General features: G+C 66.8%; 51 protein-coding genes (1 of these 51 only partly in view). 25 read left to right on the forward strand and 26 right to left on the reverse strand.

The genetic code is table 11. The features are described 5' to 3' along the window. From ACFQXB_RS11370 to ACFQXB_RS11390, 5 genes are all read left to right on the forward strand, one after another. Window positions 1-387: the 3' portion of a glycosyltransferase gene (locus ACFQXB_RS11370; RefSeq protein ID WP_377403480.1), read on the forward strand. The gene continues 849 nt to the left of window position 1, outside the view; the window shows 387 of its 1,236 coding nt (coding positions 850-1,236); its start codon lies off the left edge, out of view; it ends in the stop codon at window positions 385-387. Between the two features lie 31 nt (window positions 388-418). Further along, on the forward strand, window positions 419-1,201 hold the full coding sequence (locus tag ACFQXB_RS11375; protein ID WP_377403483.1) for a sulfotransferase family 2 domain-containing protein: 783 nt from the start codon (window positions 419-421) through the stop codon (window positions 1,199-1,201). 215 nt (window positions 1,202-1,416) lie between these two features. Continuing rightward, on the forward strand, window positions 1,417-1,971 hold the full coding sequence (locus tag ACFQXB_RS11380) for a hypothetical protein (protein WP_377403486.1): 555 nt from the start codon (window positions 1,417-1,419) through the stop codon (window positions 1,969-1,971). 214 nt (window positions 1,972-2,185) lie between these two features. Further along, entirely contained in the window at window positions 2,186-3,559 is a 1,374-nt protein-coding gene (locus ACFQXB_RS11385) for a DUF6212 domain-containing protein (protein ID WP_377403488.1), read from the forward strand. Beyond that, complete coding sequence (locus ACFQXB_RS11390) at window positions 3,556-6,132, forward strand: glycosyltransferase (RefSeq protein ID WP_377403490.1); 2,577 nt, start codon at window positions 3,556-3,558, stop codon at window positions 6,130-6,132. Before ACFQXB_RS11385 ends, ACFQXB_RS11390 begins: the two co-directional genes overlap by 4 nt. Before the next feature lie 6 nt (window positions 6,133-6,138). On the opposite strand, the gene ACFQXB_RS11395 is transcribed toward ACFQXB_RS11390, so the two are convergent. Beyond that, window positions 6,139-6,687: a TetR/AcrR family transcriptional regulator gene (locus tag ACFQXB_RS11395; RefSeq protein ID WP_377403492.1), complete on the reverse strand. Its 549-nt coding sequence runs from the start codon at window positions 6,685-6,687 to the stop codon at window positions 6,139-6,141. A gap of 111 nt (window positions 6,688-6,798) precedes the next feature. On the opposite strand from ACFQXB_RS11395, the gene ACFQXB_RS11400 reads away from it, so the two are divergent. Then, on the forward strand, window positions 6,799-7,917 hold the full coding sequence (locus ACFQXB_RS11400; protein ID WP_377403495.1) for an efflux RND transporter periplasmic adaptor subunit: 1,119 nt from the start codon (window positions 6,799-6,801) through the stop codon (window positions 7,915-7,917). Then, window positions 7,914-11,003, forward strand: a complete 3,090-nt coding sequence (locus ACFQXB_RS11405) for an efflux RND transporter permease subunit (RefSeq protein ID WP_377403498.1) — start codon at window positions 7,914-7,916, stop codon at window positions 11,001-11,003. Before ACFQXB_RS11400 ends, ACFQXB_RS11405 begins: the two co-directional genes overlap by 4 nt. 18 nt (window positions 11,004-11,021) lie before the next feature. Here ACFQXB_RS11405 and ACFQXB_RS11410 read toward each other — a convergent pair whose 3' ends face one another. Beyond that, window positions 11,022-11,375 (reverse strand): Rieske (2Fe-2S) protein, encoded by a 354-nt coding sequence (locus tag ACFQXB_RS11410; protein ID WP_377403501.1) that lies wholly within the window; start codon window positions 11,373-11,375, stop codon window positions 11,022-11,024. A gap of 9 nt (window positions 11,376-11,384) precedes the next feature. After that, window positions 11,385-12,494 carry a 4-hydroxyphenylpyruvate dioxygenase gene (gene hppD / locus ACFQXB_RS11415; protein ID WP_377403504.1) on the reverse strand — a complete coding sequence of 370 codons (1,110 nt, stop codon included), beginning with the start codon at window positions 12,492-12,494 and terminating at the stop codon, window positions 11,385-11,387. A gap of 115 nt (window positions 12,495-12,609) precedes the next feature. Here hppD and ACFQXB_RS11420 point away from each other — a divergent pair, with 115 nt between their 5' ends. Further along, window positions 12,610-13,101, forward strand: coding sequence for an Lrp/AsnC family transcriptional regulator (locus ACFQXB_RS11420; protein ID WP_377403507.1), 492 nt, complete (start codon window positions 12,610-12,612; stop codon window positions 13,099-13,101). Here the strand turns inward: ACFQXB_RS11420 and queF are convergent. From queF to ACFQXB_RS11450, 6 genes are all read right to left on the reverse strand, one after another. After that, window positions 13,083-13,544 (reverse strand): preQ(1) synthase, encoded by a 462-nt coding sequence (queF, locus tag ACFQXB_RS11425; protein WP_377403510.1) that lies wholly within the window; start codon window positions 13,542-13,544, stop codon window positions 13,083-13,085. The genes ACFQXB_RS11420 and queF overlap by 19 nt on opposite strands. Window positions 13,545-13,554: 10 nt before the next feature. After that, window positions 13,555-14,268, reverse strand: coding sequence for a 7-carboxy-7-deazaguanine synthase QueE (queE, locus tag ACFQXB_RS11430; protein WP_377403513.1), 714 nt, complete (start codon window positions 14,266-14,268; stop codon window positions 13,555-13,557). Then, entirely contained in the window at window positions 14,265-14,621 is a 357-nt protein-coding gene (locus tag ACFQXB_RS11435; RefSeq protein WP_377403516.1) for a 6-pyruvoyl trahydropterin synthase family protein, read from the reverse strand. The genes queE and ACFQXB_RS11435 overlap by 4 nt, the downstream gene beginning before the upstream one ends. Further along, window positions 14,621-15,316, reverse strand: a complete 696-nt coding sequence (gene queC, locus ACFQXB_RS11440) for a 7-cyano-7-deazaguanine synthase QueC (protein ID WP_377403519.1) — start codon at window positions 15,314-15,316, stop codon at window positions 14,621-14,623. Before queC ends, ACFQXB_RS11435 begins: the two co-directional genes overlap by 1 nt. Window positions 15,317-15,413: 97 nt before the next feature. Next, window positions 15,414-15,818: a type II toxin-antitoxin system VapC family toxin gene (locus ACFQXB_RS11445; protein WP_377403522.1), complete on the reverse strand. Its 405-nt coding sequence runs from the start codon at window positions 15,816-15,818 to the stop codon at window positions 15,414-15,416. After that, complete coding sequence (locus ACFQXB_RS11450; RefSeq protein ID WP_377403525.1) at window positions 15,818-16,069, reverse strand: type II toxin-antitoxin system Phd/YefM family antitoxin; 252 nt, start codon at window positions 16,067-16,069, stop codon at window positions 15,818-15,820. Before ACFQXB_RS11450 ends, ACFQXB_RS11445 begins: the two co-directional genes overlap by 1 nt. Before the next feature lie 150 nt (window positions 16,070-16,219). On the opposite strand from ACFQXB_RS11450, the gene ACFQXB_RS11455 reads away from it, so the two are divergent. The 6 genes from ACFQXB_RS11455 to ACFQXB_RS11480 are packed head-to-tail and all read left to right on the forward strand — an operon-like array spanning window position 16,220 to window position 20,007. After that, window positions 16,220-16,921 (forward strand): MotA/TolQ/ExbB proton channel family protein, encoded by a 702-nt coding sequence (locus ACFQXB_RS11455; protein WP_377403528.1) that lies wholly within the window; start codon window positions 16,220-16,222, stop codon window positions 16,919-16,921. Further along, a complete protein-coding gene (locus ACFQXB_RS11460) occupies window positions 16,921-17,298 on the forward strand; it encodes an ExbD/TolR family protein (protein ID WP_377403531.1) in 378 nt (125 codons plus the stop codon). The genes ACFQXB_RS11455 and ACFQXB_RS11460 overlap by 1 nt, the downstream gene beginning before the upstream one ends. Before the next feature lie 4 nt (window positions 17,299-17,302). Continuing rightward, window positions 17,303-17,734 carry an ExbD/TolR family protein gene (locus ACFQXB_RS11465; protein ID WP_377403534.1) on the forward strand — a complete coding sequence of 144 codons (432 nt, stop codon included), beginning with the start codon at window positions 17,303-17,305 and terminating at the stop codon, window positions 17,732-17,734. Beyond that, a complete protein-coding gene (locus ACFQXB_RS11470; protein WP_377403537.1) occupies window positions 17,731-18,669 on the forward strand; it encodes an energy transducer TonB family protein in 939 nt (312 codons plus the stop codon). The genes ACFQXB_RS11465 and ACFQXB_RS11470 overlap by 4 nt, the downstream gene beginning before the upstream one ends. A gap of 56 nt (window positions 18,670-18,725) precedes the next feature. Continuing rightward, window positions 18,726-19,184: a DUF2243 domain-containing protein gene (locus ACFQXB_RS11475; RefSeq protein ID WP_377403540.1), complete on the forward strand. Its 459-nt coding sequence runs from the start codon at window positions 18,726-18,728 to the stop codon at window positions 19,182-19,184. Continuing rightward, window positions 19,177-20,007 carry a cytochrome c oxidase assembly protein gene (locus tag ACFQXB_RS11480; RefSeq protein ID WP_377403543.1) on the forward strand — a complete coding sequence of 277 codons (831 nt, stop codon included), beginning with the start codon at window positions 19,177-19,179 and terminating at the stop codon, window positions 20,005-20,007. Before ACFQXB_RS11475 ends, ACFQXB_RS11480 begins: the two co-directional genes overlap by 8 nt. On the opposite strand, the gene otsA is transcribed toward ACFQXB_RS11480, so the two are convergent. Continuing rightward, window positions 19,970-21,403 (reverse strand): alpha,alpha-trehalose-phosphate synthase (UDP-forming), encoded by a 1,434-nt coding sequence (gene otsA / locus ACFQXB_RS11485; protein WP_377403546.1) that lies wholly within the window; start codon window positions 21,401-21,403, stop codon window positions 19,970-19,972. The genes ACFQXB_RS11480 and otsA overlap by 38 nt on opposite strands. 251 nt (window positions 21,404-21,654) lie before the next feature. After that, window positions 21,655-22,152 carry a YciE/YciF ferroxidase family protein gene (locus ACFQXB_RS11490; RefSeq protein ID WP_377403549.1) on the reverse strand — a complete coding sequence of 166 codons (498 nt, stop codon included), beginning with the start codon at window positions 22,150-22,152 and terminating at the stop codon, window positions 21,655-21,657. Window positions 22,153-22,288: 136 nt separating this feature from the next. On the opposite strand from ACFQXB_RS11490, the gene ACFQXB_RS11495 reads away from it, so the two are divergent. Beyond that, a complete protein-coding gene (locus ACFQXB_RS11495; protein ID WP_377403552.1) occupies window positions 22,289-22,741 on the forward strand; it encodes a hypothetical protein in 453 nt (150 codons plus the stop codon). A gap of 122 nt (window positions 22,742-22,863) precedes the next feature. Here ACFQXB_RS11495 and ACFQXB_RS11500 read toward each other — a convergent pair whose 3' ends face one another. From ACFQXB_RS11500 to ACFQXB_RS11535, 8 genes are all read right to left on the reverse strand, one after another. Beyond that, window positions 22,864-23,721, reverse strand: a complete 858-nt coding sequence (locus tag ACFQXB_RS11500) for an SDR family oxidoreductase (RefSeq protein ID WP_377403555.1) — start codon at window positions 23,719-23,721, stop codon at window positions 22,864-22,866. Window positions 23,722-23,819: 98 nt separating this feature from the next. Then, window positions 23,820-24,104, reverse strand: coding sequence for a hypothetical protein (locus ACFQXB_RS11505; RefSeq protein WP_377403558.1), 285 nt, complete (start codon window positions 24,102-24,104; stop codon window positions 23,820-23,822). After that, complete coding sequence (locus ACFQXB_RS11510) at window positions 24,101-25,417, reverse strand: NAD(P)/FAD-dependent oxidoreductase (protein WP_377403561.1); 1,317 nt, start codon at window positions 25,415-25,417, stop codon at window positions 24,101-24,103. The genes ACFQXB_RS11505 and ACFQXB_RS11510 overlap by 4 nt, the downstream gene beginning before the upstream one ends. Further along, window positions 25,407-25,835 carry an HIRAN domain-containing protein gene (locus tag ACFQXB_RS11515; RefSeq protein ID WP_377403564.1) on the reverse strand — a complete coding sequence of 143 codons (429 nt, stop codon included), beginning with the start codon at window positions 25,833-25,835 and terminating at the stop codon, window positions 25,407-25,409. The genes ACFQXB_RS11510 and ACFQXB_RS11515 overlap by 11 nt, the downstream gene beginning before the upstream one ends. Before the next feature lie 12 nt (window positions 25,836-25,847). Further along, window positions 25,848-26,675, reverse strand: a complete 828-nt coding sequence (locus ACFQXB_RS11520) for a manganese catalase family protein (RefSeq protein WP_377403567.1) — start codon at window positions 26,673-26,675, stop codon at window positions 25,848-25,850. Window positions 26,676-27,105: 430 nt separating this feature from the next. Then, window positions 27,106-28,395 carry a PQQ-dependent sugar dehydrogenase gene (locus ACFQXB_RS11525; RefSeq protein WP_377403570.1) on the reverse strand — a complete coding sequence of 430 codons (1,290 nt, stop codon included), beginning with the start codon at window positions 28,393-28,395 and terminating at the stop codon, window positions 27,106-27,108. Between the two features lie 121 nt (window positions 28,396-28,516). Next, window positions 28,517-28,954: a low affinity iron permease family protein gene (locus tag ACFQXB_RS11530; protein WP_377403573.1), complete on the reverse strand. Its 438-nt coding sequence runs from the start codon at window positions 28,952-28,954 to the stop codon at window positions 28,517-28,519. A 189-nt stretch (window positions 28,955-29,143) separates the two neighbouring features. Further along, window positions 29,144-29,371 (reverse strand): hypothetical protein, encoded by a 228-nt coding sequence (locus tag ACFQXB_RS11535; protein WP_377403576.1) that lies wholly within the window; start codon window positions 29,369-29,371, stop codon window positions 29,144-29,146. 133 nt (window positions 29,372-29,504) lie between these two features. Here ACFQXB_RS11535 and ACFQXB_RS11540 point away from each other — a divergent pair, with 133 nt between their 5' ends. Beyond that, the gene (locus ACFQXB_RS11540; RefSeq protein WP_377403579.1) at window positions 29,505-30,008 is read left to right on the forward strand and encodes a sigma-70 family RNA polymerase sigma factor; all 504 of its coding nucleotides are present in this window, start codon (window positions 29,505-29,507) and stop codon (window positions 30,006-30,008) included. Between the two features lie 119 nt (window positions 30,009-30,127). Here ACFQXB_RS11540 and ACFQXB_RS11545 read toward each other — a convergent pair whose 3' ends face one another. The 7 genes from ACFQXB_RS11545 to ACFQXB_RS11575 all read right to left on the reverse strand — a co-directional run bounded on the left by ACFQXB_RS11545 (window position 30,128) and on the right by ACFQXB_RS11575 (window position 37,033). Next, window positions 30,128-30,238 (reverse strand): DUF2474 family protein, encoded by a 111-nt coding sequence (locus ACFQXB_RS11545; protein WP_377403582.1) that lies wholly within the window; start codon window positions 30,236-30,238, stop codon window positions 30,128-30,130. Next, a complete protein-coding gene (cydB, locus tag ACFQXB_RS11550) occupies window positions 30,238-31,242 on the reverse strand; it encodes a cytochrome d ubiquinol oxidase subunit II (RefSeq protein WP_377403585.1) in 1,005 nt (334 codons plus the stop codon). Before cydB ends, ACFQXB_RS11545 begins: the two co-directional genes overlap by 1 nt. Then, window positions 31,232-32,650 (reverse strand): cytochrome ubiquinol oxidase subunit I, encoded by a 1,419-nt coding sequence (locus ACFQXB_RS11555; RefSeq protein ID WP_377403588.1) that lies wholly within the window; start codon window positions 32,648-32,650, stop codon window positions 31,232-31,234. Before ACFQXB_RS11555 ends, cydB begins: the two co-directional genes overlap by 11 nt. A 649-nt stretch (window positions 32,651-33,299) precedes the next feature. Beyond that, complete coding sequence (locus ACFQXB_RS11560; RefSeq protein WP_377403591.1) at window positions 33,300-33,485, reverse strand: hypothetical protein; 186 nt, start codon at window positions 33,483-33,485, stop codon at window positions 33,300-33,302. Window positions 33,486-33,510: 25 nt separating this feature from the next. Next, complete coding sequence (locus tag ACFQXB_RS11565) at window positions 33,511-34,587, reverse strand: Gfo/Idh/MocA family protein (RefSeq protein ID WP_377403594.1); 1,077 nt, start codon at window positions 34,585-34,587, stop codon at window positions 33,511-33,513. Continuing rightward, window positions 34,584-35,570 (reverse strand): MDR/zinc-dependent alcohol dehydrogenase-like family protein, encoded by a 987-nt coding sequence (locus tag ACFQXB_RS11570; protein WP_377403596.1) that lies wholly within the window; start codon window positions 35,568-35,570, stop codon window positions 34,584-34,586. Before ACFQXB_RS11570 ends, ACFQXB_RS11565 begins: the two co-directional genes overlap by 4 nt. Before the next feature lie 35 nt (window positions 35,571-35,605). Further along, on the reverse strand, window positions 35,606-37,033 hold the full coding sequence (locus ACFQXB_RS11575; RefSeq protein ID WP_377403599.1) for a UDP-glucose dehydrogenase family protein: 1,428 nt from the start codon (window positions 37,031-37,033) through the stop codon (window positions 35,606-35,608). A 221-nt stretch (window positions 37,034-37,254) separates the two neighbouring features. On the opposite strand from ACFQXB_RS11575, the gene ACFQXB_RS11580 reads away from it, so the two are divergent. The 9 genes from ACFQXB_RS11580 to ACFQXB_RS11620 all read left to right on the forward strand — a co-directional run bounded on the left by ACFQXB_RS11580 (window position 37,255) and on the right by ACFQXB_RS11620 (window position 48,803). Then, window positions 37,255-38,361 carry an NAD-dependent epimerase/dehydratase family protein gene (locus ACFQXB_RS11580; RefSeq protein WP_377403602.1) on the forward strand — a complete coding sequence of 369 codons (1,107 nt, stop codon included), beginning with the start codon at window positions 37,255-37,257 and terminating at the stop codon, window positions 38,359-38,361. Beyond that, a complete protein-coding gene (locus tag ACFQXB_RS11585; protein ID WP_377403605.1) occupies window positions 38,358-40,388 on the forward strand; it encodes an NAD-dependent epimerase/dehydratase family protein in 2,031 nt (676 codons plus the stop codon). Before ACFQXB_RS11580 ends, ACFQXB_RS11585 begins: the two co-directional genes overlap by 4 nt. Further along, a complete protein-coding gene (locus tag ACFQXB_RS11590; RefSeq protein ID WP_377403608.1) occupies window positions 40,385-41,512 on the forward strand; it encodes a glycosyltransferase family 4 protein in 1,128 nt (375 codons plus the stop codon). Before ACFQXB_RS11585 ends, ACFQXB_RS11590 begins: the two co-directional genes overlap by 4 nt. A gap of 3 nt (window positions 41,513-41,515) precedes the next feature. Beyond that, complete coding sequence (locus ACFQXB_RS11595; protein ID WP_377403611.1) at window positions 41,516-42,628, forward strand: CgeB family protein; 1,113 nt, start codon at window positions 41,516-41,518, stop codon at window positions 42,626-42,628. Then, window positions 42,625-43,716, forward strand: a complete 1,092-nt coding sequence (locus tag ACFQXB_RS11600) for a CgeB family protein (RefSeq protein WP_377403614.1) — start codon at window positions 42,625-42,627, stop codon at window positions 43,714-43,716. The genes ACFQXB_RS11595 and ACFQXB_RS11600 overlap by 4 nt, the downstream gene beginning before the upstream one ends. Continuing rightward, window positions 43,713-44,822: a CgeB family protein gene (locus ACFQXB_RS11605; protein ID WP_377403617.1), complete on the forward strand. Its 1,110-nt coding sequence runs from the start codon at window positions 43,713-43,715 to the stop codon at window positions 44,820-44,822. Before ACFQXB_RS11600 ends, ACFQXB_RS11605 begins: the two co-directional genes overlap by 4 nt. After that, complete coding sequence (locus ACFQXB_RS11610) at window positions 44,819-45,835, forward strand: UDP-glucuronic acid decarboxylase family protein (RefSeq protein WP_377403620.1); 1,017 nt, start codon at window positions 44,819-44,821, stop codon at window positions 45,833-45,835. Before ACFQXB_RS11605 ends, ACFQXB_RS11610 begins: the two co-directional genes overlap by 4 nt. Before the next feature lie 110 nt (window positions 45,836-45,945). Further along, the gene (locus tag ACFQXB_RS11615) at window positions 45,946-47,880 is read left to right on the forward strand and encodes a glycosyltransferase family 2 protein (protein ID WP_377403623.1); all 1,935 of its coding nucleotides are present in this window, start codon (window positions 45,946-45,948) and stop codon (window positions 47,878-47,880) included. Continuing rightward, a complete protein-coding gene (locus ACFQXB_RS11620) occupies window positions 47,877-48,803 on the forward strand; it encodes a hypothetical protein (protein WP_377403626.1) in 927 nt (308 codons plus the stop codon). Before ACFQXB_RS11615 ends, ACFQXB_RS11620 begins: the two co-directional genes overlap by 4 nt. Window positions 48,804-49,428: the final 625 nt, after the last annotated feature.

Below are 49,428 nucleotides of genomic sequence, written 5' to 3' on the forward strand. Positions count from 1 at the left end.
CGCTTCGCCACGCTCTGGCCCGAGCTGAAGATCCCCGAGTCGGTTCGGTTCCGCGGCCGCTATCGTCCGCAGGACTGCATCGGCATCATGCAGGGCTATGGCTGGATCATCATCCCCTCGATCTGGTGGGAAAACTCGCCCGTGATCATTCAGGAGGCCCGCGCGGCCGGCACGCCCATGATCGCCTCGGACATCGGCGGCATGGCGGAAAAGACCGACGGATGGGGCCTGCAGTTTGCCGTGGGCGACCCGGCCGCGCTGGCCACGACGATCCTGTCGGTTCACGGACGGCCCGAGATTCTGGCAGACTTCAAGCGCCGCATCACGCCGCCGCTTGACCTGGCCGGCTTCGTGCAGGAGTGGAAGACCCTGTGCGACCTGTCGTGACGGTCGCACCCCTAGCAAGACGGATGGACGCATGACACTCGACACCTGGAAAACAACCACTCTCGAGGCGTATCTGGAGGCGCATCAGCCGCCGGCGCTGACTGTTTTCCAGCATATTCCCAAAACGGCCGGTTCCTCGCTTGTCGCCGAGATGAACCGCCATATCGGCCATTACACCCCGATCGAGATCGACTACAACGATCCCGACCCCGACGTGCATCAACGCGTCAACAAGGCGGTCGCGCGGTTTCTGGACGCCTGGACGCCCGAGGAAACGCGCTGCACGTCGGGACATATCTTCCGCGAACAGGTCGAGCAGATCCTCGCGCGAGTGCCGGATGTGGGGCTGTTCACCTTCCTGCGGTCGCCCGTCGCGCGGTTCGTTTCGGACTATCGCTATCAATGCACGGTGGATCACCCCGGGCATGAGGATTTTCTGCGCCGTTTTCCCACGATCGAGCATTATCTTGATGCGACCTATGAAATGAACAAGATGTGCCGCTACCTTATCGGCAAGGATGTTGCGGTTGAGGACGGGATCGCCTTCGTGGAAAGGAATTTCCACTTTGTCGGTATCCAGGAAATGTATCCGATGTCCTTCAACATTCTCATGCGGCTTCAGGGTGTCGATGCCTTGCCCACCGAACGCGTGCGGCAAACCAAGGCCATCGCACAGAACGAAGTCGCGCTGAGCGACACGCTGGTCGAGGAAATCCTTGCCCGAAATGCAAAGGATGCGGCGCTTTATGACCATTTCCACAAACTCTTGCTGTCACGTCGGGATCAGTGGCGGGAAATGATCGGCGCGAACTGATTCCCTTCGCAAGGCGCCCGCATATTCGGCATAATCAGGCGACGAAAGGGCAGGACGGAAATCCGCCCGTCACGCCGTTCGGATTTGGCGAACTGTTGCAATAATTTCGCTTGCCGGAGCGCCGATTCGGCAGGTTTATCTAAAACGTGATATAACCGCGTCGAATCAACCCGAACGACCCGTGACGCGGCGGGGAACCGTGAAAGAGTAAACGCATGACGATCTACGAGACTGCGATCCGGAATTTCGAGGCGGCGGCCGATATCCTGACGACGCTTCAGGCGTCGCGGGTAAACATGCTCTCACAGGCGCTGGACAGCATGATCGGTCGCCCGAAAGCCGTCCTGTCCGAGGGATACAACGACATCGGCCTGAGCTTCGGCCTCTGCCTTCCCGCCGGCAAGCGCGGAGATCTTCTCAAGGGTTCCGAAGAGGATACGTCGGTCGAGATCCGCACCTCGGGCATCAGCTGGATGACGCTTGAGGGCGTGGTGCCTGCGAATACCGTGGCTGGCCAGGTTTATCTGGAGATCGAGGCGCAGGGCGAAAGCACCGTCGTTGCCGATGTCTTCATCCGTGAAATCCGTGCGGGTGCCGCCGTTGACGGCCCTCTGCACGAATGGCGCATTTCGCCCGACGGGGTTTCGGTTTTCAAGCTGGCGCTGCCCGAGTCGGATGAACCCGGTGCGGTTTCGCGCCGTGTGATCGTGCATCTGCGCCAGCCGCCGCGCCGTCTTGTCCTGCGCCGTTTCGCGATGACCTTGTTCTGAGTTTACTGCCGCCGGCAGGAATCATATTTCCCCTCAGGGCCGTATCTTCGGATGCGGCCTCTTTCATATCGCGCTGACGGAAATAACGATGCTGGCGATCAGCCCATTGCGTCGCGCGGGGATGATCCCTAAACCTTGGGATGTTCAGGCAAATGCTGCACCAGCGGATGCGGTGCTGCCATGTCACAAGGCGCGCGGGGTTAATGTTGTTCAGATGATAAGAGTATTCCTGGTCGCCGAAGATCTGCGCGATGCGGTGCGTGCAGTTGTTCCCGAGGATGTCATCCTGGCCGTGTTGCAGGCCTCGGAACCGGCGGGCCGGATCACCATGCCCGAGCCCGAACCGGGCTGGAACGTCACAGCGGCCATCGCCCGCGAGCAGGAGGCCGATCAGGTGCGCGCGGCGCTGGAGGGCAGCGCCTATCACGGCACGCCGGTTGTCGCGGTCGCCCATAACCGCCCCGATGATCTTGCGCGCGATCTCATGGCGCTGCTGCTGCGGGACATGCGCGCCGCCGAGGCGGATGCCGGAGAGGCCCGGGCCGCTGCCGCCGTGCTGCGCCGCGAGAACATGACCCTGAACAGCCGTTTCCGCGCGGTCGAGAGCTTCCTCTATGCGCTTGGCAACCCGGAGTTTTCGCAGGCCCTGTCCTGGCAGGGTGGCGCCGCATCGGTGCAGATGGCGCCCGGCAGCAGCCTGAGCCAGGCGCTGCCGCTGAATGCCGTGGGCATTGCTGCGGTGGATCTGTGGTTTGCCGAGGTCCTGGGCCCGGCGCTGTCGGATCTCGAGGTCGCGCTTGTGGATGCGGCGGGGGTGCGCAGCCTCTTGCATCCGCTGGTTCCCGATGTCGAAACCGGCTGGCTGCGGTTTGCCCTGTCGGAACCGCTGGCCGGGCAGGGGCGCGACTGCCGGCTGGAGCTGCGCTGGTCGGGCGAACGCGCCCTGCGGCTGGGCCTGGGCCTTCCGGTTCCCGACCGGCGCTTTGCCGCGACGACCGAGGGTCGCGCCCTGTCCGAAACGCTGGCGCTGCGGGTCTGGAAAAGCCTGCCGGGCGTGCGCCTGCCCGCACCGGCGCCGATCCTGCCGACCGGGCGGCTTGTGGAGGTGGGGTCTGCGGAACTGGTGCTGCCCGCGCGGCTGCCGGCGCCGGCCCTTCTCGCCCAGCCGAACAACGTGCAGGACCATGTCTCGTCCGAGTTCTGGCACAACGAGAATGCGATCATCGTGCATCCGTCGCGTCAGGGGGCGGTCTGCGCGATCGTGCGCGATATCGAGGTGGGGCGCGTCAGCCATGTCTCGGCGCTGGTCAATGTCGGCCATGCGCGGGCGCCGGCGCTGAACTTCTGCATCGGCATCGCGCCGCAGGGGGCGGTGGACGAGGACGGGCTGTGGCAGCGGCGCATGGGCGCCTGGCTGACCGGCCTGCCCGCGCATGGCTGGGGCGAGGTTCATGCCTTCGCGCCCGAGCCGATCGAGGGCCGGATGGATCTGCTTCTGGCCACGGCGCTGGCAACGGATGGCCCCAATGACATGAGCTGGGGCCTGTTTCGCGGCTTTCGCATCGGCCAGGCGGAGCCCGGCGCATGAGCGGTCGCGTCACCGTCGTTGTGCCCGTGCATGGCCATCCGGCGCTTCTGGATGACGCGCTCGGCTCGGTCTATCGCGAGATGGAGAGCGGCGTCATCACCCGGGTCATCGTGGTCGAGGACGGTTGCCGCTTTGTCGAGACGCGGCGCAGCCTTGCCGCCTGGCAGGCCATCCTGGGTGACCGGCTGCTGGTGCTGCATATCGCCAATTCCGGGCTGAGCGCGGCGCGCAACCGCGGGATTGCCGCAGCGCTGCGCATTGATCCGGAACTCGAGGCAGTCTTTCTGCTGGACGCCGACAACCTGCTGGCCGAGGGCGGGGCGGCGGTGTTCCGGCAGATGCTGGAGAGCCAGCCCGACAGCGACTGGTTCTACCCCGAGTTCGATTTCTTCGGGCAGGATGGCCATTATATCACCGAGCGCAGCCCCGACCTTCTGTTTCACGCCCATATCAACATCTGCGAGGCGGGCAGCCTGATCCGCCGCCGGGTATTCGAGGCGGGGGTCCGCTTTGATGAAACCATGCGTCGCGGCTATGAGGATTGGGATTTCTGGCTGCAGGCCGCGCAACAGGGTTTTCGCGGTGCGCCGGCGGGCCAGCCGATGCTGCTCTATCGCAAGCGCCCGGTCAGCATGCTCAGCAATTCCCACGACCAGGACACGAGCCTGCGCAAGTATCTTGAGGACAAGCACCGCTGGCTGTTTTCGACCCCGGCGCTGCTGGCGCGCGAGGCGGAGCTTTATCCGCGCTATGCGATCCTGGAAGGGCAGGGGGGGGCGCTGCGGCTGTGCACCGATCCCGACCGGCCGCGCGCCATCACCGCCGATGGCTACGAGGAAATGGTCTATGCCCATGCCGCCGATCCCTTCAGCCATCATGCGCCCGCCTATCTGATCTGCCTGCGCGACGGGGTTTCGGACCGGCTGGAGACGCAGGGGCTGTTGCGCAACGTCCTGTGGCAGTTCGAACGGCGGCTGACGCGGGCCGAGGGCGGGCCGGGCTTCGATCTGCTGTTTCTTGATCCTGGCGAGGATGGGCTGCGGATCACCCGGGACGCCGGAGCACCGGACCGGCCGGCCGACGGGGTGGCGATTTCGCTCGCGGCGCTTGAAAGCATCATGCAATCGGCCGATCACGACTGGATCCGCCAGATCGACTTCGTGCCGAACCCCTATGGCCCCAGCAGCTGGTCGCTGGCGCTGGAGGGGATGGCGCCGCTGGATCCGACGTCGGCGGGGGCGACAGAAATCCTGCGCAATCTGCTGATGCAGCTTGCCCGCAGCCGGTTCCGTCCGGCATGCGAACAAAGCTGGACCTGGCGCGAGATTGGCGGCGCCGCGCCGCGCGACATGGCGGTCGAGATCCCGCGCAAATCCACCGGCGGCGGCGTGGTCTTTCCGCTGCTCAAGGCCGAAGGGCGGCGCGACATCGCCTTTGTCGTGCCGATCTTCGATTTCGGCGGGGTCGAGAAGGTCGCCGCAAGCCTGGCGCGGGAATTCGCCGCCGACGGGGACCGCTGCCACCTGATCGTCGCCTCCGACCGGCCGATCCGCCGCGACGGCTGGACGCTGGACGGGTTCGAGACGGTCAACTGGTTCCCCGATCCCAGCGCGATCGACTGGACCGGGCCGGAATATCTTGGCACGGCGGAACCAAGCTGGGGCAACTGGCATGAACGGGCCGATCTGATCGGACTGCTTGCGGCGATGGATGTGGTGATCAACGCTCATTCGGGGGCGTTCCACAAGGTTGCCGACCGGCTGCGGCGCAGCGGTGTGGTGACCATAGACCATGAACACCTGGTGGAACGCAGCACCTATGGCCGCGGGTACGGGCCGCCGCTGCTCGCCCTGGCATATGAATATGCCTATGACCTGTTCCTGACCTGTTCGCAGTCGCTGCGGATCTGGCTGCATGCCAACGGCATTCCGGCCGAGAAGCTTCTGCCGGTGGTCAATGCCCCCGGCTACCCCCTGAGCGCCGAACGTCAGGCCGAGGTTCTGGCCGCCCGTGCCGCGCGCGATCCCGAAGCGCCGTTGCGGCTGCTGTTCCTCGGGCGGCTGGACCCGCAGAAAGGCGTCGAACGGCTGCGGGCGGTGTTCGAGGCGCTGCATCTGCAGGACCCGGGCATCCGCTTTACCGTCGCGGGCCAGTCGATCATCGGCCAGCCTCAGGCGGCGCTGTCCTTTCCGCCCGGCACGCGGATGCCCGGCCCGGTGCGCGGTGCCGAGGCGCTGACGGCGCTGCTGGCCGAGACCGACATCCTGGTGCTGCCGTCCTATTACGAAGGGCTGCCGCTGTCGGTGCTTGAGGCGCAGCGCTGCGGCGTGGTGGTTGTGGCCACCGATGCCGGCGCGATGGAAGAGGCGATCGAGGACGGGGTGACCGGCTTCATCGTGCCTCAGGAAGGCTGCGTCGAGGCGATGGTGGCCCGGATCCAGGCGCTGAACACCGACCGCGCGACCCTGCGCACCGTGTCGGAGGCCGCCGCCCGGGAAACCCGCACCTGGGCGCAGGCGATGGAGCCGCTGCGCTACTGGTTCGAACTGCGCGCGCGCGAGCCCGAGGGCTGAGGCACCTCAGCCCGGATCGGGCAGCCCCATGCGGCGGCGCAGCGCGCAGATGACTTCGGCCGCCTCGCCGGGTTCGAGCACCTGGATATCAAGCAGATCCATGTGCCGCAGGCCCATCAGCGCCAGAAAGCCCAGGGTGGCAAGTTCGGGGTCGGAAGCATTGGCGCGGATCCGGTCCAGAAAGCGGCGCTCATAGCGGCGCACCGGGTCAAGCAGGCCGGGATCCTCGGCCAGCGCCGCAAGAAGCCCCGAAGGCGGTGGCGAGCCGCAGAGCCGGTCGCGCAGACAAAGATCCATATAGGCCGACAGCACGCTGTTGGGCCGGCCGCTGCCTTCTTCCGCCGTCAGCGCCGCGTCGAACCGGCCCAGAAAATCCTCGACCAGCGCCTCCAGAAGCTTGTTCTTGGACGAGAAATGATACAGCAGGCCGCCCTTGGACACCCCGGCCCGGGCCGCGACGGCCTCGAGCGAGATATTGCCCGGCCCCGACGCCCGCGCCAGTTCGGCAGCGGCGGCAAGGATCTTTTCACGTGTGTCGTTCTTCTTCTGGCTCATCCGCACGTCGCTTGACATTACCGTCCGGACGGTACAGTACTGCGTTCCGGGAATACAAGCTCTATTTCGCAGAGGGCCATCGCTCAGGCGGAGCCCCAGGAAAGGACCCTCATGGTCAAGCGCCTCATCATCGTCATTGTCCTTCTGGCCCTGGTGGCGGGCGGGCTGATCGGGTTCAACCTGTTCCGCGACCGGATGATCACCGAGTTCTTTGCCAACATGCCGGTGAACCCCTCGACGGTTTCGACGGTCGAAGCGCAGCCGCGTGGCTGGCAACCGACGCTGTCGGCCATCGGTACCGTCAATGCCGCCCAGGGCGTCGATCTCACGGTCGAGGCCGCGGGCGTGGTGCAGGAGATCCTGTTCCAATCCAACACCGAGGTCGAGGCCGGACAGGTTCTGCTGCGGCTGGACGATGTGGTGCAGGCGGCCGATGTGACGGCCGCCGCCACGCAGCAGGATCTTGATCGGCTGAACCTTGAACGCGCCCGCGAACTGCAGGGCCGCGGCGTTGCCACAAGTTCGGCGCTGGATGCGGCCGAGGCTGCCGCCCGCGCCTCGGAGGCGCAGCTCGCCCGGGCCACGGCGCTGCTGGAACAGCGGCAGCTGGACGCACCCTTTGCCGGCACGATCGGCCTGCCGCGGGTCGATCTGGGCCAGTATATCAGCCCCGGCACCGTGGTGGCGACGCTCCAGGATCTCGAGACGATGCGTGTGGATTTCTCGATGCCGGAACAGCAACTGCCCTATCTGGCCATCGGTCAGGCGCTGCATGTGCGCATCGAGGGGCTGGATCACAACTTTGACGGCCGGATCACCGGGATCAACCCGCGGGTCGATCCGGTGAGCCGGATGGTTGCGGTGCGCGGTGCCATCGACAATTCCGCGCAGGACGGTCCGCGGCTGACGCCGGGTCAGTTCGTGCGCGTGCGCATCGACCTGCCCGCCGAAGACGGCGTGATCGCATTGCCGCAGACCGCGCTGGTGACCAGCCTTTACGGGGATTACGTCTATGTGGTGCGTCCGCGCGCCGCCGATCCCGAACAGCTCGAGGCACGGCAGGTCTTTGTCCAGGTCGGCCGCCGGTCGGGCGACCTGGTCGAACTCACCGGCGGGATCGAGCCCGGCGAGGTGGTGGTCACCGCCGGCCAGAACCGGCTGTCGAACGGCACGCCGGTGGTCATCGACAACAGCGTGAACCCGATGGTGCGCAGCGAGGCCACAGAATGAGCATGAGCCTTTCGGACATCTTCATCAAGCGCCCGGTACTGTCCACGGTGCTGGGCCTTCTGATCATGCTGCTGGGCCTTCAGGGCATGGCCGGGCTTCAGGTGCGCCAGTATCCGGAAGTCGAGGAGACGGTGATTACCGTCACAACCGTCTATCCGGGCGCCTCGGCCGATCTGATCCAGGGGTTCATCACCTCGCCCATCGCCGCGGCCGTCGCCACGGCGGAAAACGTCGATTACGTCACCACCGCCTCGCGGCCCTCGGCCTCGGTCGTGACGGTGAACATGCGGCTGGGGGCTGATCCGGATGCGGGGCTGACCGAAGTCATGTCGAAGGTGCAGCAGGTGCGCAGCCAGCTGCCCTCGGGGGCCGAGGATCCCAGCATCGTCAAGGGCACGGGCATGACCTTCGCCACGATGTATCTGGCGATGCAGAACCCCAACATGACCGCCGAACAGGTCACCGAATATATCGAGCGGGTGATCCGGCCCCGCATGTCCACGATCCCCGGTGTCGCCGAAGTGCAGGTGATGGGCGCGGCCAACTATGCGATGCGGATCTGGATCGACCCGGTGCGTCTGGCCGGGCGCGGCCTGACTGCCTCCGAGGTCATGCAGGCCGTCAACAGTGCCAACTTCCTGTCGGCCCCCGGGCGGACCCAGAACGAGTTCGTCAGCTATTCGATCACCATGCAGTCCACGCTGCAGACCCCGGAAGCCTTCGCGCAACTGCCGATTTCAGGGTCCGGCACCGAGGTGGTGCGGCTGGGCGATGTGGCCGAAGTGGAACTGGCCGCCGAATCCACCGATACGATCGTGAACTTCAACGGCGAGCCGGGCACCTTCATCGGCGTCTTTCCGACGCCCTCGGCCAACCCGCTGGACACGGCGGCGGCGGTTCTGGCCGAACTTCCGGCCATTCAGGACAGCCTGCCGCAGGGTATGACGCTGTCGATGGTCTATGATGCGACCGAGCAGATCGAAGCCTCGATCAACGAGGTGTTCCGCACCATCGCCGAGGCCACGATCATCGTCGCGGTGATCATCTTCCTGTTCCTCGGCTCGATCCGGTCGGTGCTGATGCCGCTGGTGGCGATCCCGCTGTCGCTGGTCGGCGTGCTCTTCATCCTGTTCCTCATGGGCTATTCGATCAACCTTCTGTCGCTGCTGGCGATGGTGCTGGCGATCGGCCTGGTGGTGGATGACGCGATCATCGTCGTGGAGAACATCCAGCGCCATGTCGATGACGGTCTGTCCCCGCGTCAGGCGGCCTTCGTGTCGATGAAAGAGCTGTTCGGCTCGATCATCGCGATGATGATCACCCTGGTCGCGGTGTTCGTGCCGCTGATGTTCACCGGCGGCCTGACCGGCGCGCTGTTCCGGGAATTCGCGGTGACGCTGGCGGGCGCCGTGTTCATTTCAGGGATCGTGGCGCTGACCATTTCGCCGATGATGTCGGCGCGGCTGCTCAAGCGTGGCGGGCACGGCCGGTTCCAGAACTGGATCGACCGGAGCTTCACCCGGCTCGAGGGCTGGTATGAACGGCGGCTGGCCAGTTCGCTTGATTATCGCCCGGTGACCATGCTGATGGTGATCGTGCTGGTGGCGGTGACGGGCTATCTGTTCTTCAAGACATCCAGCGAACTGGCCCCCGAGGAGGACAGCGGCGCGCTCTTTGCCATCGTCAACGCGCCGCCCTATGCCACCTCGCAATATACCAAGACCTATGTGGACCAGATGCGCGCCCTGACGCAGGATCTGCCCGAGCTTTCGGCCAACTTCTCGGTCGTGGGCTTTGGCGGGGCCACCAATTCCGGCATCGCGCTCTGGGCCTTTACCGACTGGGCCGAGCGCGACCGCAGCCAGGCCGAGATCCAGCAGGATCTGCAGGCACGGCTGAACAAGGTGGCGGGCGTGCAGGCCTTCGTCTTTGCGCCGCCGTCGCTGCCGGGGGCGGGGGGCGGCCTGCCGATCTCGGTGGTGATCCAGTCCACGGGCGATGCCTCGCAGGTCTATGAGGTGGCGGAACAGATCCGCCAGGAGGCGCAGGCCTCGGGCCGGTTCATCATCGTGCAGAACTCGCTTGCCTTCGACGCACAGCAGGTGGTGGTCAGCATCGACCGCGACCGGGCGGCGGCGCTGAACCTTCCGGCCAACCAGATCGGCGCGACGCTGGGGCTTCTGGTGGGCGGCGGGGCGATCGCGCAGTTCGACCGGGATTCGAACAGCTACGACGTGATCATGCAGGTGCCGCAGGAGTATCGGGACAATCCCGAGCGGCTGGGCGAGTTCTTCATCCGCTCGGCCACCGGCGAGATGGTGCCGCTGTCGGCGGTGATCGAGGTATCGACCACCGTTGCCCCGGCCGCGATCGAGCAGTTCAACCAGCTCAACTCGGCCACCATCTCGGCCCTGCCGATGCCGGGAGTTTCAACCGGCGACGGGCTGGCCACGATCGTTGACATCGCGCGGCCGCTGCTGCCGGACGGGTTCTTCATCGACTATTCCGGTCAGTCGCGCCTTGAGGTGACCGAAGGCAACACGATCGTTGTCGCCTTCGCGCTGGCGATCGTCGTGATCTATCTGGCGCTGGCGGCGCAGTTCGAAAGCTTCCGCGACCCGTTCGTCATCCTGATGTCGGTGCCGCTCTCGATCTTCGGGGTGATCGTGCCGCTGAACCTGGGGCTGGGGACGCTGAACATCTATACCCAGGTGGGCTTGATCACCCTGATCGGCCTGATCACCAAGCACGGCATCCTTCTGGTCGAATTCGCCAACCAGGTGCGCCATACCCAGGGCGTGAGCCGCGAGGCTGGGATCGTGCAATCGGCCAAGCTGCGCCTGCGCCCGATCCTGATGACCACCGCCGCCACCGCGCTTGGCGTGGTGCCGCTGATGACGGCCGACGGGGCGGGGGCGGCGGCGCGCTATTCGATGGGGCTGGTGATCTTCAGCGGCATCACCGTGGGCACGTTGTTCACGCTGTTCGTGGTGCCGATGTTCTACACGCTGATCTCGCGCCGCGAGTTGCCGGGCGAACCCGAGGGCCCCGCGCCCGAGACCCTTGCTGCAACCCCGGGCCATTAGGCCCGGTGCAGGGGCCGGTCAGGCGGCCGGCCCGATGCAGATCATCCCGTCGCGCTCCTCGATCGGCACCGGGTCAAGGCCCGGGCCATCGGGGGCGGCGCCGGTTCCGGCATCGAACCGGGCGCCATGGGCGCTGCACAGAAGCCGCGTCCCATCGGCCGACAGCACCGTGTCGCTGCGGTAGTTCAGCGGCAGGAACTGGTGCGGGCAGGCGTTCACATAAGCCCGCGGGCCCTGCGCCGTCGCCACCAGGATCAGGGGAAAGCGGCCGGCGGGGCTGACCACCTCGAGGCAGCGCGCCCCGGCCAGCCCCGTCGCGGCGCAGATCACCGTGCCCGGGGGCGGGGCCGAGGCATAATCGGTCCAGGCCATCCGTCACCCTCAGCGCGCGGCATCGACCTTGAGCACGCCACGGCGGATCTGATCCTCCTCGATCGATTCGAACAGCGCCTTGAAGTTGCCCTCGCCAAAGCCGTCGTCGCCCTTGCGCTGGATGAACTCGAAGAAGATCGGGCCGATCACGGTTTTCGAGAAGATCTGCAGAAGGATGCGTGTCTGCCCGCCGCCGACCACGCCTTCGCCATCGATCAGGATGCCGCGGTTGCGCATCCGGTCAAGCGGCTCGGTATGGCCGGCGACGCGGCGATGCGACATCTCGTAATAGGTGTCGGGCGGGGCGGGCATGAATTCCATCCCCTGCGCGGCGATGGCATCGGTGGAATCATAGATGTTCTCGGTCGCGATGGCGATGTGCTGGATGCCCTCGCCCTTGTATTCGCGCAGATATTCCTCGATCTGGCTGTGATCGTCGGTGCTTTCGTTGATCGGGATGCGGATCTTGCCATCGGGCGAGGTGAGCGCGCGGCTGGTCAGCCCGGTCTGCTTGCCCTTGATGTCGAAGAACCGGATTTCGCGGAAGTTGAAGGTTTCGTGGTAGAAGCGATACCAGGTGTCCATATTGCCGCGCACGACGTTATGGGTCAGGTGGTCGAGATAGTAGAAGCCGAACCCCTCGGGGCGCGGATCGACCGCATCCAGCCAGTCGAACTCGGCCTCATAGCAGCTCTGCGCGCCATAGGTATCGACGAAATAGAGCAGCGACCCGCCGATGCCGATCACGGCCGGAACATCCAGCGATTTGCCCGGCCCGTCATATTCGGTCGCGCCAAGCGCCAGCGCACGTTTCAGCGCATGCTGCGCATCGACCACGCGCCAGGCCATTGCCGGGGCGCAGGGGCCATGTTCGGCGACGAAGCCTGCGGCGTGGCTGTCAGGCTCGGCATTCAGCAGATAGTTGATGTCGCCCTGACGATAGAGGGTGATCGCCTTGCTGCGGTGGCGGGCGACGGGCACAAAGCCCATCTGCCGGAACAGCCGGTCCAGCACCGAAGGTTCGGGATGCGCGAATTCGACAAACTCGAACCCGTCCGTTCCTGCGGGGTTCGCCTCGGAAATCGTGGCCTTCGGGGCGTCGTGCGGAAATGGTCCCATGATGTCCTCCCTTACATGCGGGGGCACAGTATGGCAGGGGGCGGCCGCAAGGTGCTTGCAATCTGGGGGCGACGCGCAAAGGATATGCACGGGCGATGCAGAAAGGCGGGACGGGATGCACGAAATGGCTCTGGACAGCTTCGACCACGCGATTCTGCGTGCGCTGCAGGCCGATGCGGCGCTGACCAATGCCGAACTGGGCGTGCTGGTGAACCTCTCGGCCTCGCAGTGTTCGCGGCGGCGGCAGGCGCTGGAGCGGGCCGGCGTGATCGAGGGCTATGGCGCCCGCATCAACGGCGCGGCGCTTGGCTTCGGGCTGCGCGCCATCACCCGGGTGAACCTGCGCGCCCATAGCGAAAGCGATGATGACGCCTTCGCAGCCTTCCTGCGCAGCCACGACCAGGTGATTTCGGCCCATTCGGTTTCGGGCGATGCGGATTATGTGCTGGAAATCTATGTCCGCGATCTGGCCGATTTCGCGGCCTTCATCCATCGCCACCTGCTGCCGCACCCGCAGGTTCTGCAAGTGCGCTCCGAGATCGTGCTTCAGACCACCAAGGCCGCGGCGCCGGTGCCGCTGGACATGCTTCAGCCGCGGCCGCGATAGGTCGGCACGCCCTGGTCGGGGATCCACAGGTCCTGGGGCTGCGGCCCGCTTTGCCAGAACACGTCGATCGGGATCCCGCCGCGCGGATACCAGTAACCGCCGATGCGCAGCCATTCCGGATCCAGCAGGCCGACCAGCCGCCGGCCGATCGAGATGGTGCAATCCTCGTGAAAGGCGCCATGGTTGCGGAACGCGCCCAGGAACAGCTTGAGCGACTTGCTTTCCACAAGCCAGCCCGCCGGCACATAGTCGATCACGAGATGGGCGAAATCGGGCTGCCCGGTGATCGGGCAAAGCGAGGTGAATTCCGGCGCGGTGAAGCGGACCATCGCACGGGTATCGGCCTGCGGGTTCGGCACGCGTTCCAGCACGGCCGTTTCGGGCGAGGCGGGCAACACGGTTGCACCACCAAGCTGGGTGAGATTGCTGTAGATATCGGTCATCTTGGTCCTTTCAGACGCCGCGGCGGTTGCCCCACAGAAGGACATGGAGTTGCGGCAGAACATGGGCGCTGAACCAGCGGTCGGCGGCCACGCGGTCAATGAGCCAGCGCATCCGCGCCAGCAGGTCAGGGGTGTCGGGGTCGGGTTCGGGCCCGTCGCCCGGCGGGGGCAGGGGGTTTCCCGGCTGCAGATAGACGGCAAGGCCCGGGAAGGAGGCGGCCATGGCGCGGGACCAGAGGTAATCCGCCTCGTCGAAGATCACGAACTTGAGCACCGCCCGCGCTGCCCCGGCTGCGGCGAGGCAGGCGGCCAGATCACCGGCGCGGCTGTCCATGCCGCTCGAGGGCGGCTTGGGGCTCAGCACGATCAGATCAAGCGCCGCAAACCAGTCGCGCGCGACCGAACCTTGCGTTTCCATCGCAAAGCGGTAGCCCTGGGCCTGACCAAGCGCGATCAGATCCCCCAGCGGCTGAATGGCGGGATTGCCCCCCGACAGCGACACGGTCAGCGGCACGCCGCCCGAAAGGCGGGTGACCTCGGCCCAGATTTCCGTCGCGTGCATCGGGCGCCAGTCGTCGCGGAAGCGGCTGTCGACGGCATGCAGGCTGTCGCACCAGCTGCACCGGAAGTCGCAGCCACCGGTGCGCACGAAGACGGTCGGCTGGCCGATCAGGGCGCCTTCGCCCTGAATGGTGGGGCCGAAGATTTCGCTGATGCGGATCATGGCCGATACTCGGCCCAGGTCTTGGGGGTTTCACTGACCCGCACGGCGGTGGTTTCGGGCAACCGTGCGCGGCACCAGTCGTAGAAATGCTGCGCAAGACGTTCAGCGGTGACCATGTCGCTGCCCAGCACATCGTTCAGGTGGCGATGGTCGAAACGGCTGTCGATATACGCCTTGAGCGCGCCCAGATCGTGATAGTCGCGGACGAAGCCATGCGCATCCAGCCCCGGCGCCGCCAGTTCGACCACGACGATATAGTTGTGACCATGCAGCCGGGCACAGGGATGGCTGTCGGGCAGGCGGCACAGCTGGTGCGAGGCGGAGAAGTGGAACTCCTTCGTGATCCGGAACATCAGGCGCGCCCCGCAACGGCAGCCCGCCAGAAATCCGGGTCGTCATAGGCGGTCGGGTCCGGGACGCCGGCGAGGTGGAAGGCCTCGCGCCGTTCGACGCAGGTGCCACAGCGGCCGCAATGCCGCGCGCCGCCCTTGTAACAGGACCAGGTCTGGGCAAAGGGCGTGCCGTGGCGGGCCCCATCCGCGACGATGGCCGATTTGGGCTGGTGCACATAGGGGGCGTGCAGCGTCACCTGCGCATAGCCGTCAAGCGCGCGGTCCTGCATCGCCTGGAAGGTGTCGATGAAATCAGGCCGGCAGTCGGGATAGATGAAGTGGTCGCCGCCATGCACCGCGGTGGCCACGGCCCTGGCGCCCTCGGCAGCGGCAAGTCCGAAGGCAATCGCCAGCATGATCGCATTGCGGTTCGGGACCACGGTGATACGCATGGTTGCTTCGGCATAATGGCCATCCGGCACGGCGATCGCATCGGTGAGGGCCGATCCCGACAGTTCCGCCCCGATGGCGCGGATGTCGATGATCCGGTGCGGAACCGACAGACGGTCCGCACAGGCTGCGGCAAAGCCCAGTTCCTTGCGGTGGCGCTGTCCGTAATCGAACGAGATAAGTCCGGAGAGGTTTCCCTCGGCCGCGACGCGATGCGCCAGCGACACGGAATCCAATCCGCCTGAGCAGATGACAAGTGTGTTCATAGGGTGTCCTTGTTTTGTCCGGGTAGGCTGCGACCGGTCTTCTGGCGGGGGCTTTACACGGGCCGAGGACAAAAGGAAATGCCCTTTCGCCGCACGGTCAGTCGAAGGGATTTTCCAGCGTCACGCCGGTGGGCGCGAAATCGGCGGTGTTGCGTGTGACCACCACGGCGCCGTGGCGCAGCGCAGTGGCCGCGATCAGCAGGTCGGCGCCACCATGGCCGATCCGGGCAGTGAGCTGGCCCCAGATCCGGGCCTCTTCGGCGCCGAAGGGCAGCAGGCGGTCCGAGAACAGCAGCACCGTGCGGTCGATCCAGTCGCGCAGATCGGCGGCGAAGCCGGGGTTGTTGCGGCTTTCGCGGGTGATGCCGCGCTCGATCTCGCCCAGGGTGATGACGCTGAGGAACAGCCGGTTTTCGTCCTGCGCCCCGATCCAGGCTGCGACGGCGGGGGCGCGATCGGGGCGGCGCAGGGCCGACAGGACGTTGGTATCAAGCAGCAGCATCAGAAGCTGACGTCGCGTGGCCGGGCTGTGGCGCGGGGCTCGGGCAGGGCAGGGCCGGCCGGGAAGGCCAGAAGATGGGCGCGAAACGACCCGCGTTCGCCACCCGCAGCCCTGAGCAGGCGCTGATACTCGGCCGCGGAAAGAACCACCACCGCAGGCTTGCCGCGCCGGCTCACCTCTTGCGGACGGCCGGACAGCGCCGCGTCAACCACGGCGGAGAATCGGTTCTTTGCATCCTGCAGGGTCCACATCGGCGTCTCACTGTCTAGCTAACTGGCTAGATAGGGTATCGCGGGCAACAAGGCAAGGGCCGGAAGTGGACCTCAATCCTTGACAATTTCAGTCGGATTTCATAGCAGGCGAAAGAGCACCGCCCCAAGGTGCCGGAAAGCGAGTTCGGAATGTTCAATCTTGTCGATCACCTGCCTTCGGGCTTTGCCTCTGCCGTCAGTGGCGCATGGCAGTTTCTGGTGCTTGGTGGCCCGGCCATCTGGGCGATCGGCGCGGTTTCCGTCATCATGGTGGCGCTGATCCTGTGGAAGATCGCGCGGCTTCTGGCCTTTGGTGCCTGGTCCGGGGGGCGCCAGACCGAACGCGCGGTGGCGCTGTGGGACCAGGGGCGCGAGGCCGAGGCGCTGGCGCTTCTTGAGCGGCGTCATTCGCTGCGCGCCCGTCTGGCGCGGGCGGCGATGAAGGCGCGCCGGGATCCCGGCCTGAGCACCGAGGCCGCCGAGGCCGAAACCGCCCGGGTGGCGCGCGCGCTTCTGGCGCAGGCGCGGGGCGGGCTGCGCGGGCTTGAGCTGATCGCCACGATCGCGCCGCTTCTGGGCCTTCTGGGCACGGTTCTGGGCATGATCGCCGCGTTTCAGGCGCTGCAGGAAGCCGGGGCGCGGGCCGATCCCGCCACCCTTGCCGGCGGGATCTGGGAGGCGCTTCTGACCACGGCAGCCGGCATGGCAGTGGCCATTCCCGCCTCGGTCTCGCTGGTCTGGTTCGAAGCGGTCGTGGACCGGTTGCGCCATGACATGGAAGATGCCGCGACCCGGATCTTCCTGCGCAGCCGCGCGAAGGGCCGCGCGGCCCTGGCAGCGGCGGCCGAGTGATGTTCAGCTTCGCCCAGGCCCGGCCACGCCGCAGGCCCAACCTCACGCCGATGATCGACGTGGTGTTCCTGCTTCTGGTGTTCTTCATGCTCGCCTCGCGGTTCGGGGCCGACATGACCCTGCCGCTGAGTGTGGCCGGACAGGGGGGCGGCTATTCCGGGCCGCCACGGCTGGTGGACATCGCGCCGGAGGGGCTGCGCCTGAACGGTGTGGAGCTTGACCAAACCGCGCTACTGGCCGAGCTGGCACGCCTGACCGAGGCGCCCGAGGATGCGATCATCCTGCGCCCCCGCGACGAGGCGCCGCTGCAGCGCGTGATCGCCGTCATGGAGGTGCTGCGCGCAGCGGGGCACAGCCGGCTTGTGCTGCTGGAGTGATGCGATGAATTTCCAGGATCCGCCCCGGCGCGCGCCATCGGAGAACATGCTGCCGATGATCAACGTGGTCTTTCTGTTGCTGATCTTCTTCCTGATCTCGGCCCAGCTGGCCCCGCCCGAGCCGTTCCCCGTCGATCCGCCGCTGGCGGAAGCCGAGGAGGGTGCCGAGGCCGAACTGACCCTGTTCCTGGCGGCCGACGGCGAGCTGGGCTTTCGGGACATCACCGGCGAGGCCGCGCTTGAGGCCCTTGCAGCCGCGCGCGTGGAGTTCTGTGCCCTGCGCATGGACGACGGAGGACCGGATTGCGCGGAGGAGCGCCCGCCGCTGGTGCTGCGGGCCGATGCCCAGGCCCCTGCGGCGCGGCTTGCGGCGCTGATGCCCGAGCTTGGCGCCCTTGGTTTTTCCCAGGTCCATCTGGTCACGGCGCTGCCATGAAGCGGGGTGTCGAGGCCTTTCTTGCGCTTGTCGCGGCCGTCCTGATCCATCTTGCGTTCTTCGCGGGAGGCGAGCCGGCGGCCGGGGCGGTTTCGGCCGGGGCAGGGGGCGACGCGCTGGTGTCGGTCGAGGCTTCGTCTGCCTCGATCTCGGAGCTCGTGGCCGAGTGGGAGCGCCCGCCCAAGCCCGCCGAACCTGAAACGGCACCGCCCGAAATCGCGCCCCCGCCGCCGCCGCCCCCGGCGATGCCTGTGCCCGCCGAGGCGCCGCGCGCGCCGGTGGCGCCGACGGTTCCGCTTCCGACGGTGCCCGACCTGCCGGATATCCAGTTGGCGGACCTGCCGCCGCCGCCGCCCGAACCCGAGCCGGAGCCCGCGCCGGCGGAGGAGACGCCCGAGCCGGAGCCGGCGCCGGAGCCGGCGGACGAGACCTCCGAAGCGGTGGCCGAGATTCCCGATGTGCGCCCGCAGCCGCGCCCCGAACGGCCGCAGCGGGCGGTGCGCGAACAGCCGCGCCAACCGGCGCAGAACCGCGCCCCCGCACCGCCGCCGCCCTCGGCCGCTTCGGCAGGGCAGGTCGCGGCCGGGGCCGGTGGCGGGCCGGATGCCGGTGATCGCGGCGCGGCCGAGGCTGCAACGCGCGCCGCCGCCCAAAGCGCGCAGGCCGCCTGGGGGGCTGCGATCCGGTCGCGGATCGAACGGCGCATCAGCTATCCCCGCGGCAGCAATGCCTCGGGGACGGTGCATCTGACGCTTCAGGTCAGCCGCGATGGCAGCCTGCTGGCGGTCCGCGTCACCCAATCGAGCGGCCATCCGGAGCTGGATGCGGCGGCGCTGAGCGCGGTGCAATCGGCGGGGCGCTTTCCCGCCGCGCCGGCCGAACTGACCGAAAGCAGCTATCTCATGCCCTTCCCGGTGCGCATGTCGCGGCGCTGAGGAACCTTTCCTGCTGTCGGGCGCTTCCTTGGCGGGAACCCTGGCAGGAGGAGGCGATGGCGCAGCAACGGCAGCATGGCGGAAACCGCCGGCGCTCGCTTGGCGCGGGGGCGCTGGTGGGCATCGGGCTGATGGCGGGGATCGACGAGATCGTCTTTCACCAGATCCTTGCCTGGCATCATTTCTACGACCGTGCGACCCCGGCGATCGGGCTTCTGTCGGACGGGCTTCTGCATGCGGCGGAACTGGTGATGCTGGTTGCGGGCTTTTTCCTGCTGAACGAATTGCGCGGCCGGGGCACGCTGGTGCCGCGCGCGGCCTGGGCCGGCGGCTTTCTGGGCGCGGGCGGGTTCCAGCTGTTCGACGGCGTGGTCAACCACAAGATCCTGCGCCTGCATCAGATCCGCTATGTCGAGCCGCTCTGGCCCTATGACCTGACCTGGATCGCCTCGGCGCTGCTGTTGCTGGCGATCGGCGCGCTGCTCGCCCGCCGGCACGGGCGGGCCCATGGCTGAGCCGGGCCACGGGGCGATGCATGGGGGCCATCACCATGCGGTCTGGGGCGCCGACACGCTGCTGTTGACGATCCTGCCCGCCTTGGCGCTGCTCCTGTATCTGTGGGCCGCGCGCCGTCCGGGCCCTCATCGCAGCTGGAACCCCTGGCGCAGCGCGAGTTTCGCCCTGGGCATCGCGCTTGTCGTGGCGGCGGTGGCGCCGCCCGTCGCCGCCTGGGCGCATGCGGATCTGCGCGGACATATGGTTCAGCACCTCGCGCTTGGCATGTTCGCGCCGCTGGGGCTGGTGTTCGGGGCGCCGGTGACGCTTGCGTTGCGCACCCTGCCGGCCCGGACCGCGGCGGCGCTGATGAGGTTGCTGCGGTCGGTGCCGATCCGCTTCGTTACCTATCCGGCGACGGCGGCATGCCTCAATCTTCTGCCGATGGCGGCGTTGTACCTGACACCGCTTTATGCGGCGAGCCTGCAGAACGGGGCGCTGCATCTGTGGCTGCATGTGCATTTTCTGGTGGCGGGCTGCCTGTTTGCCTGGGCCATCGCCGGGCCCGACCCGGCGCCGCACCGCCCCGGCCCCGCGTTGCGTCTGGCGGTGCTGATTTGCCATGCGGCGGGGCACGCGATTCTGGGCAAGCTGATGTATGGCTACCATTTCCCCCGGGGCACCGGGGCCACGGCGGCCGAGATCGAGGCGGCGGCGCAGTGGATGTATTACGGCGGCGACATCGCCGAACTGCTGCTGGCGATCGCGCTGTTCCACGGTTGGTTCGCGGCGCGCGACCGCGCCTTCAGGCGCGATCGGTGCCTTGCCGAAGCGCCGTCATGAAATCGCGGCACCAATGGGTGATGTCGTAATCCAGCAGCCGCCCCATCATCCGCTGCCACCGCTCCTGCCGTTCGGCCAACGGCATGGACAGGGCCTGCGCGATCGCCGAGGCCGTCTGATCGGTATCATAGGGATTGCAGAACACCGCGCCGCCGGCCAGTTCCCGCGCGGCGCCGGCGAAACGCGACAGGACCAGCACGCCGGGATCCTCGGGGTCCTGGGCCGCCACGAATTCCTTGGCCACAAGGTTCATCCCGTCGCGCAGCGGTGTCACCAGACCGACGCGGGCCTCGCGGTATAGCCCCGCAAGGATCGCGCGGCTGAGCGAACGATTCACATAGCGGATCGGCACCCAGTTGATCGTGCCGTGGCGGCCATTGACCTGCCCGCACTGGGTGGCGATCGCATCCTGCATCGCCCGGTATTCGGGCACGTCCGATCGCGACTTGGGCGCGACCTGCAGCATTGTCACGCGTTCCCGGTCGTCGGGATTGTTCTGCAGGAAGCGCTCGTAGGCGTCGATCCGCTGGGCGATGCCTTTGGAGTAATCCAGACGGTCCACGCCGATGATCAGGGCCCGCCCCTCGAGGCTGCGGCGCATGTCGCGCACCTGCCCGCGGGCGGTGACGCGGGCGGCAAGGCTGGCAAAGCGCGCCGTGTCGATGCCGATCGGAAAGGCGGCGGCGGCAAAGTCGCGCCCGCAGGCCCTGATCCAGCTTCCGGCGCCGGTATTGTTGCCGACCGCAATGTCGCCACCATCGGGTCCGCGGATCTGATCGCCGCAGCCTTCGCGGCGCAGGCAGCCGATGAAGTTCTCGAGATCGTAATCGGTCTGGAAGCCGATCAGATCATAGCTTGCCAGCGACCGCAGGATCGTGTCGTAGATCGGCATTGCGAACATGATATCCGCGGGCGGCCAGGGGATATGCAGGAAAAAGCCGATCCGGTTGGTGACGCCGCGCTTGCGCAATTCGTCGGCAAGCGGGATCAGATGGTAATCATGCACCCAGATCACGTCGTCGGGCTGGATCATCGGCACCAGCCGTTCGGCGAACAGCCGGTTGACGCGGAAATAGCCCGCCATTTCGCGCCGGGCATATTCGGCCAGATCCAGCCGCAGGTGAAAGATCGGCCAGAGCACCCGGTTGGCAAAGCCGTTGTAGTATTCATCGACATCAGTCTGGCTCAGATCGCTGAGCACATAGCTGATGTTGCCTTCCTGCCGGACGGTGGGGGGACCGGGCTCGCCCTCGGTCGTCTCGCCGGACCAGCCCATCCAGATGCCGCCGTCGCTTTGAAGCGCGGCATGGACCGCCACCGCCAGCCCGCCCGCAGGCGGATTGCCGTTGCGGTCGGGCACCGGCACGCGGTTCGAGACGACGATCAGCCGGCCCATGGACAAACCCCGCGCCTAAGGGGCGCCGCCCGGCATGGCGAGCCGGGACAGTTGGAAATGCCGATCAAGGCGATCAAACAGTCACTCCGTGGTGGAAGCCCGCGAGCAAAGGTGCGGGGGATCATCATCACGCCTCCAGTCCTGGTCCGGTGCGGACCTAGCATGAACGCGCCCGCACAACCAGAGCGGAGGCGGGCGCGGCCTTCAGGGGCGGCCCCGGCGGAACCGCTCCGGGCAGTTCGGGGGGCAGATCACTCGGCCGCGACGGCGTGGCGGTTCGCATCCGCATCGGCAAGCTTGGTCAGCTTCTCGTCGGTCGCGTATTCTTCCTTCAGCGTCTCGTCCAGAAGCTTGACGGCATCCTTCATGCCCAGAACGCCGGCCCAGCGTTTCAGCGTGCCATAGCGGGCGATCTCGTAATGCTCGACGGCCTGGGCGGCGCCGATCAGCCCGGCGTCAAGCGCGGGCATGTCCTTGAACTCTTCCAGGATTTCCTCGCCTTCCTCGATGATGCCGTCGATGGCGGGACAGGTCTTGCCGCGGGGACGCTTGTCGAGCATCTCGAAGATCTGTTCGAGCCGGGCCACCTGGCCCTCGGTTTCGTCACGATGGGCCTCGAAGGCCATGCGCGCATCGTCAGACTCGGCGCCGCGCGCCATCTTGTTGAGAGCTTTGAGGATCTTGCGCTCGGCATAGTAGATGTCGCGCAATCCGTCGAAGAAAAGCGCGTCGAGGTTCTTCTGTTTCATGGTCCGCTCCGCTTGGGGCTGAGGTGTATGGGGCAAAAACCGGCGACGGCGGCTTTTGTTCCGTAGCTGCCGGCAGCGCGGGCCGGGAACCGCGGGGCCTGCGCCTTGTTGCAGAGGACAGCAGAAAGGAAATGTCATGAACCGACTTCGTTACATGTTGGCTGCGGGCGCGCTGGCGGGGCCGGGCGCGGCGCTGGCGCTGGCCTGCGCCGCGCGGCAGGAGGGAAAGCGCCCCTGGCAGCCCCTGAATGGCACCAGCCACTGGGCCCGCGGTCCCGGGGCGGGGCGCCGGCGGGATCTGGACCTGCGCCACACCGGGCTGGGCGCGGTCACCCATCACGCTGCCGGGTTGTTCTGGGGGATGATCTATGGCGCCTGGCTGGGCCGGCGGGATCGGCCGGGCAACGGCCGAATACTCGGCGGTGCGGTGACGGTGGCGGCCCTTGCCGCGGTGGTGGATTACGGGCTGGTGCCCCGACGGCTGACCCCGGGCTGGGAACATGCGGTATCACCGCGCGGCGTTGCGCTTGGCTTTGCCGGCATGGCAGCCGGGCTTGCGCTGGGGGCGGTTCTCGCGCGGCCCCGCTGATCTGCCGGGTCGGAGCATCGGCTGCCGGTAAAGCAGCGATCCCGAAAGCCGTAGCCATGAAGCAGCGGCCTTCGGGATCGCCGGGCCCGCACGGGAGGCGGATGCAGGCCCATGGGGTGCCCTCAGATGATCGGCTGGCCGCCGGTGACTGCGATCATCGTGCCCGAGGTGTAGCTGGACCGGGGATCGGCCAGCATCACATAGGCGGTGGCAAGTTCGCCGGGCTGGCCGGGGCGCTGCATCGGCACCTGCTTGCCGAAGCTCGCGACCGACTCGGCCGGAAGGGTGGCCGGGATCAGCGGCGTCCAGATCGGACCGGGCGCCACCGAATTGGCGCGGATGCCGCGTTCGGCAAGCATCTGCGCAAGGCCGGCGGTGAAGTTCTGGATCGCGCCCTTGGTGGTGGCATAGGCCAGCAGCCCCGGGTTCGGCTTGTCGGCATTGATCGAGGCAGTATTGATGATCGAGGCGCCGGGCTTCATATGTGCCACCGCCGCCTTGGTCAGATAGAACATCGCGTGGATATTGGTGCGGAAGGTCACGTCCCATTCCTCGTCGGGGATCTCGAGGATGTCGTCGAAAGTGGCCTGATGCGCGGCGTTGTTGACAAGGATATCGATTCCGCCAAGTTCCTGCACCGCGCGGTCGATGATACTGCGGCAATGGGCGGCATCCTGGATGTCGCCGCGCACCAGCACCGCCTTGCGCCCGGCTTCCTCGACCCAGCGGGCGGTCTCTTCGGCATCCTCATCCTCTTCCAGATAGGAAATGAGCACATCTGCGCCTTCGCGGGCATAGGCGATGGCCACCGCGCGGCCGATGCCGCTGTCGCCGCCGGTGATCACCGCCTTCATGTCCTTCAGCCGGCCCGATCCGACATAGCTTTCCTCGCCATGATCGGGGATCGGGTCCATCTGGCCGGTTTCGCCGGGCATGGGCTGTTTCTGTTCGGCAAAGGGCGGTTCGGGCTGATCCGTCATGGTCGCTCCTGTCTGCGGTTGTGGCTTTCCGGCGGGCCGCCTGGGCGGGCCGGACGTTGCGGACTGAACCCGTCGCAGCGGCCGATGTTCCCGGGTCTTCAGGTGGAAAGGCCGACCCGGCGTGCGAGGTCGCGGAAATCTGCCTGTTCGCCCCTCGCATGGCTTTCCAGCGCCATCATCAGGACGCGCGCGGGAAAGGCCATCGCCTTGCGGTGGGATTCGCTGTCACTGGCCAGCGCGCCGCCGTCCAGGGCCAGGGCCTCCGCATCGGCCAGGGCTGCCCTCAGTTCATCCCGTTCAAGCACGCCCTTCTGCACAAGCAGGTCAAGAACGCCCGACAGGGCCAGATAGAGCCCTTCGAGCTGGGGATTGGCGGTGTTCATGTCTCGCTCCTCTGGGTGGTGGCGGGGACCTGGGGGGTGGATTCGTCGATCACCCGCGCCCCGCGCTGTCGGGTGGTGTAGCGCCAGATCCACTGCAGGCTGACCAGCAGCCGTTTCTCGAAGTTCACCAGCAGCCAGACATGGACGATGGCCCAGAGCATCCAGGCCAGCCGTCCACGCAATTGCCAGGTGCCAAAGTCGAATACCGCGGCGTTGCGCCCGATCACCGCCGTGTTGCCGCGGTTGCGAAAGCGGAAGGGCGGGCTGTCCTGATTGTGCAGAAGCTTCCGGCGCAGCGCCTTGCCGACATAGAAGCCCTGCTGGCGCGCGACCTGCGCAAGGCCCGGAAGGGGCGAGCCGTCGGCATCCTGTGCAAGCGCCGTATCCCCGATCACCCTGATTTCCGGATGCGACGGCAGCGCAAGGTCGGGGCCCACGGCCACGCGCCCCCCCGGCCCGGGCTCGACGCCGAGCCAGCCGGCGGCGGGCGAGGCCTTGACGCCCGCGCCCCAGACAACGCAGCCGGTCTCGATCCGGTCCTGTCCGACGGTGACGTGATGCGGACCGATGTCCTTGACGGGCGCACCGGTGCGCAGTTCCACGCCGATCCCTCGCAGATAGTCGGCGGCATAGTCGGACAGGTTCTCCGGGAAACCGGACAGAAGGCGCGGACCGGCCTCGATCAGCACGACGCGCAGATCTGCGGGATCGAGGCTGCGGAAGTCACGGGCGATCATGAACCGGCCCAGTTCGCTGACCGCGCCGGCCATTTCCACCCCTGTGGGGCCGCCGCCGATCACGACGGTGGTCAGAAGGGCGCGCTTCTGCAGCGGATCGTCGGAAAGCTCTGCCTTCTCGAAGGCCAGAAGCAGGCGCTGACGGATCAGCCGCGCTTCGTGGATCGTCTTGAGCCCGGGCGCCCAGGTGCGCCAGCCGTCATTGCCGAAATAGTTGTATTCCGATCCCGTGGCGATCACGAGATGCTCATAGGCCACCCGGCCGCCATCCGAAATCTGAACGGCCCGCGCGGCGGTGTCGATGCCGCTGACCTCGGCCAGCATCACACGGATGTTGCGATAGCGGCCGAGCGTGCGGCGGATCGGCTCGGAAATATCGGCCGGCGACAGTGCGGCCGTGGCCACCTGATACAGCAGCGGCTGAAACAGGTTGTGGTTGCGCCGGTCGATGACGATCACGTCGATATCGGTGTTACCGAGCGCCTGCGCACAGGCAAGCCCCCCGAACCCGCCGCCAAGAATGACGACATGGGCCCGGGGGGCAGGAGAAGGTCCGCCCAGCCGTTCAGGCGACATCAGTCAGACCGGCAACGCCGCTGAGATCGCCCTCGAGCCAGACCTCGACCTGAAGGGCATCGCCCTCGGCAGGCACCCGGAGGGCATGGGCACGAAACCCCGCATCCAGCAGCGCGGCGAGCGTGGCGGCGCCGAGCGGCGGCAGATAGCCAAGCGGCTGCCCGTCGGCGGCCTGCACCTGGATGCTGTTGGCATCATAGCGCCGGTCGCGCTGCCGCACGAGCGCGAGGCGCGCGCCCGGGGCCGGAGGGGTCGCGGGGGCAAACTGGTCGCGGTTCGCGACGCGGGTGGTCAGCACCTTCCAGCCCTGACCGGCCCCCGCGACACCGGCGGGCGCTGCACGGCCCGCGAATGCCGGGGTGGCCACGGCGACAGGCGCCGCGGCAAGCCCCGCCGCAATGAAATTGCGACGATCCATGGGCACTCCTCCTTACTCCTGTTCGGTCTGTGCACCGCTGCCGGGGCGGGCGGGGCCAAGGTTCGGCTCTTCGCCCAGCGGTTCCATCGGCTGCGAGGTGAAGGTGCCGTTACCATCGATTGTGGTGCCTTCCGACCAGCGGCCCTGGACCGGTTCCGAGCCATCGCGCTGGAAGCCAAGGAAGGAATAGGAAAACTCGGTCTTTTCCTGATCCTGGGGGAAGCTGTTCGGGATCGGGAACACGTTCTGCGCCCCGCCCAGTTCCTCGATCACGGCAAGCCACTGGTTCTGGTGCATCGCGTCGCGGGCGATCAGGAAGGACAGCATGTCGCGCATCCCGGGATCCGAGGTCATGTTGTAAAGCCGCACCGCCAGCACGCGCCCGCTGGATTCCGCCGTGGCATTGGCCATCATGTCGGCGGCAAGATTGCCCGAGGCATAGACATGCGACATGTCGAAGGGCACGCCGTCACTGTCCACCGGCATTGCGGCAAGCCCGGTCGACAGCAGGTTCTTGAGGTTGATCCCGCCAAGGATCGCCCCACCCACGGGATCGGCCGCGGCCTCTTCCTGCAGTTCCAGCGGCGCCCCTTCGAGGTTGAGCGCCACCGCCGTGGCCAGCATCTCGATATGGCCCAGCTCTTCGGCGGCGGTATTCATCAGGAGTTGCCGATAGCGGGCGTCATTGCCGCGCGCGCCACAGGCCTGAAAGAAATACTGCATGGCGACACGGATCTCGCCCTCGACGCCGCCGATTGCCTGCTGCAGGGCGCGGGCAAACAACGGATCGGGGGTTTCGACGCGCACGGGATGCTGGAGGTTCGGATCAACATAGAACATCACGGACTCCTTTTGGGATGTATGCCCTGCCAACTGTCCGTGGGGCGCGTTGTTCCTGCCCGCGATGAAGCAGATCGATTGCGCGCGCGAGTTGCGAAGGAAGCGGCGATCATCCCGCCGGCGTTTCGGGAACATCTGCACGGCGCGCGGGTTCTTCAGCAGTTCCCGCCGCGCACGGGCCGCGGGGCGGGCTTGTCGCGTGGCCGGGCTGTCCCCCGGCGCAGCTTCAGCGAAAGGATCGAGCATGACCTTTGCTTTGCGTGATATCCTCTGGATTGCCGGCGCAGGCGCCTGCGCCCTGATCGCCCTGCGTTTCTTCGGGTTCGCCTGAGGACGGACGGCCGCGCGTGTGCCGGGATTCGGGAGGCGACCGCCCGCAAAGGCGCGCGCGGCCCCTCCGGGATGCCGGAGCAGCGCGCTCAGGCGCCGATCATTCGCCCGTCACGCGCCAGATCACATCGCCCACATCATCGGCCATCAGCAGGGATTTTCCATCCGGTCCGACCACCACGCCCACCGGACGGCCATAGGATTCCCGTTCGTCCGGCGACAGGAAGCCCCAGAGGATATCGCGCGGCGGACCCGAGGGCCGGCCGTTCGCGAAGGGCACGAAGATCAGCTTGTATCCGCTCAGCGTCGAGCGGTTCCACGACCCGTGCTGCCCGATCACCATACCGTCCGGAAACCCCGGCAGCGTTCCCGCCGGCATCCAGCACAGGCCAAGCGAGGCGGTGTGGCCGCCAAGCGCATAATCGGGCGTCAGCGCCCGCGCGACCATCTCGGGATCCTGCGGCACGCGGTCATCGATGGTCTGGCCCCAATAGCAATAGGGCCAGCCATAAAAGCCGCCATCCTGCACCGAAGTAAGGTAATCGGGGGGCGTTTCATCGCCCAGGCCGTCGCGTTCGTTCACCACGGTCCAGAGAGTGCCCGTCTGCGGCTCCCAGGCCATGCCGACCGGATTGCGCAGCCCCGAGGCAAAGATCCGCGCCGCGCCGGTGGCCAGATCCAGCTCCCAGATCGCCGCGCGGCCCTCCTCGACCTCCATGCCATCCTCGGCGATGTTCGACAGCGACCCGACCCCGGCATAGATGCGGCGCCGGTCGGGCGAGACGATCAGGCTGCGCGTCCAGTGCCCACCGGGCTTGAAGGATACCAGCCGGGTGCCAGGGCCTTCGGGGCGGCGCATCCCGGGTCTGAAATCATAGGCGATGATCCCGTCGGTATTGCCGACATAGAAGCGGTCATCGACCAGTGCCATGCCGAAGGGCTGGTTGAGCCCGTCAAGAAACACCTCGCGCTGTTCGGCCACACCATCGCCATCGTTGTCACGCCAGAGCGAGATCCGGTTGGCGCTGATGCCGATCGCCTTTGCACGGCGCATCGTCGCCTGCGTCACGCGGTCCATCAACCCCTTGGGCGGGCGCGCCTGCTGCAGCGCCTCGGCCACCAGGACGCCGCCATCGGGCAGAACCTCGATCCAGCGCGGATGATCCAGTCCGGAGGCAAAGGCATTGACCGAGAGGCCGGGCGCGGCCATGGGGCGCTGCCCTGGCGCCCAGCCGCGGGCCGTGGGCATCTTCAGGGTCATGATCCCCTGGTTGCGCGCGGGCGGGATCGCGGGGGTGCTGCCCACGGCGGCGGTGCGCGGCGCGCCGGCGCGCCGCATCAGGACCATCGCGCCGCCGACGATGGCGGTTGCTCGTGCCAGAAAATCCATGCGCTGCCTTCCCGTGCCCAAGGTTACCGAACGCTACACGACAGTCCGCGCGGGTCAATGCTCCTGTTGCGGCTTGGTCCGCAGGCTCGTGGTGCGGCAAGAAGGGGCGTGGCGGTGCCGGTCACCCCGACTGGGCCTTCCGGTCATCCTCGACCTGTTCGGCAACCTCATTGGCCGCCTCGGCTTCACGATGCAGAAGCTCGCTCAGGCGCCGCAGTTCCTTTTCGTCCAGGCGCTCCACACCGATGAAGCGGTTTTCGGCCTGACTGTGCAGGATGAGTTCGTCCAGCTTGGCCTGGAGGGCACGTCCGTCGCGGTTCTGGGAATTCTGCAGCACGAAGACCATGAGGAAGGTCACGATCGTGGTGCCGGTGTTGACGATCAGCTGCCAGGTTTCCGAGAAGCCGAAGGCCGGCCCGGTCAGCGCCCAGGCGATGATCAGCATCACCGCCATCAGGAAGGTCAGCGGGCGTCCGGCAAGTTCGGCAACCAGATTCGCGAAGCGGACAAAGAGGCCGGGACCTGTCCGGGTGGTGGTGTCGGGTCGGGTGTCGGGCATGGGGGAACCTGGGCATGGCACGCCGGGGCGCGGTGCAGCATCAACGCGGCCTGCAAGCATCGGTTCCCGCAGCCTTCGCGCGTCGGCACTGCATGGCCGTCGCCCCTCTGCTGCCGCGCGCGCCCCGGCGTGCCATGCCGGGCGGCTCGTGCGTGTGCGTGTGGGGGGAAGGGGGGGGGCGGGATCCGTTCAGGGGCCGGGCGGCAGCCTCGGATCTTCCTGCGGATGGGACGGGGCACCACCCTGTGCCGCACGGGCTGCGCGCGCGTCCAGCGCCGCCTGAAGCCGCAGCGCCAGTGCGGTCGTTTCCGGTGACAGCTTGGCGCGGGCGATCTCGGCCGCAAGCGCGGCCAGCAGCGCGTCGAGCGCATGGTCCTGCGCCGGTGCGTCGGAGAGAGGGGGCTGATCTGCGGCCATGAGCGCCTTCCGGAAAGAGTTTACGCAAGGGCGCCGCGCTGCGGCACAGATTTGCCCGCGGCAGGCGGAACCACCCCTGAGGGCGACGGTTATACCAAAGCCGTTGGCGCCTCAATTCAAAGGATCGCTGGTAATGAGTTCAAAGCCGAGCAACGAGCCGGTGACCACGGAAGTGATTACGCTGATCCCGGCCCTGCGCGCCTTTGCCTGGAGCCTGTGCCGCGAGACGACGGAAGCGGATGATCTGGTTCAGGAGACGCTTCTCAAGGCGCTGTCGAACATAGAGAAGTTCCAGCCCGGCACCCAGCTTCGGGCATGGCTGTTCACGATCATGCGCAACACATTCTATACGCGGATCAAGGTTGCGGCCCGCGAAAAGACCGGGGCTGCCGATTGCGTGGCCGACGCAATCTCGGTCGCGCCGACGCAGGAATGGTCGTTGCGCGGAGGCGAGTTGATGGAGGCGGTGGCAAGGTTGCCGGCCCATTACCGCGAGACGCTGATTCTGGTGGTCATGCTGGGCGAAAGCTATGAGCGCACGGCCGAGATCTGCGGCTGCCGGATCGGCACAGTCAAGAGCCGGATCAACCGTGCCCGCAGCATGCTGATGGCCGAACTGGGCGAGACGGTGCATTAGGCGCCGGCGCGGCAGGGCCGCCGGGGCGAACGGAGCGGCCGGGGCGCTCCCGCCCGTCTTCGATATCGGGCCTAGCCCGACATCTCATCCCGTTGGGCCGGGCGCCGCTGCGCGGCGCGTCAGAGGCCAAGCGCGAGGCGGATGATCCAGGCGACAAGGCCAAGAGCCGCAACGCCGCCTGCCCAGAGCAGCAGGAACCAGACGATGCGGCGCCAGTAGGCTGAATGCATCAGTGGTAGCCTTCGTGCGGATCCACCTTGCCGCGGAACACCCAATAGGCATAGGCGGTGTAGGCAAGGATCAGCGGTACCAGCACCACCGCCCCCACAAGAAGGAACAGCAGGCTTTCGTCCGGGGCGGCGGCTTCGTGGATCGTGACCGAGGTGGGCACGATATAGGGATAGAAGCTGATGCCGATGCCGATGAAGCCCAGAACAAAGAGGCCGAGCGCTGCGACGAACGGCAGAACGTCGCGCCGTTTCAGAAGGCCGCGCAGCAGGAGATAGAAGCAGCCGGCCACCCCCAACGGCACGATGCCGCTGTAAAGCATGTTCGGCCAGCCGAACCAGCGTTCCAGAAACAGCGGGTTGAGAAAGGGCGTCCAGAGGCTGACGAGACCCATTGCGAGGATCGTTGCCCCGGCGGTGCGCAGCGCGATCCGGCGCGCCTTGATCGCCAGCCGTCCCGAGGTTTTCATCACCAGCCAGGTCGCGCCCAGAAGCGCGTAACCCACCACCAGCGCCACGCCCGTAAGCAGCGAGAACGGCGTCAGCCAGTCCCACCAGCCACCCGCATAGGCCCGGTCCACCACCGGGATGCCCTGCACCAGCGCCCCCAGGGCCACCCCCTGCGAAAAGGCCGCGACGGTGGATCCGAAGATGAAGGACAGATCCCACAGATGTTCGGCCCGTTTGGTGCGCCAGCGGTATTCGAAGGCCACACCGCGAAAGATCAACGCCAGAAGCATCACGATCAGCGGAGCGTAAAGCGCGGGCAGGATCGTCGCATAGGCCAGGGGAAACACGGCCAGCAGCCCGCCGCCGCCCAGCACCAGCCAGGTTTCGTTTCCGTCCCAGACCGGCGCGACCGAGTTCATCATCACGTCGCGGTCGTGTTTTTCGGGAAAGAACGGAAACAGGATGCCGACCCCGAGGTCGAACCCGTCCATGATGACATAGGCCAGCACCGCGAAGGCGATGATGCCGGCCCAGATGAAGGGAAGATCAACGACCATGGAGTGCCTCCTCGTGCCGGCGGGGGTTCGGGGGGCCGGGGGTGATGCCGGCGGTGCGCAGCGGCGCGTCCTTCAGATCCTCGTCGGGATCATCCGGCAGGCGCCCCATCAGCCGCAGGATATAGAAGGTACCCGCGCCGAAAATGGCGAAATAGACGACGATGAAGGCCACGAGCGAGGCCGCGACAGCCGGCGCCGCGATGGGCGAGACGGAATCGGCCGTCAGCAGGTGCCCGTAGACCGTCCAGGGTTGCCGGCCCACCTCGGTGGTGATCCAGCCGGCCAGCACCGCGACAAAACCCATCGGCCCCATGACCAGCGCCATGCGCAGCAGCGGGCGATTGGTGAACAGATGCCCGCGCCGCCGTGCCCAAAGGCTCCAGAGCCCGAGGATCGCCATCGCGGTGCCAAGGCCCACCATGATGCGAAACGACCAGAAGACGATCGGCACCGGGGGATGAAGCTCGCGCGGGATCGTATCAAGCCCATCGAGCGGGGCGTTGAGATCGTGCAGGAGGATCAGGCTGGAAAGCTTGGGAATCTGCACGGCATAGTCGATACGCTGTTCCGCGGTGTTGGGGATCCCGAACAGGATCAGCGGCGCGCCTTCGGGGTGGCTTTCGTAATGCCCCTCCATCGCCATGACCTTGATCGGCTGGTGTTCCAGCGTGTTGAGCCCGTGCAGGTCGCCCGCGGCGATCTGCAGCGGCGCCACGACGGTCAGCATCCACATCGCCATCGAGAACATGATCCCCGCGCGTTCGCGTGCCCGCCCCTGCAGCAGATGCCAGGCGCCGACAGCGCCCACGACCAGCGCGGTGGTGAGATAGGCGGCCAGCACCATGTGCAGCAGGCGATAGGGGAACGAGGGGTTGAAGATCGCGGCCCACCAGTCAACCGGCACGAATTGCCCGACATCGTTCATCGCGAATCCCGCCGGGGTCTGCATCCAGCTGTTGACGCTGAGGATCCAGAAGGCCGATCCCAGCGTGCCGACCGCGACCATGATGGTTGCGAAGAAGTGCAGACCCTTGCCGACGCGGTTCAGGCCGAAGAGCATGATGCCCAGAAAGCCGGCTTCGAGGAAGAAGGCGGACAGGACCTCATAGCCCATCAGCGGCCCGATCACCGGCCCGGCCTTGTCCGAGAAAACCGACCAGTTGGTGCCGAACTGATAGGACATCACGATGCCCGAGACGACGCCCATGCCGAAGCTCAGGGCAAAGATCGTTTTCCAGAAGTTGAACACCTCCAGATAGACCTCGCGTTTGGTCCAGAGCCAGAGCCCCTCGAGCACCGCGAGGTAGCTGGCAAGGCCGATGGTGAAGGCGGGAAAGATGATGTGGAAGGACACCGTGAAGGCGAACTGGATCCGCGCGAGCAGGAGGGCGTCGAGGTTTTCGATCATCGCGTCATTCCTTCGCGCCAGCATCGGACGTGGCGGGATTCCGTGTGGGCCTGACCCCGCGCGCCGGGTCAGGCCCGACGGAAGAATGGGAACCCGGCTGGCATCACGGTTCCAACCATTGATGCTGCGGCTTTGTTCCGATGCTGTCCAGAGCCATTTTGTCGCGCAAGGTCAGCTGAGTCCTGTCTGATCCAGGGGAGTCGTGCGCCCGGCCTGGTTCGGGATCGAGGCCCGATCCGGCGGAGCGCCTTCCGGGGGAAGGGTCATGAGGCAAGGGTGGCCGAACGCCCGCTTGCTTGCGCAATCCGTGCCGTGGATGGCGCGCAGGGCCATTGTGGCGAAGTCTGCGCACTCGGCCGGGACGGGGCTCGGGTGCCTGGGACGGCGATGCCGTCACTGGGTGCAGTCCCGAAAGGCGCGGTGCAGATCCGGACAGGGTTCTGCGCTGATCGACAGCACAATCTGCAGACCCCGGACACGCGAGGCGCGGCAGGCGCGCCCGGGCGGTGCTTGCCGGCGTTCAAGATCCCGCCGCCGGGGGTGAAGCCGATTCACGCGCGGCGCCGGCGGGCGGGGGATCCATGCGAGGGGAAGGACCGGGTGCACCGGCGCGCGGTCGGGCGGGATCGCACCGCCCGGCCGCAGGGCTTCAGCGGTTCGTCTGGTAGCCCTGATTGGTCGTGTTCTGCTTGATATCGCCCTGACGGCCCTGTTGGGCGGTGTTCCGGTCGCGCTCGTCCCTGTCGGGGGTCGTGTCGCGGGCAGCGGTGCCGGGATCGCCCGGCCCCTTGTCGCTGCGGTTCTCGGGCGGGACGGGAGGCATGCGGTTCGTCATCTGCGGTCTCCTTGGTTCCTGTCTGTCAGAGAACCGAGGCGAGCGGGCTTTGTTCCTGAACGGGTGCAGCTCCGGCAGCAGCATAGATCGCATCGAGCGTCTGCGCCAGGGTGACAAGACGCTCGGCATCGGGATCGAATCCTTCGCCTTCCGCAAGGCGCCTCGCCCAGTCCACGGCGGCGCGGCCACCCCATTGGTCGGGCGGGGCGGCAAGGCAGTCGCGCTGCGTGCCGTTGAAGCGTTCGGCGGTGAAATCGAAGAACGACCCGTTCACATTCCGCAGCGCGGCTCCGCCCGCCGTCCCATAGAACGCGGCGCCGATGTCGGCGTCGCAGCCGGCGGGCAGGTTCCAGGAACAGGCCAGCCGTACCACCGTCCCCCCGGCAAGCGTGAGGGTGACGGCGGCGAAATCCTCGACCGCCGCGCCTTCGGGATCAAGCGGTGCTCCGCCGGCCAGCACATGGGCCTGCACATCGACCACCTTCGGATGGTCCAGCGCCCAGAGCACCAGATCCACGAGATGCACGCCGAGATCCATCACGCAGCCACCCCCGGAGAGGGCTCGGTCGTGGAACCAGGCCTTGTCGGGGCCATAGGCGTTGTGGAAGGTCAGATCGACGGCGAAGATCCGCCCCAGTGCGCCATCGCGCAGCAGGGGCCGGATCGCCGCCATTGCGGCGGTATGGCGGTAGGACAGGTCCACCGCAAGCAACCGGTCGGCGCGGCGCGCGGCCTGCACCACCGCCGCAGCCTCGGCGGCATTGCGTCCCAGGGGTTTCTGACAGAAGACCGCCATGCCGCGTTCAAGCGCCGCGATCGATTGCGCGGCGTGTTGGGCGCTGGGGGTTGCAATCACGAGCCCGTCCAGATCCTGCGCCAGAAGCGCCTCGGGATCGGCCGAGGCCCAGGCGCCGGGTGCGAGGGTTTGCGCAGCCGAAAGCGCTTCGGGCGAGGGATCGCAGAGGGCTGCGATCTCGATCCCGTCTGTGGCGCTCAGCGCCTCCATCCGGTGCCGGCCGATCCAGCCAAGGCCCAGAAAGCCGAGGCGCGGGCGGCGGAGGTCGGCCGGCGACGTGCGGGGGGAAAGCAACGTGACAGTCATTCGTAACGGATCCATGCCTTGACGAAAGCGCCGGGCTTGTCGCGGGTGTCGTCCAGCGCCTCGTCCAGGCGCGACAGCGGATAGGCGCGGCTGTAAAGCGGCGCCGGCGTCAGCCGGCCGGCGACCACGGCCTCGACCGCGGCGCGCATCCCGTCGATATAGACCGCCGGGTCACGCTCATGGGCGTTGATGACGTCGATGCCGCGCCAGTTCCACAGCTGCATGTTGACCTGACGCGGGCCGTCCTGATGATATCCGGCGATCACCAGCCGGCCGCGTTCGCGCACGAGTTCAGCGGCAAGATCAAGCGGCCATTGCTTGCCCACGCATTCGATCACGCAATCGCAGAACTGCCCGCCGGTCAGATCCCGGGTCTGGTCGATGATGTCCCAATGGTCCTGCATCGGCACCAGATGCGCCGCCCCCATGCGCGCCGCCAAGTCGAGCGAGCTTTGCCGGCGCGAGATCGCGATGACCTGCGCGCCGGCCTGCGCGGCCAGTTGCACCAGAAGCGCGCCGAGAAAGCCCACACCGATGATCGCCACGGACTGCCCCGGACGGATCGCGGCGCGCGCGAAGATGTTCATCGCGCAGCCCAGCGGCTCGCCGGGGAAGGGCTGACCATCAAGCGCGGGGGGCAGCGGCACCACCGCATTCGCCGGCGCTATGTCATGGGTGGCATAGGCGTTCTGCGACAGGATCGCCACGCGCTGCCCGGGGCGCAGCCCCACGACCTGCGCCCCCAGCGCGTCGATCACGCCCCAGCCTTCGTGGCCCATGGCGCCGGGGGCGGTGGGGTATTCCATCCAGTCCGGGCCGGCCCACGGCCCGAGGTTCGAGGCACAGACGCCACAGCCTTCAAGCCGCACCCGAACCTCGTGCGGGCCGGGTTCGGGCAAGGGGGTTTCGATGATCCTGATCTCGCCGGGGGCCGAGAGGACGGCGGCGGGGATGGTCTGGACGGTGTCGGTGATATCGCGCACGAAGACTCTCGCTTGTTGGGAGGGGATCTGACGGGTCAGGATGGCGAGGCCGCGACCTGAAGCCAGCCGGTACCGCGGCGGACCCGGGCATGCCCGCCACTGCCCTTGGGGGCGGTGCCATGCTGCGCGGGCGTGGTGCCGGGGGGCGCGGCGCGGCCGATGCCGATGCAATCGAGCCCCGCACGGGCGGCCGCATCTGGGCAGAGGAGGTTGCGGAAATCGAACAGCAGCTTGCCCGACATCCGCTGCGCGAGACGGCCCAGATCGAGGCGACGATATTCTTCCCATTCGGTCAGGATGACGACCGCATCCGCGCCGGCTGCGGCGTCATAGGGATCATCGGCCCAGCCGACGCCCGGCAGCAGCGCCGCCGCCTGGTCGCGGGCCTTGGGGTCATGGCCCGTTACGGTGACCCCGGCCGCCGTCAGCGCCGGCACGACCGAGAGCGCCGCCGCGTCGCGCACATCGTCGGTGCCGGCCTTGAAGGCCATGCCCAGGACCGCGACGCGCCGCGGGCGCCGCTCGGTCCCGTTCTGGCGGGCGTCCAGGGCCTGAAGGATGCGCCCGGCAAGCGCGGTCTTGCGCGCCTCGTTGGCCGCGATCAGCGCCTCGATCACCGTCTGGCGCGCACCCAGACGGCGCCCGGTGGCGGCAAAGGCGCGGGTGTCCTTGGGAAAGCAGGATCCGCCAAAGCCGGGCCCCGCCTGCAGGAACCGGGGGCCGATGCGGCTGTCCAGCCCGATGCCCTCGGTCACACGTGCGATATCGCCGCCTGCGGCCTCGCACAGATCGGCCAGTTCGTTGACAAAGCCGATGCGCAACGCAAGGCAGGCATTGGCGGCATATTTGATCAGTTCCGCATCGATCGTCCCGGTCCGGACATAGGGAACGCCCTGTTCGGTGAGCGGGGCATAGAGGGCCGCCATGACCCCGGCGGCGGCCGGATCGTCGGCCCCGACCACGATCCGGTCTGCCGTGAGGAAATCCGCGAGCGCCGAACCTTCGCGCAGGAACTCGGGGTTCGAGACGACGGCCACATCGCCGGCCCCGCGCGCCCTCGCCACAAGGGCCGCCACCGACCGGGCGGTGCCGGCGACGACGGTGGACTTGATCGCGATCACCGCGCCGGGGCGCAGGCGCGGGGCGATCTGGCGCGCGGCCTCGTGAATCTGTGCAAGGTCGATGTCGCCGTCGGCACCGGATGGCGTGCCCACGGCAAGCATCACCACATCGGCCGTGCCAAGCGCAGGTGTATCGGGATCGGCGAACTGCAGCCGGCCCGAAAGCCGGCACGCCTGCACCACATCGGCCAAGCCGGGTTCATAGATCGGAATGTCTCCGGCGCGCAGCGGGCCGAGACGGCGCGGATCCGATTCGACACAGGTGACGGAATGGCCCAGGTGCGCAAGACAGGCACCGGTTGTGAGCCCGACATAGCCGGCCCCGATCATCACGATGTTCATTCCGTTCTCCTCTTTCCGGATGCCGGCGCCTGCCGGACCAGCCCTTAACGGGCGGCAGACCCGGCTGGTTCCAGAAGTAGAGGCTGGGATGGGCGGGAAGTTGCTGATGATGTCATTGATGCCGGCGTCGGCGCCATCCCCCCGGATTTCCATGGAACATTTGCTGCCGCCGTCCGTTGGGTGGCCATCATCAGCATCCAGAACAGGAACAGGGGACGCATATGCCAACTACGCTCGTTACCGGCGGATGCGGGTTCATCGGACGCCACGTGGCCGAGGATCTGCTGGCCCACGGCCATGAAGTGCGCCTTCTCGATGCCTTCATCGACCAGGTGCATGACGGGGCCGAGGTCGCGCTGCCCGAAGGCGCGCAGGTAATCCGCGGCGATGTGCGCGACAGCGATCTGGTGCGGCGGGCGCTGAAGGATGTGGATCATGTGGTGCATCTGGCCGCCGAGGTGGGCGTGGGCCAGTCGATGTACGAAATCGCCCGCTACGTTGGCGGCAATGACCTGGGAACGGCGGTGTTGCTCGAGGCGATGGCCGGCCTGCCGATCCGCAAGATCGTCGTCGCCTCGTCCATGAGCGTCTATGGCGAGGGGCTTTACGAGGCCGCCGATGGCAGGCAGTTGAACGCGGTGCGCCGCAGCCCGGCGGAAGTGCGCGCCGGCCGCTGGAACCCGACCGACAGCGACGGCGGGGCCTTGCAGGCCATTGCGACCGACGAAACCAAGCCGGTCGATCTGGCCTCGATCTATGCGCTGACCAAGTATTTCCAGGAACGCGCCGTGCTGATCTGGGGCGAGGCCTATGGCGTCGATGCGGTTGCGCTGCGGCTGTTCAACGTCTTCGGGGCCGGGCAGGCGCTTTCCAACCCCTATACCGGGGTTCTTGCGAACTTTGCCTCGCGGCTGGCGAATGGCCAGGCGCCGATGATCTTCGAGGATGGCGAACAGCGCCGCGACTTCGTGCATGTGCGCGATGTGGCGCGCGCCTTCCGCCTCGCTCTGGAGCGGCCCGAGGCAGCGGGGCAGGTGCTCAATATCGGGTCGGGCAATGCCTATCCGATTTCCCGCGTGGCCACCTTGCTGGCCGAGGCGATGGGCGTGCCGCACATCGCGCCCGAGATCCTGCAGAAGGCCCGGTCGGGCGATATCCGCAACTGCTTTGCCGATATCGGCCGCGCGCGGGCGGTGCTGGGCTTCGAGCCGCAGTTCAAGCTGGAGGATTCGCTGACCGAGTTCGTGGACTGGGTGCGGGGAATGACGGTGATCGACCGCGGCGCCGAGATGAAACGCCAGCTCGAAGAGCGGGGGCTCGTATCATGACCGGACGGCCGGCGCTGAGGCCCGATGCGGCCTATGGGTTTGTCGAATGGTTCCGTCCCGGAGAATATGAGCGGACCGAGGAGACGCTGGCCGGGCTGCGGGCTTCGGGCGCGCAATACCTGCGCACGCATCTGTCCTGGGCCGAATATCTGGCGCCGGGCGGGGCGGAATGGTTTGCCTGGCTTCTGCCCAAGCTGGGCCGCGATTTCGACCTTCTGCCCTGTGTCCACTACACGCCGCCGTCGATCTCGCGCAACGGCAAGTGCACGGGGGCGCCGCATGACCTGAAGGCCTATGCCGATTTCATCGACCATGTCCTGACGCTGCATGGCGAGCATTTCGAACATGTCGAACTGTGGAACGAGCCCAACAACCTTCTGGACTGGGACTGGCGCGCCGATCCGAACTTTGACCTGTTCTGCGAAATGGTCGGCGGCGCGGCCTATTGGGTGAAGAAGCGTGGCTGGAAGGCGGTTCTGGGCGGGCCGTGCCCCTTCGATCCGCTCTGGCTCAACATGATGGGCGAGCGCGGCATTCTGAACGAATGTGCCGCTGTGGGCTTCCACGGTTTTCCGGGCACCTGGGACAGCGAGGCGGCGACCTGGGGCGGATGGGATCTGCATCTGGGCGAGATGCGCGCCATCCTTGACCGGCACAACCCGCAGAACGAGTTGTGGATCACCGAAACCGGCTATTCCACCTGGCGGCGCGACGAGATGGAGCAGGCCCGGCGCTTCGTGTCGGCGCTGCAGGTACCGGCCGACAGGATGTACTGGTACGCCTGGCGCGATCTGGCCCCGGACGTGGCGGTGCAGGAAGGGCTTTGGTTCGATCCCCGCCACTATCATCTGGGCGCGGTGGATTCCGGCAATCAGCCCAAGCTTCTGGCGCGGCTGCTGATGGCAGGGGGGTTGCCCCGCCTAGCCGAGACCGCACAGCTTGCCGTGCCGGAACTGGCCCGCGCAGAACGCCCTGTCGTCATCACCGGCGGCAGCGGGTTCATCGGATCGAACCTTGCCGATAGCTTCCTGTCCGAGGGGCAGGAGGTCATCATCCTCGACAATCTCAGCCGTCCCGGGGTGGATGAAAACCTGCACTGGCTGTCGGAACGCCACGGCGAACGGGTGCATGCGGTTCTGGCCGACCTGCGCGATGAACCGACGCTGAGCGCCGTGATGCAGGATGCGTCGGCGGTCTTTCATCTGGCCGGCCAGACCGCTGTCACCACGAGCCTTGAGCATCCGATCCAGGATTTCGAGGTGAACGCCCGGGGCACGCTGAATGTGCTTGAGGCGGTCCGCGCGACGGGACGCACGGTGCCGGTGATCTTTGCCAGCACCAACAAGGTCTATGGCGGGCTCGAGGATCTGGAGATGCAGTCGCTCAACGACCGCTATCTGCCCGCCGATGCCGCGATCAGCGCCGGCGGCATCGACGAGACGCGCCCGCTGGACTTCTGCACGCCTTACGGCTGTTCCAAGGGGGTCGCCGATCAATATGTGCTGGATTACGCCAAGACGCGCGGCATGCAGGCGGCGGTGCTCCGCATGAGCTGCATCTATGGCCCGCGCCAGTTCGGCACCGAAGACCAGGGCTGGGTCGCGCATTTCCTGATCCGCGCGCTCAGGGGCGAGCCCATCTCGATCTATGGCGACGGTCGGCAGGTGCGGGACGTTCTGCATGTGGACGATGCCGTTGCCGCCTATCGCGCGCTGCATGACCATTCGGCGCGTCTGACGCACCGGGTGTTCAATCTGGGCGGCGGCGTCCAGAACGCCGTCAGCCTTCAGTCGGTCCTGCACGAGATCGGGCGCCTGACCGGACGCGCGCCGGATGTGCAGTATGCCGACTGGCGGGCAGGGGATCAGCTGTATTTCGTGGCCAACACCCGGCAGCTTCAGGCCGCCACCGGCTGGTCGGCGCGCGTGCACTGGCGCGAAGGGCTGCGAGACCTGGCGGTCTGGCTGGCCGAAAACCGGCTGCAGCAGCGCGGTCTTGTGCCCGAAAAGCGGAAGATCAGGGCATGAACATAACCACCCCTTTCAGAAAGAGCCATGACATGGCGGGTATCCGGCTGCTCATGACCGTGGATGCCGTGGGTGGCGTCTGGCGCTATGCGATGGATCTGGGCACGGGGCTGCGGGCGGCGGGGCTCGAACTCGTCTTTGCCGGTTTCGGCCCCGAGCCATCGGCCGCGCAACGCGCCGAGGCCGAGGCACTGGGCGTGGTCGAGTGGTGCCACGCGCCGCTGGACTGGATGCTGGACGACGAGGCCGGACTGGACGTGGTGCCCGACGTGATCGCGCGGCTTGTCGCGCTGCATGGCGTCGATCTGGTGCATCTGAACCTGCCGTCACAGGCGGTGGGGCTGAAGGTTCCGGTGCCCGTGGTCGTGGTGTCGCATTCCTGCGTCGTCAGCTGGTTTGCCGCCGTGCGCCAGGCCGGCGTGCCGCGCAGCTGGGAATGGCAGGCCCGGCGCAACATGCAGGGTTTCGCCGCAGCCGATATCTCGGTCGCCCCGTCGCGCAGCCATGCGGCGCTGCTGGAAAGCTGCTATGGCCCGATCCGGGGGATTCATGTGGTGCACAACGCGTCACGGCTGACCGAGCGGCAGACCAGTGGCGAACCTTTCGTGCTGGCCGCTGGGCGCTGGTGGGATGACGGCAAGAACGCCGCCGTTCTGGACGAGGCCGCGCCCCGCATGGACTGGCCCCTGGTCATGGCTGGCGCGAACCGGTCCCCCAAGGGTGATGGCGTGAAGATCCAGCACGCCGACCACCGCGGCGAGCGTGGCTTTGCCGAGGTTGTCGGCCTGATGTCCCGCGCGGGCATCTTCGTGTCCCCCTCGCTTTACGAGCCCTTCGGCCTTGCCGTGCTTGAGGCGGCGCGGAGCGGTCTGCCACTGGTCCTGTCCGATATCCCGACCTACCGCGAGCTTTGGGATGGTGCCGCGCTGTTCTTCGCCCCCAACCGGCCCGAGGCCCTGGCCGCCGAGGTGAACCGGCTCGTGGCCGATCGCGCCCTGCGCCAGCGTCTGGGGGCCGCGGCCCAGGAACGGGCGGCGCGCTACCGGCCCGCGCAGCAGACCGAGGCGATGCTGCGCATCTACGGCGATCTCTGCGCCGTCACCACCCCTTCGGCGGAGCGATGAGCCATGCGTGTCCTGTTCTATACCCATTCGCTGATTTCCGACTGGAATCACGGCAATGCCCATTTCCTGCGCGGGATCATGCGCGACCTGATCCGCCGCGGCCATGACACCCGGGCCCTGGAACCGCGCGACTCCTGGAGCCGTGAAAACCTCATCAAGGATCGCGGCCGCGCTGCGCTTGACGAGTTCGCAACCCTGTTCCCGGAACTGCAGTCCGACATCTACGATGCCGGTTTCGACCATGAGGCGGCGCTTGATGCCGCCGATGTGGTGATCGTGCACGAATGGACCGATCCCGCCCTGATCGCCCGCATCGGACGGGCGCGGGCGGCAGGGGGGCGGTTCCTGCTGCTGTTCCACGACACCCACCACCGCGCCGTCAGCGCCGAGGGCGAAATCGCCGGGCTGGATCTGTCGGGCTATGATGCCGTCCTGGCCTTTGGCGAGGCGCTGCGCGAGCGCTACCTTGCGGCGGGCTGGGGGCGACGGGTGTTCACGTGGCACGAGGCTGCGGATGACATCCTGTTCCGCCCCCTCACGGGGCGCGAGCCGGACTCGGACCTGATCTGGATCGGCAACTGGGGGGATGACGAACGCAGCGCCGAACTGCAGGAATTCCTGATCGGGCCGGTGGCGCGGCTGGGTTTGCAGGCCGTTGTGCGCGGCGTGCGCTATCCGGACGAGGCCCTTGCCGCGCTGAAGGAAGCCGGGATCAGCTATGGCGGATCGGTTGCAAATGCGCGGGTGCCCGAAGCCTTTGCCCGCCACCGCATGACCGTGCATGTCCCGCGTCGTCCCTATGTCGAGGCGCTGGCCGGCATTCCCACCATCCGCATGTTCGAGGCCCTGGCCTGCGGGATCCCGCTGGTCAGTGCGCCCTGGTCAGATGTGGAAGGTCTGTTCCGCCCCGGCGATTATCTGAAGGCCCGGAATGGTGCCGAAATGGAACAGCATCTGCGGATGCTTGCGGCGGATCCTGACGCGCGGCGCGACCTCGCCCGGGCAGGGATGGAAACCGTCTGCGCCCGTCATACCTGCCGCCACCGTGTGGACGAGCTTCTTGCCATCCTTGCCACCCTCTCGGATCAGATCGCACAGCCGGAGCCTGCGGAATGAAAAGCATCGCCTTCTACGGATCAAGCCTTCTGTCGTCCTACTGGAACGGTGCGGCCACCTATTACCGGGGGCTTTTGCGGGCGCTGGCCGCGCGGGGGTATGAGATCACCTTCTACGAACCCGATGTCTATGACCGCCAGAAGCACCGTGATATCGACCCGCCCGACTGGTGCCGCGTCGTGGTCTATGACGGGACCGTTCCGGCCCTGAAGGCCGCCGCAGCCGAGGCGCGCCATGCCGACATCGTCGTCAAGGCAAGCGGCGTCGGGTTCGAGGATGACCTGCTGCTGGCCGAGGTCTTTGCAGCCGCCCGGCCCGGGGCGTTGCGGATCTTCTGGGATGTGGATGCGCCGGCGACCCTGGCCGAACTGCGTGCCGCGCCCGACCACCCGCTGCGCCGGATGCTGCCGGATCTTGACATGGTGCTGACCTATGGCGGCGGCGATCCGGTGGTCAGTGCCTACCGGGGGCTGGGGGCGCGGGCCTGTGTGCCGATCTACAATGCCCTTGATCCATCCACCCACCACCCCGTGCCGCCCGAACCGCGCTTTGCGGCCGATCTGGGCTTTCTGGGCAACCGGCTGCCCGACCGCGAGGCGCGTGTGGCCGAGTTCTTCATCGGACCGGCCCTGCGCCTGCCTGACCAGCGGTTCATCCTGGGCGGGTCCGGCTGGCATGACTATCCGCTGCCGGCCAATCTGCGCAGCCTCGGCCATGTGCCCACCGCCGATCACAATGCCTTCAACACCACGCCGCGCGCGGTGCTGAACATCGCGCGCGACAGCATGGCCGAGGTGGGCTTTTCCCCCGCGACCCGCGTCTTCGAGGCAACCGGCGCCGGCGCCTGCCTCATCACCGACTACTGGCAGGGGATCGAGCAGTTCTTCAAGCCGGACGAGGAAATCCTCGTGGCCCGTGACGGGCAGGACGTAGCCGAACACCTTGCGGCCCTTCGCCCGGGCGAGGCCCGCGAGATCGGCGCCCGTGCACTTGGCCGCGTGCTGCGGGAACACACCTATGACCACCGTGCGGCAGATGCCTGCGCACTGTTTCGCACCCATGCCCTTGGCGCCGGAATCCCCTCATGACCCAACGCTATGATCTCGTCTTCATCGGCCTGTCGCTGTCCTCGTCCTGGGGGAATGGACATGCCACAACCTATCGCGCGCTGCTGCGTGGCCTGAAGGCCGAGGGCAAGCGGGTGCTGTTTCTGGAACGCGATGTGCCCTGGTATGCCGCGAACCGCGATCTGGCCGTGCCCGATTTCTGCGACCTGCGCCTTTATGACAGCGTTGATGAGCTTGTCTCCGGGCATGGGGAAACGCTCTTCGCCGCCCGCACGGTGGTGGTCGGCTCCTATGTTCCCGAGGGGCGCAAGGTCATCGACGCAGTTGCGGCCATCGGGCCGACGCAGCTGTGTTTCTATGACATTGACACGCCGGTCACGATGGATCTGCTGCTCCGGGGCGAGGAAGACTGCCTTGCCCGCCGTCAGGTGCCGCTGTTCGACATCTACTTCTCGTTCGCGGGGGGCGAGGTGCTGGAGCGGCTTGAGCGCGAATTCGGCGCGCAGCGGGCGGTGGCGCTTTACTGTTCGGTGGATGCGGAACGCCATGCGCCGGCTGCCGATCCCACGCCGAAATGGGATCTTGGCTATCTGGGCACCTACAGCGATGACCGGCAGCCCAAGCTCGAGGCACTGCTGATCGAACCCGCCCGGCGCCTGCCGGACATGCGCTTCGTGGTGGCGGGGTCGCAGTATCCTGACGACATCGACTGGCCCGCCAATGTGGAGCGGATCGAGCATCTGCCGCCGGATCTGCACGCCGGTTTCTATCAGAGCCAGCGGTTCACACTGAACGTGACCCGGGCCGACATGGTTGCCGCGGGATGGTCGCCCAGTGTGCGCCTGTTCGAGGCTGCAGCCTGTCACACCCCGATCATCAGTGACTTCTGGCGCGGCCTGGACGAGCTTCTGCCCGAGGACGAAGCGGTGCTGATCGCGCGGGATGCCGGCGATGTGGTGACGATCCTCACCGCGCTCAGCAACAGCCATCGGGAAGACATTGCCCGACGCGCGGCGGCAATCGTCCGGCAGGATCATACCGGCCAGGCCCGCGCCCGCGACCTTGTCGCGGCGCTGGCGGCACCGGTCATGGAGCGACGCGCAGCAGTGGCCGGAGCCCGGGCATGAGCATTACCAATGGGAGAGACACGATGGCGGGATTGAGCATTCTGGTGGCGGGCGGCGCAGGATTCGTCGGCTCGCATCTGTGCGACGCGCTGCTGGCGCAGGGACACCGGGTGATCTGCCTCGACAGTTTCCTGACGGGATCGATGCGCAATCTGGAGCCGCTCCGCAATCACCCGCGCTTCTCGCTGATCGAGCAGGACATCTGCGTGCCCACGGTGATCGACCAGCCCCTGGACCGGGTCTACAACCTTGCCTGCCCGGCCTCTCCGCCGCGGTACCAGGCGGATCCGGTGCATACGATGATGACCTGCATCAGCGGCACCGGCAATCTGATGCATCTTGCCGCCGAGCACGGGGCGCGGTTTCTTCAGGCCTCGACCAGCGAGGTCTATGGCGATCCCGAGCGGCACCCGCAGCACGAGGATTACTGGGGAAATGTGAACTGCACGGGTCCGCGCGCCTGTTATGACGAAGGCAAGCGTGCGGCCGAGGCACTGTGCTTCGACTGGCTGCGCGCGGGCAAGGGCGATGTTCGGGTCGCGCGGATCTTCAATACCTACGGGCCGCGGATGCAGCCCGATGACGGGCGGATCGTGTCGAACTTTCTGGTTCAGGCGCTGCGCGGCGATCCGATTACCGTCTATGGACGTGGCGAGCAGACGCGTTCATTCTGCTTCGTCTCGGATCTGGTGGCTGGCCTGATCGCGCTGATGGAGGTCGAGGACAACCCCGGTCTGCCGGTCAATCTGGGCAATCCCGGCGAATTCACGGTCATGGAACTGGCCGAGCTCGTCCGCGCGATGACCGGCACCTGCTCGGCTCTCGTGCACCGGCCCTTGCCGGCGGACGATCCGCAGCGTCGCCGCCCCGATATCAGCCGTGCAAGGGCGATTCTGGGCTGGGAGCCGAAGATCCCGCTGGGCGATGGGCTGCAGCGAACGGCCGAATGGTTCGCGCTTGAACTGGGGGTGGATCTGCCCGCTGGCCCGGAGCGTGCCCTGGCACGCGCCTGAGCGCAGGAAATCCGCCGCGAATGGTTCGCTTGCATGGGGGCAGGCCATCGGTAATACTCGGTTCATTGAAGATAACCGGGTTCGGGTCGCCCGACCCGCCGAGGTAGCATATGACGAATGAAATGGTTTCAGCGGGTGCCCCTGCGCAGCAATCGATTTGGCTGAGTGATTTCCATACGAAGTCCGAAGGAGTGGGCTTTGTCGAAAAGAGCCCGTTGCAGACCCTGGTCTTCGTGCGACGCGCCCGGCCGATCCTTCTTGTTACTTTCGACAATCTGACGAAGGCGGGCGACACATCCGAAGACCGGGAACCCTGGGCCTACAGCTTTGCGCGGGATCATGGCCTGTCGCATCTGGGCGTTATGACGCATGCGGCGAACTGGTATCGCGACGCGGCGTTGCTGGCCCGGTTCGAGAAACTGGCGGCCGACGGCTTCTTTGCCGGCCATGAACGCGTGGTCTTCGCCGGAGTGTCGATGGGGGCGTTCGCCGCGCTGTCGTTCGCGGCGCTGGTTCCCGGGGCCCATGTGATTGCAATCAACCCGCAGTCCACGCTGGACGAGACGCTTGTGCCTTGGGAGGATCGCTTTCCGCAGGGACGTAGCCAGGACTGGACGCTGCCTCTCTCGGATGCGGCGGCGGTCACGGCGGGGCATGGCCAGGTCAGCATCTTCTACGATCCCTATCATGTGCCCGACCAGCGGCATGTCTCGCGTTTCAGCGGCAAGAACATCCGGCTGTTCAACTGCCGGCATTCCGGGAACAAGACTCAGGGCTTCCTGCGTCGTGCCGGAATTCTGGAACCTCTCATGGAACGGATGATCTTTGGCGAACTGACCGAGGCCGAGTTCTACCGCCTTTACAGGAACCGCCGCAGCCTGCCCTGGCTTCGTAACGTCCTCGCCGGGCATTTCCGCGCCAAAGGCCGCGATGAGATGGCTGCGCGGATACGAGCTCTCAGACTCCCGCGGCAGGGGGCAGCAGGTGCCGTTGCGGCAGCGCCGGCGGTGTTGCGTGACCGCAGCGGCCAGAAGAACGACCGCCGGCTGATGATCACGACGATGAAGAACGAAGGCCCGTTCATGCTTGAATGGGTGGCCTACAACCGGTCGATCGGGTTCACCGACTTTCTGATCTACACCAACGACTGCGCGGATGGCACCGACCACATGGCGTCACGGCTCCAGGAGCTGGGGGTTGCCGTTCATCAGGAGAACCCTGCCAAGGCAGAGCAAAGCCCGCATCGTGTCGCCCTGAACCATGCCATTCGTCACCCGCTCTACCGGACAGCCGACTGGGCGATCAACGCTGATTGCGACGAGTTTCTCAACATCCGTGCCGGTGACGGAACGCTGGACGATCTCTTCGAAGCCTGTGGTCCGGCCGACGCGATCTCGCTCTGCTGGAAGATGTTCGGCTGTGGCGGGATCGAGACCTACGAGGATCGCTTTATCAGCCGGCAGTTCACCTGGGCTGCGCCCGAGATCGGTTTCACAAGCCAGCGCGCGAGCGGGTTCAAGACCCTGTTTCGCCCGGATTCGGGCGTCAACAAGCTCGGCGTGCACCGGCCGCGCTTTGGGGAGGACGCACAGGATGTGCTGTGGAAGGATGCTGGCGGCAAGCAGATGCCGCAGCGCTATATCGCGGACGGCTGGTCGGCGCCGCGCGATTTCAGCCACAGCCATGCCCGCCTTCACCATTATGCCGTGCGGTCGATCGACAGTTTCCTTGTCAAGCGGGATCGGGGCCGCGCCAATCATTTCCGGCAGGATCAGGGCCTGGACTACTGGATCGACATGAATCTCAACGTGGAGATCGATGAGACGATCCTGTCGCGCCTGCCGCGGGCCGAGGCCGAGTTCGCCCGCCTGCTGAAGGATCCGGTGCTGGCGGATCTTCATGCCGCTGCGGTCGCATGGCACCGGAGCCGGATCGAGGATCTGAACGCGCGCGAGGGCTGGCCCGAGTTCCGCGCCGCGATCCGCGCGATCAATCCGCCCGGCGAGATGCCTGCGCCCAGGACGAATGACCGAGCCGCAGGATGAGCGACCCCCACATCGTTCTGCATGGCGGCTTTCACAAGACGGCCACCAGCCACATCCAGTCGCTGCTGATGCGGAACGTGAAGCACCTGCACCGCAGGGGCGTGACCTATGTACATCATCGTCACACGCGCAAGCAGTTGACGATTCCCTGCATGTCGAATGCCTATCAGAAGGTGGGAATCGGCTGGAAGCCGGTCATCGACGATGCAGAGCTTGCGGCTCTGGCGGACAAATTCTTCGGCCGCGTCATGGATGCCGCCGCGCCGCGCCTGATCCTGTCGGATGAGAACTTTGCCGGCCATTGCGGACATTGCATCCGCGACGGGAGCCTCTACCCGTTCCGGGATCATTTGCTTGGTGCGCTCGCTGGTGTCGTCCCGATCCCCGTGCGCGAGGTCCATCTTGGCATCCGGAATTACGCCGACTTCTTTTCCTCTGCCTATATCGAGTTCCTGCGGTCCGCCTCGGCTAACTCGTTCCTGGCCGACGATGTGATGAAGCGTCAGGTTCTGGATCAGGGGGCAGGCTGGCATTCCGCGATAACGTCCTGCATCGAGCATTTCCCTGCGGCCCGCGTTCATGTCTGGCGCTACGAGGATTTTCGACAGATCGAGCCCGTCATCATGGCGAACCTCTGCGGTCCGACTGTGGATGTGGGGCGGTTCAAGTCGCCGGGGACTGAAAACAAGCGTCCCTCGGCATCGGGCCGGGCTGTGCAGGAGCTTTTGCAGATCGCGCGTGTCCAGGGCCCGGGTGCTGCGCTGGAGCAGTGGCGCGAGCTGCAGGAGCGCTTCCCTCGCGGTGCCCGATGGGCCGCCTATGACCCCTGGAGTCCGCCGGAGCGCAGCCATCTGACTGCACTTTACGAGAAGGATGTCGCGGCGATCGCCACCGACCCTCGCATCATCCTTGTCCGGCCCTGAGGCCGGTCGCGTTCAGCTTCCTGCGCAGGCAGCACATCCGCCCCCGCTTCTTGGGCGTGCTTCCAGTCTGCGGCCGGTCCGCACGGCGCGACGTGCCAGAAGGGCCAGTCCGGCCGGGGGGATGCGCGGGCGACCGCCTGCATTCCATGGCGCGGTCTGGCCCGATCCGGCTGCGGGTCATTCCGCGAGGGTTCTGCGACGAAGGTCCGATGAGCCACGGTAGCAGGTTTTCCCGGGCGCATCCGGACTTGTGCCGTTGCCGATCCGCCGGTCTCGGGGCGGATTGCGTCCTGGCTGCTGGGGCCGGGCCGCCATTGCGCAACCAGTAGCAGCCTGGCTGCTTGTGCTCCGGAGAACCGGAATCGTCCGGATCCCCGAGTCGCCGCAACAGGGACAGGGGCGTCGTGACCCGCCGGCCGGGAGGTCCGCGGACGCTTCGGCGCAGAGGCACATCTGGTAGCATGATCCGCCGCGACTACACGATCCGGCCGCTGCACGGCAATCCGGCAAAAAATCGACAGGCTGCTGCATTTTTCCTCTTGCGGATATTTGTTGTGGTTCGTAAATACCGCTTCACCGAGACGGACGGTAGCGGGTTGGAGCGGTTGCTCTGGTTGGTTGTCTG

This window comes from Halodurantibacterium daqingense (assembly GCF_042666235.1).
GTDB classification, from domain to species: domain Bacteria; phylum Pseudomonadota; class Alphaproteobacteria; order Rhodobacterales; family Rhodobacteraceae; genus Halodurantibacterium; species Halodurantibacterium daqingensis.

Bases quoted from the DNA above. Each gene is read 5' to 3' on its own strand.
- hppD (WP_377403504.1), bottom strand. From the start codon at position 12,494: ATGGGACCATTTCCGCACGACGCCCCGAAGGCCACGATTTCCGAGGCG.
- ACFQXB_RS11375 (WP_377403483.1), top strand. From the start codon at position 419: ATGACACTCGACACCTGGAAAACAACCACTCTCGAGGCGTATCTGGAG.
- ACFQXB_RS11560 (WP_377403591.1), bottom strand. From the start codon at position 33,485: ATGACGAACCGCATGCCTCCCGTCCCGCCCGAGAACCGCAGCGACAAG.
- ACFQXB_RS11585 (WP_377403605.1), top strand. From the start codon at position 38,358: ATGACCGGACGGCCGGCGCTGAGGCCCGATGCGGCCTATGGGTTTGTC.
- ACFQXB_RS11580 (WP_377403602.1), top strand. From the start codon at position 37,255: ATGCCAACTACGCTCGTTACCGGCGGATGCGGGTTCATCGGACGCCAC.
- ACFQXB_RS11515 (WP_377403564.1), bottom strand. From the start codon at position 25,835: ATGGATCGTCGCAATTTCATTGCGGCGGGGCTTGCCGCGGCGCCTGTC.
- ACFQXB_RS11470 (WP_377403537.1), top strand. From the start codon at position 17,731: ATGAAGCGGGGTGTCGAGGCCTTTCTTGCGCTTGTCGCGGCCGTCCTG.
- queE (WP_377403513.1), bottom strand. From the start codon at position 14,268: ATGATCCGCATCAGCGAAATCTTCGGCCCCACCATTCAGGGCGAAGGC.
- queF (WP_377403510.1), bottom strand. From the start codon at position 13,544: ATGACCGATATCTACAGCAATCTCACCCAGCTTGGTGGTGCAACCGTG.
- ACFQXB_RS11540 (WP_377403579.1), top strand. From the start codon at position 29,505: ATGAGTTCAAAGCCGAGCAACGAGCCGGTGACCACGGAAGTGATTACG.
- ACFQXB_RS11480 (WP_377403543.1), top strand. From the start codon at position 19,177: ATGGCTGAGCCGGGCCACGGGGCGATGCATGGGGGCCATCACCATGCG.
- ACFQXB_RS11575 (WP_377403599.1), bottom strand. From the start codon at position 37,033: ATGAACATCGTGATGATCGGGGCCGGCTATGTCGGGCTCACAACCGGT.
- ACFQXB_RS11380 (WP_377403486.1), top strand. From the start codon at position 1,417: ATGACGATCTACGAGACTGCGATCCGGAATTTCGAGGCGGCGGCCGAT.
- ACFQXB_RS11400 (WP_377403495.1), top strand. From the start codon at position 6,799: ATGGTCAAGCGCCTCATCATCGTCATTGTCCTTCTGGCCCTGGTGGCG.
- queC (WP_377403519.1), bottom strand. From the start codon at position 15,316: ATGAACACACTTGTCATCTGCTCAGGCGGATTGGATTCCGTGTCGCTG.
- otsA (WP_377403546.1), bottom strand. From the start codon at position 21,403: ATGGGCCGGCTGATCGTCGTCTCGAACCGCGTGCCGGTGCCCGACCGC.
- ACFQXB_RS11565 (WP_377403594.1), bottom strand. From the start codon at position 34,587: ATGACTGTCACGTTGCTTTCCCCCCGCACGTCGCCGGCCGACCTCCGC.
- ACFQXB_RS11525 (WP_377403570.1), bottom strand. From the start codon at position 28,395: ATGGATTTTCTGGCACGAGCAACCGCCATCGTCGGCGGCGCGATGGTC.
- ACFQXB_RS11500 (WP_377403555.1), bottom strand. From the start codon at position 23,721: ATGACGGATCAGCCCGAACCGCCCTTTGCCGAACAGAAACAGCCCATG.
- ACFQXB_RS11395 (WP_377403492.1), bottom strand. From the start codon at position 6,687: ATGAGCCAGAAGAAGAACGACACACGTGAAAAGATCCTTGCCGCCGCT.
- ACFQXB_RS11535 (WP_377403576.1), bottom strand. From the start codon at position 29,371: ATGGCCGCAGATCAGCCCCCTCTCTCCGACGCACCGGCGCAGGACCAT.
- ACFQXB_RS11435 (WP_377403516.1), bottom strand. From the start codon at position 14,621: ATGTTCCGGATCACGAAGGAGTTCCACTTCTCCGCCTCGCACCAGCTG.
- ACFQXB_RS11475 (WP_377403540.1), top strand. From the start codon at position 18,726: ATGGCGCAGCAACGGCAGCATGGCGGAAACCGCCGGCGCTCGCTTGGC.
- ACFQXB_RS11490 (WP_377403549.1), bottom strand. From the start codon at position 22,152: ATGAAACAGAAGAACCTCGACGCGCTTTTCTTCGACGGATTGCGCGAC.
- ACFQXB_RS11390 (WP_377403490.1), top strand. From the start codon at position 3,556: ATGAGCGGTCGCGTCACCGTCGTTGTGCCCGTGCATGGCCATCCGGCG.
- ACFQXB_RS11545 (WP_377403582.1), bottom strand. From the start codon at position 30,238: ATGCATTCAGCCTACTGGCGCCGCATCGTCTGGTTCCTGCTGCTCTGG.
- ACFQXB_RS11590 (WP_377403608.1), top strand. From the start codon at position 40,385: ATGAACATAACCACCCCTTTCAGAAAGAGCCATGACATGGCGGGTATC.
- ACFQXB_RS11505 (WP_377403558.1), bottom strand. From the start codon at position 24,104: ATGAACACCGCCAATCCCCAGCTCGAAGGGCTCTATCTGGCCCTGTCG.
- ACFQXB_RS11530 (WP_377403573.1), bottom strand. From the start codon at position 28,954: ATGCCCGACACCCGACCCGACACCACCACCCGGACAGGTCCCGGCCTC.
- ACFQXB_RS11405 (WP_377403498.1), top strand. From the start codon at position 7,914: ATGAGCATGAGCCTTTCGGACATCTTCATCAAGCGCCCGGTACTGTCC.
- ACFQXB_RS11595 (WP_377403611.1), top strand. From the start codon at position 41,516: ATGCGTGTCCTGTTCTATACCCATTCGCTGATTTCCGACTGGAATCAC.
- ACFQXB_RS11620 (WP_377403626.1), top strand. From the start codon at position 47,877: ATGAGCGACCCCCACATCGTTCTGCATGGCGGCTTTCACAAGACGGCC.
- ACFQXB_RS11465 (WP_377403534.1), top strand. From the start codon at position 17,303: ATGAATTTCCAGGATCCGCCCCGGCGCGCGCCATCGGAGAACATGCTG.
- ACFQXB_RS11600 (WP_377403614.1), top strand. From the start codon at position 42,625: ATGAAAAGCATCGCCTTCTACGGATCAAGCCTTCTGTCGTCCTACTGG.
- ACFQXB_RS11610 (WP_377403620.1), top strand. From the start codon at position 44,819: ATGAGCATTACCAATGGGAGAGACACGATGGCGGGATTGAGCATTCTG.
- ACFQXB_RS11495 (WP_377403552.1), top strand. From the start codon at position 22,289: ATGAACCGACTTCGTTACATGTTGGCTGCGGGCGCGCTGGCGGGGCCG.
- ACFQXB_RS11410 (WP_377403501.1), bottom strand. From the start codon at position 11,375: ATGGCCTGGACCGATTATGCCTCGGCCCCGCCCCCGGGCACGGTGATC.
- ACFQXB_RS11615 (WP_377403623.1), top strand. From the start codon at position 45,946: ATGACGAATGAAATGGTTTCAGCGGGTGCCCCTGCGCAGCAATCGATT.
- ACFQXB_RS11450 (WP_377403525.1), bottom strand. From the start codon at position 16,069: ATGTGGACCCTGCAGGATGCAAAGAACCGATTCTCCGCCGTGGTTGAC.
- ACFQXB_RS11555 (WP_377403588.1), bottom strand. From the start codon at position 32,650: ATGATCGAAAACCTCGACGCCCTCCTGCTCGCGCGGATCCAGTTCGCC.
- ACFQXB_RS11455 (WP_377403528.1), top strand. From the start codon at position 16,220: ATGTTCAATCTTGTCGATCACCTGCCTTCGGGCTTTGCCTCTGCCGTC.
- ACFQXB_RS11460 (WP_377403531.1), top strand. From the start codon at position 16,921: ATGTTCAGCTTCGCCCAGGCCCGGCCACGCCGCAGGCCCAACCTCACG.
- ACFQXB_RS11605 (WP_377403617.1), top strand. From the start codon at position 43,713: ATGACCCAACGCTATGATCTCGTCTTCATCGGCCTGTCGCTGTCCTCG.
- cydB (WP_377403585.1), bottom strand. From the start codon at position 31,242: ATGGTCGTTGATCTTCCCTTCATCTGGGCCGGCATCATCGCCTTCGCG.
- ACFQXB_RS11510 (WP_377403561.1), bottom strand. From the start codon at position 25,417: ATGTCGCCTGAACGGCTGGGCGGACCTTCTCCTGCCCCCCGGGCCCAT.
- ACFQXB_RS11385 (WP_377403488.1), top strand. From the start codon at position 2,186: ATGATAAGAGTATTCCTGGTCGCCGAAGATCTGCGCGATGCGGTGCGT.
- ACFQXB_RS11420 (WP_377403507.1), top strand. From the start codon at position 12,610: ATGCACGAAATGGCTCTGGACAGCTTCGACCACGCGATTCTGCGTGCG.
- ACFQXB_RS11445 (WP_377403522.1), bottom strand. From the start codon at position 15,818: ATGCTGCTGCTTGATACCAACGTCCTGTCGGCCCTGCGCCGCCCCGAT.
- ACFQXB_RS11520 (WP_377403567.1), bottom strand. From the start codon at position 26,675: ATGTTCTATGTTGATCCGAACCTCCAGCATCCCGTGCGCGTCGAAACC.